The 54990-nt window shown below is 64.5% G+C and carries 58 protein-coding genes (2 of these 58 running past the window's edge); 37 read left to right on the top strand and 21 right to left on the bottom strand.

What is annotated here, in order from left to right; all coding sequences use genetic code 11:
* Together ACMX2H_RS01655 and ACMX2H_RS01650 are read left to right on the top strand one after the other, a co-directional pair.
* Window positions 1–1272: the 3' portion of a hemolysin family protein gene (locus ACMX2H_RS01655; protein ID WP_414958669.1), read on the top strand. 75 nt of this gene lie to the left of the window's left edge; 1272 of the gene's 1347 nt are visible here — the last part of the coding sequence; its start codon lies beyond the left edge, outside the window; the stop codon is at window positions 1270–1272.
* Window positions 1273–2316 (top strand): hemolysin family protein, encoded by a 1044-nt coding sequence (locus ACMX2H_RS01650; RefSeq protein WP_414958668.1) that lies wholly within the window; start codon window positions 1273–1275, stop codon window positions 2314–2316.
* Window positions 2317–2372: 56 nt separating this feature from the next.
* Here the strand turns inward: ACMX2H_RS01650 and ACMX2H_RS01645 are convergent, their stop codons facing one another.
* Window positions 2373–3269, bottom strand: a complete 897-nt coding sequence (locus ACMX2H_RS01645) for a helix-turn-helix transcriptional regulator (protein WP_414958667.1) — start codon at window positions 3267–3269, stop codon at window positions 2373–2375.
* A 124-nt stretch (window positions 3270–3393) separates the two neighbouring features.
* Here ACMX2H_RS01645 and ACMX2H_RS01640 point away from each other — a divergent pair, with 124 nt between their 5' ends.
* Entirely contained in the window at window positions 3394–4416 is a 1023-nt protein-coding gene (locus ACMX2H_RS01640) for a zinc-dependent alcohol dehydrogenase family protein (RefSeq protein ID WP_414958666.1), read from the top strand.
* A gap of 45 nt (window positions 4417–4461) precedes the next feature.
* Entirely contained in the window at window positions 4462–4872 is a 411-nt protein-coding gene (locus tag ACMX2H_RS01635) for a (R)-mandelonitrile lyase (RefSeq protein WP_414958665.1), read from the top strand.
* A 113-nt stretch (window positions 4873–4985) separates the two neighbouring features.
* Here ACMX2H_RS01635 and ACMX2H_RS01630 read toward each other — a convergent pair whose 3' ends face one another.
* Genes ACMX2H_RS01630 through ACMX2H_RS01595 form a run of 8 tightly spaced genes read right to left on the bottom strand, consistent with a single transcriptional unit; the run spans window position 4986 to window position 10782 of the window.
* Complete coding sequence (locus tag ACMX2H_RS01630) at window positions 4986–5279, bottom strand: hypothetical protein (RefSeq protein ID WP_414958664.1); 294 nt, start codon at window positions 5277–5279, stop codon at window positions 4986–4988.
* Window positions 5280–5290: 11 nt separating this feature from the next.
* On the bottom strand, window positions 5291–5518 hold the full coding sequence (locus tag ACMX2H_RS01625; RefSeq protein WP_414958663.1) for a tautomerase family protein: 228 nt from the start codon (window positions 5516–5518) through the stop codon (window positions 5291–5293).
* Between the two features lie 9 nt (window positions 5519–5527).
* Window positions 5528–7009, bottom strand: coding sequence for an aldehyde dehydrogenase (locus ACMX2H_RS01620; protein ID WP_414958662.1), 1482 nt, complete (start codon window positions 7007–7009; stop codon window positions 5528–5530).
* Window positions 7002–7754, bottom strand: coding sequence for an alpha/beta fold hydrolase (locus ACMX2H_RS01615; protein WP_414958661.1), 753 nt, complete (start codon window positions 7752–7754; stop codon window positions 7002–7004). Before ACMX2H_RS01615 ends, ACMX2H_RS01620 begins: the two co-directional genes overlap by 8 nt.
* A 2-nt stretch (window positions 7755–7756) precedes the next feature.
* On the bottom strand, window positions 7757–8308 hold the full coding sequence (locus ACMX2H_RS01610) for an amino acid synthesis family protein (protein WP_136786145.1): 552 nt from the start codon (window positions 8306–8308) through the stop codon (window positions 7757–7759).
* Window positions 8305–8937 (bottom strand): amino acid synthesis family protein, encoded by a 633-nt coding sequence (locus tag ACMX2H_RS01605; protein ID WP_414958660.1) that lies wholly within the window; start codon window positions 8935–8937, stop codon window positions 8305–8307. The genes ACMX2H_RS01610 and ACMX2H_RS01605 overlap by 4 nt, the downstream gene beginning before the upstream one ends.
* A complete protein-coding gene (locus tag ACMX2H_RS01600) occupies window positions 8930–10048 on the bottom strand; it encodes an LLM class flavin-dependent oxidoreductase (protein ID WP_414958659.1) in 1119 nt (372 codons plus the stop codon). Before ACMX2H_RS01600 ends, ACMX2H_RS01605 begins: the two co-directional genes overlap by 8 nt.
* Window positions 10049–10095: 47 nt before the next feature.
* Complete coding sequence (locus tag ACMX2H_RS01595; RefSeq protein WP_414958658.1) at window positions 10096–10782, bottom strand: GntR family transcriptional regulator; 687 nt, start codon at window positions 10780–10782, stop codon at window positions 10096–10098.
* A gap of 140 nt (window positions 10783–10922) precedes the next feature.
* Here ACMX2H_RS01595 and ACMX2H_RS01590 point away from each other — a divergent pair, with 140 nt between their 5' ends.
* The 7 genes from ACMX2H_RS01590 to ACMX2H_RS01560 all read left to right on the top strand — a co-directional run bounded on the left by ACMX2H_RS01590 (window position 10923) and on the right by ACMX2H_RS01560 (window position 16531).
* On the top strand, window positions 10923–11870 hold the full coding sequence (locus ACMX2H_RS01590; protein WP_414958657.1) for a flavin reductase: 948 nt from the start codon (window positions 10923–10925) through the stop codon (window positions 11868–11870).
* 134 nt (window positions 11871–12004) lie between these two features.
* Entirely contained in the window at window positions 12005–13432 is a 1428-nt protein-coding gene (locus ACMX2H_RS01585) for a purine-cytosine permease family protein (protein WP_414958656.1), read from the top strand.
* Between the two features lie 3 nt (window positions 13433–13435).
* The gene (locus ACMX2H_RS01580; RefSeq protein ID WP_414958655.1) at window positions 13436–14017 is read left to right on the top strand and encodes a cysteine hydrolase family protein; all 582 of its coding nucleotides are present in this window, start codon (window positions 13436–13438) and stop codon (window positions 14015–14017) included.
* A 108-nt stretch (window positions 14018–14125) separates the two neighbouring features.
* Window positions 14126–14455 (top strand): ArsR/SmtB family transcription factor, encoded by a 330-nt coding sequence (locus ACMX2H_RS01575; protein ID WP_136786152.1) that lies wholly within the window; start codon window positions 14126–14128, stop codon window positions 14453–14455.
* Window positions 14456–14469: 14 nt separating this feature from the next.
* On the top strand, window positions 14470–14967 hold the full coding sequence (locus ACMX2H_RS01570) for an SRPBCC family protein (protein WP_414958654.1): 498 nt from the start codon (window positions 14470–14472) through the stop codon (window positions 14965–14967).
* A gap of 39 nt (window positions 14968–15006) precedes the next feature.
* Entirely contained in the window at window positions 15007–15414 is a 408-nt protein-coding gene (locus ACMX2H_RS01565) for a VOC family protein (RefSeq protein WP_414958653.1), read from the top strand.
* A 133-nt stretch (window positions 15415–15547) separates the two neighbouring features.
* A complete protein-coding gene (locus tag ACMX2H_RS01560) occupies window positions 15548–16531 on the top strand; it encodes an acyl-CoA thioesterase (protein ID WP_414958652.1) in 984 nt (327 codons plus the stop codon).
* Between the two features lie 20 nt (window positions 16532–16551).
* On the opposite strand, the gene ACMX2H_RS01555 is transcribed toward ACMX2H_RS01560, so the two are convergent.
* Entirely contained in the window at window positions 16552–17040 is a 489-nt protein-coding gene (locus tag ACMX2H_RS01555) for a hypothetical protein (protein WP_414958651.1), read from the bottom strand.
* 272 nt (window positions 17041–17312) lie between these two features.
* A complete protein-coding gene (locus tag ACMX2H_RS01550; RefSeq protein WP_414958650.1) occupies window positions 17313–17681 on the bottom strand; it encodes a serine/threonine protein phosphatase in 369 nt (122 codons plus the stop codon).
* Between the two features lie 273 nt (window positions 17682–17954).
* Here ACMX2H_RS01550 and mgtE point away from each other — a divergent pair, with 273 nt between their 5' ends.
* The 5 genes from mgtE (at window position 17955) to ACMX2H_RS01525 (ending at window position 23626) form a co-directional block, all read left to right on the top strand.
* On the top strand, window positions 17955–19364 hold the full coding sequence (gene mgtE, locus ACMX2H_RS01545; protein WP_414958649.1) for a magnesium transporter: 1410 nt from the start codon (window positions 17955–17957) through the stop codon (window positions 19362–19364).
* A gap of 34 nt (window positions 19365–19398) precedes the next feature.
* The gene (locus tag ACMX2H_RS01540; protein WP_414958648.1) at window positions 19399–20022 is read left to right on the top strand and encodes a CG0192-related protein; all 624 of its coding nucleotides are present in this window, start codon (window positions 19399–19401) and stop codon (window positions 20020–20022) included.
* Between the two features lie 403 nt (window positions 20023–20425).
* Window positions 20426–21883 carry a D-serine/D-alanine/glycine transporter gene (gene cycA / locus ACMX2H_RS01535; protein ID WP_414958647.1) on the top strand — a complete coding sequence of 486 codons (1458 nt, stop codon included), beginning with the start codon at window positions 20426–20428 and terminating at the stop codon, window positions 21881–21883.
* 279 nt (window positions 21884–22162) lie between these two features.
* Window positions 22163–22597 (top strand): VOC family protein, encoded by a 435-nt coding sequence (locus ACMX2H_RS01530; RefSeq protein WP_414958646.1) that lies wholly within the window; start codon window positions 22163–22165, stop codon window positions 22595–22597.
* Window positions 22598–22603: 6 nt separating this feature from the next.
* Window positions 22604–23626, top strand: coding sequence for a 1-aminocyclopropane-1-carboxylate deaminase (locus ACMX2H_RS01525; protein WP_414958645.1), 1023 nt, complete (start codon window positions 22604–22606; stop codon window positions 23624–23626).
* Window positions 23627–23782: 156 nt separating this feature from the next.
* On the opposite strand, the gene ACMX2H_RS01520 is transcribed toward ACMX2H_RS01525, so the two are convergent.
* Entirely contained in the window at window positions 23783–24352 is a 570-nt protein-coding gene (locus ACMX2H_RS01520; RefSeq protein WP_414958644.1) for an MOSC domain-containing protein, read from the bottom strand.
* Window positions 24353–24424: 72 nt separating this feature from the next.
* Window positions 24425–24937, bottom strand: coding sequence for a hypothetical protein (locus ACMX2H_RS01515; protein ID WP_414958643.1), 513 nt, complete (start codon window positions 24935–24937; stop codon window positions 24425–24427).
* Window positions 24938–25072: 135 nt separating this feature from the next.
* Between ACMX2H_RS01515 and ACMX2H_RS01510 the strand changes: the two genes are divergently transcribed.
* From ACMX2H_RS01510 to ACMX2H_RS01470, 9 genes are all read left to right on the top strand, one after another.
* Window positions 25073–25390, top strand: coding sequence for a helix-turn-helix domain-containing protein (locus tag ACMX2H_RS01510; RefSeq protein WP_414958642.1), 318 nt, complete (start codon window positions 25073–25075; stop codon window positions 25388–25390).
* 151 nt (window positions 25391–25541) lie between these two features.
* Window positions 25542–26306, top strand: coding sequence for an IclR family transcriptional regulator (locus tag ACMX2H_RS01505; protein WP_414958641.1), 765 nt, complete (start codon window positions 25542–25544; stop codon window positions 26304–26306).
* 105 nt (window positions 26307–26411) lie between these two features.
* Entirely contained in the window at window positions 26412–27482 is a 1071-nt protein-coding gene (locus ACMX2H_RS01500; protein ID WP_414958640.1) for an ABC transporter substrate-binding protein, read from the top strand.
* A gap of 19 nt (window positions 27483–27501) precedes the next feature.
* Window positions 27502–28347 (top strand): ABC transporter ATP-binding protein, encoded by an 846-nt coding sequence (locus ACMX2H_RS01495; RefSeq protein WP_414958639.1) that lies wholly within the window; start codon window positions 27502–27504, stop codon window positions 28345–28347.
* The gene (locus ACMX2H_RS01490; RefSeq protein ID WP_136786192.1) at window positions 28344–29138 is read left to right on the top strand and encodes an ABC transporter permease; all 795 of its coding nucleotides are present in this window, start codon (window positions 28344–28346) and stop codon (window positions 29136–29138) included. Before ACMX2H_RS01495 ends, ACMX2H_RS01490 begins: the two co-directional genes overlap by 4 nt.
* Window positions 29139–30812, top strand: coding sequence for a dihydroxy-acid dehydratase domain-containing protein (locus ACMX2H_RS01485; protein WP_414958638.1), 1674 nt, complete (start codon window positions 29139–29141; stop codon window positions 30810–30812).
* 30 nt (window positions 30813–30842) lie between these two features.
* Window positions 30843–32180, top strand: a complete 1338-nt coding sequence (locus tag ACMX2H_RS01480) for an FAD-dependent oxidoreductase (protein WP_414958637.1) — start codon at window positions 30843–30845, stop codon at window positions 32178–32180.
* Window positions 32161–33441, top strand: coding sequence for an aconitase X (locus ACMX2H_RS01475; RefSeq protein WP_414958636.1), 1281 nt, complete (start codon window positions 32161–32163; stop codon window positions 33439–33441). The genes ACMX2H_RS01480 and ACMX2H_RS01475 overlap by 20 nt, the downstream gene beginning before the upstream one ends.
* The gene (locus ACMX2H_RS01470; RefSeq protein WP_414958635.1) at window positions 33438–33941 is read left to right on the top strand and encodes an aconitase X swivel domain-containing protein; all 504 of its coding nucleotides are present in this window, start codon (window positions 33438–33440) and stop codon (window positions 33939–33941) included. The genes ACMX2H_RS01475 and ACMX2H_RS01470 overlap by 4 nt, the downstream gene beginning before the upstream one ends.
* Window positions 33942–34151: 210 nt before the next feature.
* Here the strand turns inward: ACMX2H_RS01470 and ACMX2H_RS01465 are convergent, their stop codons facing one another.
* On the bottom strand, window positions 34152–34685 hold the full coding sequence (locus tag ACMX2H_RS01465) for a MarR family winged helix-turn-helix transcriptional regulator (protein WP_414958634.1): 534 nt from the start codon (window positions 34683–34685) through the stop codon (window positions 34152–34154).
* A 9-nt stretch (window positions 34686–34694) separates the two neighbouring features.
* A complete protein-coding gene (locus tag ACMX2H_RS01460) occupies window positions 34695–35126 on the bottom strand; it encodes a hotdog fold thioesterase (RefSeq protein WP_414958633.1) in 432 nt (143 codons plus the stop codon).
* A 272-nt stretch (window positions 35127–35398) separates the two neighbouring features.
* Between ACMX2H_RS01460 and ACMX2H_RS01455 the strand changes: the two genes are divergently transcribed.
* The 5 genes from ACMX2H_RS01455 to ACMX2H_RS01435 are packed head-to-tail and all read left to right on the top strand — an operon-like array spanning window position 35399 to window position 40353.
* Complete coding sequence (locus tag ACMX2H_RS01455) at window positions 35399–36199, top strand: ABC transporter ATP-binding protein (protein WP_414958632.1); 801 nt, start codon at window positions 35399–35401, stop codon at window positions 36197–36199.
* Window positions 36196–36984 (top strand): ABC transporter ATP-binding protein, encoded by a 789-nt coding sequence (locus tag ACMX2H_RS01450; protein WP_414958631.1) that lies wholly within the window; start codon window positions 36196–36198, stop codon window positions 36982–36984. The genes ACMX2H_RS01455 and ACMX2H_RS01450 overlap by 4 nt, the downstream gene beginning before the upstream one ends.
* A complete protein-coding gene (locus tag ACMX2H_RS01445; RefSeq protein ID WP_414958630.1) occupies window positions 36981–37865 on the top strand; it encodes a branched-chain amino acid ABC transporter permease in 885 nt (294 codons plus the stop codon). The genes ACMX2H_RS01450 and ACMX2H_RS01445 overlap by 4 nt, the downstream gene beginning before the upstream one ends.
* A complete protein-coding gene (locus tag ACMX2H_RS01440; RefSeq protein ID WP_414958629.1) occupies window positions 37858–39054 on the top strand; it encodes a branched-chain amino acid ABC transporter permease in 1197 nt (398 codons plus the stop codon). Before ACMX2H_RS01445 ends, ACMX2H_RS01440 begins: the two co-directional genes overlap by 8 nt.
* 48 nt (window positions 39055–39102) lie before the next feature.
* On the top strand, window positions 39103–40353 hold the full coding sequence (locus tag ACMX2H_RS01435; protein ID WP_414958628.1) for an ABC transporter substrate-binding protein: 1251 nt from the start codon (window positions 39103–39105) through the stop codon (window positions 40351–40353).
* Between the two features lie 154 nt (window positions 40354–40507).
* Here the strand turns inward: ACMX2H_RS01435 and ACMX2H_RS01430 are convergent, their stop codons facing one another.
* Together ACMX2H_RS01430 and ACMX2H_RS01425 are read right to left on the bottom strand one after the other, a co-directional pair.
* Complete coding sequence (locus ACMX2H_RS01430) at window positions 40508–41296, bottom strand: crotonase/enoyl-CoA hydratase family protein (RefSeq protein ID WP_414958627.1); 789 nt, start codon at window positions 41294–41296, stop codon at window positions 40508–40510.
* Window positions 41293–42201: a 3-hydroxyacyl-CoA dehydrogenase family protein gene (locus ACMX2H_RS01425; RefSeq protein WP_414958626.1), complete on the bottom strand. Its 909-nt coding sequence runs from the start codon at window positions 42199–42201 to the stop codon at window positions 41293–41295. Before ACMX2H_RS01425 ends, ACMX2H_RS01430 begins: the two co-directional genes overlap by 4 nt.
* Window positions 42202–42355: 154 nt before the next feature.
* Here ACMX2H_RS01425 and ACMX2H_RS01420 point away from each other — a divergent pair, with 154 nt between their 5' ends.
* Genes ACMX2H_RS01420 through ACMX2H_RS01410 form a run of 3 tightly spaced genes read left to right on the top strand, consistent with a single transcriptional unit; the run spans window position 42356 to window position 45607 of the window.
* Window positions 42356–43570 (top strand): acetyl-CoA C-acetyltransferase, encoded by a 1215-nt coding sequence (locus tag ACMX2H_RS01420; protein WP_414958625.1) that lies wholly within the window; start codon window positions 42356–42358, stop codon window positions 43568–43570.
* 32 nt (window positions 43571–43602) lie between these two features.
* The gene (locus tag ACMX2H_RS01415; RefSeq protein ID WP_414958624.1) at window positions 43603–44802 is read left to right on the top strand and encodes an acyl-CoA dehydrogenase family protein; all 1200 of its coding nucleotides are present in this window, start codon (window positions 43603–43605) and stop codon (window positions 44800–44802) included.
* Between the two features lie 55 nt (window positions 44803–44857).
* Window positions 44858–45607, top strand: a complete 750-nt coding sequence (locus ACMX2H_RS01410; RefSeq protein ID WP_414958623.1) for an SDR family oxidoreductase — start codon at window positions 44858–44860, stop codon at window positions 45605–45607.
* A gap of 66 nt (window positions 45608–45673) precedes the next feature.
* Here the strand turns inward: ACMX2H_RS01410 and ACMX2H_RS01405 are convergent, their stop codons facing one another.
* Window positions 45674–46879, bottom strand: coding sequence for an acyl-CoA dehydrogenase family protein (locus ACMX2H_RS01405; RefSeq protein WP_414958622.1), 1206 nt, complete (start codon window positions 46877–46879; stop codon window positions 45674–45676).
* 2 nt (window positions 46880–46881) lie between these two features.
* Window positions 46882–47961, bottom strand: a complete 1080-nt coding sequence (locus ACMX2H_RS01400) for a phosphotransferase family protein (RefSeq protein WP_414958742.1) — start codon at window positions 47959–47961, stop codon at window positions 46882–46884.
* A 186-nt stretch (window positions 47962–48147) separates the two neighbouring features.
* Between ACMX2H_RS01400 and ACMX2H_RS01395 the strand changes: the two genes are divergently transcribed.
* Genes ACMX2H_RS01395 through ACMX2H_RS01385 form a run of 3 tightly spaced genes read left to right on the top strand, consistent with a single transcriptional unit; the run spans window position 48148 to window position 52660 of the window.
* A complete protein-coding gene (locus tag ACMX2H_RS01395) occupies window positions 48148–49821 on the top strand; it encodes a class I adenylate-forming enzyme family protein (protein ID WP_414958741.1) in 1674 nt (557 codons plus the stop codon).
* A gap of 2 nt (window positions 49822–49823) precedes the next feature.
* The gene (locus ACMX2H_RS01390; RefSeq protein ID WP_414958621.1) at window positions 49824–50594 is read left to right on the top strand and encodes an enoyl-CoA hydratase/isomerase family protein; all 771 of its coding nucleotides are present in this window, start codon (window positions 49824–49826) and stop codon (window positions 50592–50594) included.
* Window positions 50595–50599: 5 nt separating this feature from the next.
* Window positions 50600–52660 carry an acetoacetate--CoA ligase gene (locus tag ACMX2H_RS01385; protein ID WP_414958620.1) on the top strand — a complete coding sequence of 687 codons (2061 nt, stop codon included), beginning with the start codon at window positions 50600–50602 and terminating at the stop codon, window positions 52658–52660.
* A gap of 8 nt (window positions 52661–52668) precedes the next feature.
* Here ACMX2H_RS01385 and ACMX2H_RS01380 read toward each other — a convergent pair whose 3' ends face one another.
* Window positions 52669–53223 (bottom strand): MarR family winged helix-turn-helix transcriptional regulator, encoded by a 555-nt coding sequence (locus ACMX2H_RS01380; RefSeq protein ID WP_414958619.1) that lies wholly within the window; start codon window positions 53221–53223, stop codon window positions 52669–52671.
* A 263-nt stretch (window positions 53224–53486) separates the two neighbouring features.
* On the opposite strand from ACMX2H_RS01380, the gene ACMX2H_RS01375 reads away from it, so the two are divergent.
* Entirely contained in the window at window positions 53487–53828 is a 342-nt protein-coding gene (locus ACMX2H_RS01375) for a YciI family protein (protein ID WP_414958618.1), read from the top strand.
* 96 nt (window positions 53829–53924) lie between these two features.
* Here the strand turns inward: ACMX2H_RS01375 and mtr are convergent, their stop codons facing one another.
* Window positions 53925–54990, bottom strand: partial view of a mycothione reductase gene (gene mtr / locus ACMX2H_RS01370; RefSeq protein WP_414958617.1) — the 3' portion only. The gene runs 344 nt beyond the window's last position; only the last 1066 of its 1410 coding nucleotides appear in the window; its start codon lies beyond the right edge, outside the window; its stop codon occupies window positions 53925–53927.

Genomic DNA, 54990 nt, shown 5'->3' with positions numbered 1-54990 from the left:
CTCATCACGGTCAACCGCAACGCGGTCAGGGATGCAGCCGACGCCGGCGACAAAAAGGCCGTCGGTGTCCTGAAAGCGATGAATTCGCTGTCCACCCAGCTGTCCGGGGCCCAACTAGGCATCACCCTGACCAACCTGGGCATCGGCTTCCTCGCCGAACCGGCGATCGCCGCCTTGGTGCTGGGCCCGCTGATGGATGCCGGGCTGGCCGAGCCGGCCGCCCGTTCCGTGTCCATTACCATCGCCTTGGTGCTGGCAACCGTGCTGACCATGGTCTTCGGCGAGTTGGTTCCGAAAAACTTGGCGATCGCCAAACCGCTGGGCACCGCACGTGCCGTGTCAGGCTTCCAGCGCGGATTCAGCGCCGTCACCAAACCACTGCTCGTCTTTTTCAACGGCACGGCGAACAAGCTGGTCCGGGCCATGGGCATTGAGCCGCAGGAAGAACTCGCGTCCGCCCGATCCGCCGAGGAGCTGACCGTTCTGGTCCGGCATTCGGCCCGGCAGGGCGTACTGCCGGAGGAGACCGCGGAACTCATGCGCCGGTCGTTCGCTTTTGGTGCCCGCCGCGGCCATGACGCGATGACCGCCCGTACCAGGATGGTTTCGGTTGCCCCGGACCAGAGCGTCCAGGACATGCTGGACACGGCTGCTGCCAGCGGCCACTCCCGCTTCCCAGTGATGGAACCCGGCGCCCACCAGGTGTTGGGCATCGTGCACATCCGCCGCGGCCTGGCCGTGCCTTTTCCCGAGCGAGGCGCACGCAGCGTCAGCGAGATCATGGATGCGCCGACGCTCATCCCGGACACCGTCGAACTCGACGACCTGATGGACACGCTGCGGGCCGGCGGCCTGCAGATGGCCGTGCTGATCGACGAGACCGGCGACGTCGCAGGTTTGATCACCCTGGAGGATCTTGTCGAGGAGCTCGTCGGCGAAGTCTTGGACGAACACGACCCCGATGACGACAGCAGCGAGCGTCTGCCGTTCGGTGTCTGGCGGCTCGACGGTGCACTGCGCCCCGACGAGGCCACCGAAATCCTGGGACACACGATCCCGGAAGGCACCGAGTATGACACCCTCGCCGGCCTGGTCACCCTCCATCTGGGTCGTATCGCGGAGGCCGGAGACGCCGTCGAACTGGCCACTGAGCGGTCCCACGGACACCCGGCTGCCAACGTGGAGCTGTCCGTCGAGGAGATGGACGGGGCAAGGATCGCGAAGATCCTGGCTACCGCCACGCCCCTCGCAACCGAAGAAGAGGGCCGCTAAATGGACGCCACCGGAATCATTCTGACCATCGTCCTGCTCGCGGCGAACTTCTTCTTCGTTGGAGCGGAGTTTTCCCTCATCGCCGCCCGGCGAAGCATCGTCGAGCCCAAGGCAGAGCAAGGCGGGCGGGCCGCCAAGATGACCCTGTGGGCTATCGAGAACGTCTCGCTGATGATGGCCGGCGCGCAGTTGGGCATCACCGTCTGCTCGCTGGCGCTGGGCTACGTCACCAAACCCATGGTGGTCTACGCGCTGGAAGGACCCTTCAGCGCGTGGGGGGTCCCGGCAGCACTGATCGACCCGATCGCCTACGCCATTGCCTTGAGCGTCGTGACGTTCCTGCACGTGGTCCTCGCTGAGATGGTGCCGAAGAACATCGCTTTGGCCGGGCCGGAGCGGATGGCCTTCGTCCTGGGACCGGTCCTGGTGGTCGTGGTCCGCATCCTGCAACCGCTGTTGTGGTGCATGAACGCTATCGGCAACGGCATCCTGCGCCTGTTCAAGGTCGAACCCAAGAACGAGGTCGCCAGCACCTTCACCCGTGACGAGGTGGCGGGCCTGGTCGAGGAATCACGCGAAGGCGGGCTGCTGGACAAACAGGATGAACGGCTCCTGCTCGGCGCGCTGACCTTTGAAGAACGGTCGGTCGAAAGCATCGTGATCCCGCTCAACAAGGTCACTACTCTGCCGTCCGGATGCACCCCGGAGCAGATCGAACAGGTCGCCGCCAACGGGTTTTCCCGCTTCCCGGTTCAATCGGCCAGCGGGGAGTTGGACGGATACGTCCACGTCAAGGATCTGCTCGGACTCGATGCCGCGGCTAGGGATCAGCCGTTGCCGGCCAGCCTGGTCCGCGACCTGCCCCAGGTGAAGCTGAACGCCGCGCTGCGGTCCTCGTTGCACCGCATGCAGCGCGAAGGGGCGCATCTGGCGCTGGCGATCGACGACGCCGGGCATGCCTACGGCATTGTGACGCTCGAGGACATGCTGGAAGAACTCGTCGGCCAGATCCGCGACGACAGTCGAAGCACAAATCGGGCCTAACAGTGCGGTACGACTGGGGCTCCCGCTGTGGAGCCCCCAGTTGGCCGGGCCCTGCCTTAGTGCGCGGGACGCTCGTCCTGGGTCAGGGCGGCATGCGGGGTATGGTCGGCGCCCCAGCTGGCGAGCAACCGAAGGCGTTCGGCCGAGGGGCTGCCGGGTTCTGCCGTGTAAACCATCAGGACCAGGCCCGGCTCCGCAGTGATGGCGAGTTCTTCATACGCGAGAGTCAGCTCGCCGACCACCGGGTGGTTGAACCGTTTGGTGCCGGTGCCGTGGGTGCGCACGTCGTGGGCAGCCCACAAGCGGCGGAAGGTCTCGCTCTGGGTGGAAAGTTCACCGACCAGATCCTGCAGCGCCCGGTCGTGCGGGTCGCGGCCGGCTTCTGCACGCATGATGCCCACGCACATTCCGGCGAACAGTTCCCAGTCCGGGTAGAAGGACTTGGCCGCCGGATCGAGGAACTGGAACCGCGCGAGGTTGGGGGTGCGTCCGCCGTCGCCGATCAGCGGGGAGTAGAACGCGCGGCCCAGCGCATTCGTCGCCAACAGGTTCTGGTACGGGTCGCGGACGAAGGCAACGCCGTCGGTGATCGCCTCGAGGGCCCATTGCAGGCTGGGCCGGGCGGCCTGTTGCGCCGTGGCGCGCCGACGGGGGCGGCCGGAAGCGGGGATGCCGTCGGCTGTCCGGGCGAGGTCGAACAGGTGGGCGCGTTCGGTGTCGTCGAGTTGGAGTGCCCTGGCCAGTGCTTCCAAGACGGACGCCGAAGCCCCGGCAATCGCGCCGCGCTCCAGCTTGGAGTAGTACTCCACACTGACGCCAGCGAGGATGGCCACCTCGGTGCGCCGGAGCCCGGGCACGCGCCGATTCATCCCGCCGGGCAGTCCGGCCTCTTCCGGCGTGATCTTTGCTCGGCGGGACATCAGGAATTCCCGCACCTCTGCCCGATTGTCCATGTTTTCAGGGTAGGTGACGCCACGGTCCCGAAGGGTTCCCTGTCAGTACACCTTTCGACAGGGACTCCCGCGGGTGTTTTGGGCGCGGTTGACTGGAGGCGTACCAACGAAAGGAGCACTCCTCATGCGTGGAGTTGTTATGTACGCCCCCGGTGATGTTCGCGTTGAAGACCGTGAGAAGCCCACCATCCTGGAGCCCACCGACGCCATCATCCGGGCAGCGGCAGTCTGCGTCTGTGGTTCGGATCTATGGCCGTACCGCGGCATCGAGAAGCTCCAGGGCCCAACGCCGATGGGCCACGAATACGTCGGCGTGGTTGAGGAGGTGGGTGCCGATGTTCGCAACGTGGAGGTCGGTGACTTCGTCGTCGGTTCGTTCGTCGCCTCCGACAACACCTGCGAGATCTGCCAGGCCGGCTACCAGTCCCGCTGCGTGCACAACGTGATGATGGGCTCCGTCGGCACTCAGGCCGAGCTCATCCGGGTGCCGCTGGCCGACGGCACCCTGGTCCGCACGCCCGGCATGCCGGATGCCGACCTTATCCCCTCGCTGCTGGCGGCTTCCGACGTGCTGGGCACCGGATGGTTCGCCGCGGTGGCCGCCGAGGCCGGCCCCGGCAAGACCGTGGCCGTCGTCGGGGATGGCGCCGTCGGATTGTCGGCGGTCCTGGCTGCCAAGCAGCTTGGCGCCGAGCGCATCATCGCCATGTCCCGCCATGCCGACCGGCAGGCCCTGGCCCGCGAGTTCGGCGCCACCGACATTGTCGAAGAGCGCGGCGAGGCGGGCATCGCCAAGATCAAGGAGCTCACCAACGGACTCGGTGCACACTCCGTGGTCGAGGCCGTCGGTACGCAGCAATCGATGGAGCAGGCGATCGGCGCCACGCGGCCCGGCGGACACATCGGCTATGTGGGTGTCACCCACGACGTGAAACTGGACGGCCTCGGCCTGTTCTTCTCCGGCGTGCACCTGCACGGTGGCCCCGCCCCGGTGCGCCGGTTCCTGCCCGAACTTATCCAGCTCATCTGGGACCGCAAGATCGACCCCGGAAAGGTGTTCGACCTGTCCCTCCCGCTGGAAGACGCCGCAGAGGCCTACCGCGCGATGGACGAACGGAACGCCACCAAGGTGCTGCTCACCGTCTGAGTGCGGCGCAGCTCCTTCGGCCCGGAGCAAGCGAAAGGAAACTCCATGAGCACGCAAATCCAACCCAAGAAGCCGACGGTCAAGGGCCCGGCCGAGTGGTTCACCGGAGACGTGTACTTCAATTCGTACTATGCCGGTGAAGCGCCCTCACGGACCCGGCTCAATCTGGTCCGGTTCACACCCGGTGCTCACACCGCGTGGCACAAGCACGCCGTTGGGCAGACCCTGCACGTGACCGAAGGCATCGGCTACGTGCAGTCCCGCGGCGAAGAGGTCATCGAACTCCGGCCTGGAGACACTGTTTACACCCCGGCAGGGGAGTGGCACTGGCACGGCGCAACCGCCGACAACTTCATGTGCCACCTCGCCCTCTGGGAAGCTCCGGAGCCCGGCAGCGACGAACCGGAAACCACCTGGGGCGACAAGCTCGCCGAGGACGAGTACCCCGCGGCGTAGGCCACGGGCCAGAGTCAGCACCAGAGCCAGCACCGGAGCCGGCTTCCGGACAGCACCCCAAACCAACGCACCCGACGGCGGCACCCTTGTGCCGCCGTCGGGAATCGGTTCGTCTACGCTCCGTAGTCGATGTGCGCGCGGACGCTGCCGCCGTCGTCGCTGAGCCAACCGCGGCTCTGCGCAAAGGAGATCATGCCATCGAACCCCTCGGCCCACTGCGCGGGCTGGGCTGCACCGCCGGCGCGTAACTGCGCCACGTCCAGCCAGGCATGGCCGGTGTCGACGGTACCCAGCCCGGCGGCCGCCAGTGCGTGGGCGACGTCCTGTTCGACCAGTCCGCCGGCACGCACAGCGAGTTCGCGCAGGTTCTCCTGGTCTTTGACGGCGGCACCGTCCGGCGGGCTCACTTCCACATACATCAGGCGGGATGCCCTTCAATGACAGCTGCCGTGGTGGCCTGTTGGCGCTCGGCGATGGTTTGGTCGGCCTTCGACCAGTGGGCAGCCGGGACCTCCCGGATGATCACCGTTGTATTCTCAGGCAACGCGCCGACGGACTCTTCCGCAGCGCGGTGCAGGGCGCTGACCAGCTTCCGCAACTGCTGCGGCGAACGGCCCTCGGCGATCGAGACGTCGATCAGTGGCATGTCTTCCTCCTAGCTGCGCATCACGAACGGGTCCGCGACCGGACCCTCGTCGGTGTTGATCCAGACGCTCTTCAGCCGGGTGTACTCGTGCATGGACTCCATGCCGTGCTCGATGCCAACGCCGCTGTTCTTGAAGCCTTGCCGCGGCGACATCGGCGACATAGCCCGGTAGGTGTTGACCCAGACCGTCCCGGCCTCCAGCCGCCGGCTCATCCGGTGGGCGCGGGCCAGGTTCTGCGTCCACACTCCGGCGGCCAGCCCGTACTGGGTATCGTTGGCCAACTGCAGCACTTCTTCCTCGGTATCGAATGGCATGATGGCGGCCACCGGGCCGAAGATCTCCTCGCGGACCACGCGCATCGAATTGTCCACGCCGGTGAGTACGGTGGGAGCGTAGAAGTATCCCGGGAGCGCGATGTCCGGCCGACCGCCACCGGTGAGCACGGTGGCCCCCTCAGAGACGCCCAGCTCCACATATGAGCCGACCTTTTCCTGCTGCGCGGCAAATGCCAGCGGACCCAGCTCGGTGTTGTCCTGCAGCGGGTCGCCGATCACGATGCTGCCGGCCCGCTCGGCGACCCGTTCCAGCAGTTCGTCGTAGACGGACCGGTGCGCAAAGACCCGGCTGCCGGCGATGCAGGTCTGGCCGGCGGCGGCGAAGATGCCCGCCACCACGCCCATCGCCGCATTGGCAACGTTGGCGTCCTCAAACACGATGTTCGGGCTCTTGCCGCCGAGCTCCAGGGTGGTGCCGATGAACCGGGATGCGGCGGACGCGGCGATCGCCGACCCGGTGGCGGTGGAACCGGTGAAGGAGATCTTCGCGATCCCGGGATGGTCCACCAGCGCGGCACCTGCCTCGGCGCCCATTCCGGTGACCACGTTGACCACGCCGTCGGGGAATCCGGCTTCGGCAGCCAGTTCGGCCAGCCGCAGGATGGTCCGCGAGGTGTACTCGGAGGGCTTGATGACGATCGTGTTGCCGGCGGCCAGCGCCGGGGCGAGCTTCGACGTCGTCAGGGTCAGCGGGGAGTTCCACGGCGTGATGGCCCCGACCACGCCCAGCGGTTCGCGCTGTGTGTAGTTGAGGATGGCCGGATTGCTGGTAGGAATCTGGCTGCCCTGGACTTTGTCTGCCAAACCGGCGTAGTAATACAAGTACTCCGGCAGCGTGGCCAGCTGCCCGCGCATCTCGCGCAGCAGCTTGCCGTTGTCCTCGGTTTCCATCCGGGCCAGTTCCTCGGCGTTCACGCCCACCAAGTCGCCGAGCCGGCGCAAGAGGTGACCGCGTTTGGTTTGGCTCAGGTCGCGCCAGAGCGGGTTTTCGAAGGCGGCGCGAGCGGCCGTGACAGCGCGGTCGACGTCGGCCTTGCTGCCACGGGCGGCCGAGTAGAGGACTTCCAGCGTGGCCGGGTTGGTGCTCTCGAAGTAGGCGCCCTCGGAGGGCGCACTCCAGCCGCCGTCGATGAAGTGGTCGTAATTCCTAGTCATGGCTGTCCTGATTCGATTCGTAGATGAAGTCGGTGATGAGGCGCGCCAGTTCGTCCGGGCGCTGCACCGGCAGCATGTGCCGTGTTCCGGCGACGACGGCGGTGCGTGCGCCCGGGATGGCCTCGCCCAGGCGGCGGGTCATCTCCGGGGTCGAACCCGGGTCCTGGTCCCCGGTGACCGCCAGCGACGGCACCGCGATGGCGCCCAGTTCGGCGCCGATCTCCGCGTCCGCGGTGGCGAAGACCCGGTAGGCATGCAGGTAGGACTGCTGGTCGTTGGCCAGCAGCGTGCTGCGGATGCCGTCCAGGGTCCCGGCGTCGGTCCCGGAACCGGCCGGGAACCAGCGCTCGATCGAAGCCTCCACGCTGCCGGGAAAATCGGCCGCGGCGTTGTCCAGCCGGGAGGCCACCGAGGCCGCCTCCTGCGGGGTCCGGCGGCATACCGAGCTGACGCTGGTCAGGCTGGCCGCCAGCTCGGGACGGAACCGGGCCAAGTGCTGGGCCACCAGCGCGCCGAGGGAGAATCCCACCAGGTGCGCCCGCCCCGGCAGCCGGGACGCGACGTCGTCGGCCAGTTCGGCGAGCGTGACCGGCTGCTCCAGCCGTGGCTGGCCGCCGTGGCCGGGCAGATCGAGCGCCAGCACGGTGCGTCCGCTGGACTCGGACAGCCGGGTGCTCAGTTGTTCCCACATGGAACGGTCCAACCCCACGCCATGGAGCAGGACGATCGGCAGGTTCGTCTCCACCGTTACTGTTCGGTGGCCAGGGGGGCCAGCCGCTGCTGCGGGCGGCCCTGCGAGGCGGCAGCCAGTGCGATCACGATCTCGCCAGGGTGCGGGGCGTCGGCGAGCCGGACCTCGATGCTCTGGTGATGCGAGCGGATGGTCGCGTCGGTGACGTGCTTGAGCGGGATGTCGAAGGTGACTCCGGCCGGGCCGCGCTTTTCCACGGCCGGCAGCAGCGTGGTGGCGTTCGCCGCATTGCGGAAGTGGTCGCCGAACTTGAGGGTGTGGATGAGCGCCGAGCCGTGCTCGATCTCGCCCTCCAGCCCTACAATCGCGGCCTTGCCGTAGGCTTCCACCGTGCCGCCGAGTGCCTTGACCACGCGCGGGGCCAACAGCTCGCCCACCTTGGAGGCTGCCTCGTCGATGCCGGCGGTCAGGTCTTCGACGAAGCCCTGGCCGTGCCAGGGATTGTCGATGACAGCTGCGACGACGGCGACCCGGGCGTTCGGTTCGACCGGGCGGCCGCCCTCGGTAAGGGTTTCTTCGGTCAGCGTGACGATCTTGCGGACGTTCATGCGGTGGCTCCTTCGAGGATGCGGGATGTGACGGCGGGGTCGGTGCTGCGGTCGCCGATTCGGGCGTGCGGGCGCGGGCCGGTGGACGCCGCGGCGATGACCACGATCTCGTCCGGTCGGGGCCCGTCGGAGATCCGCGCGGTGATGGTCTGGTAGTGGCTGCGGGTGGCCGCCTGGGTCTTGTGCCACATCGGCACTACCAGCGCCTCGCCGGCTCCAGCCCGGTCGTCGGCGAAGCAGATGATGGAGGTGCCTTCCAGGAACTCGCGGACGAGGTTGCCGAAGTACGGCGTATGGATCAACGCCCCGGCATGTTCGATTTCGCCCGACGTGCCGACGATCGCTGCCTTGCCGAACGCCTCGATCCGGTCTGCGCCGCCGAGTCCGGCAATCAGCCGGTCGGTGAGCAGCCGGGCCACCACCGGCGCGATCATTTTCGATTCCGGCGCCAGGTCGGTCGCCGGCGGCGTGCCGACCCATGGATTGGTGATCACTGCAGCGGCGGTCGCCCGGACCACCGGAGTAGGAGCCAATGCACCGTTTTCCTGCAGTACTTCTTCCTGGTAGTAGACGATCTTTCGGAGGCCGGGCTGTCCGCCGGAGGCATCCGGACCAGTGCTGCTAGTCAAAGTGGGGCTTCACTTTCTCGGAGAACAGCTCCAGGCTGCGCATGGCCTTCTGGTGCTTCAGGCCGGGGTGGGTGGTCCAGAGCATCATGTGTTCCAGACCGACCTCGCGCTGGAGTTCCTGGATCTTCTCGGTGACGTATTCCGGTGTGCCTACCAGCATGTTGCGGTCCATCAGCATGTCGAAGTCCAGCGTGTGCGCGTCGGTGAGTTCTTCGCCCTCTTCCATCAGGTTGGACAGGCCACGCCAGTGGGTGATCCAGCGGTAGGTGTTCATCACGGCTTCTTCGAATTCTTCGCGTGCCTGTTCCATGGTGTCGGCCACGTACACGTCGCGGACCAGCGCGATGCCCTCGCCCAGTGGAACCTCGCGGCCCTGGGCCTGCGCGGCGTGCTCGCGGTACAGCTCGAAGCGGCCCTTGAGGGCGGAGACCGGCGGCAGCCAGAAGATGCCCTGCACGCCGTTCTGGGCGGCACCGATGATGGACCGCGGAGTGTCGATGACCTGCCACAGCGGCAGCTTCGGCTGCAGCGGCCGGGGAGTCACCGCCATCTTGGTGATCACGCCGTCTTCGGTGTACTCGGGGGTGGCAGGGGACAGCGGGTGGTTCCACTTCACGCCCGGTGCCGGGAACTCGTAGAACTCGCCCTTGTGGCTGAAGAAATCGTTGTACCAAGCCTTGTCCAGGATCTCCATGGTCTCCGCAAACAACGCCCGGTTTTTCTCCTGGTCGCGCGGATCGGCCGCCGGGTTAAGGTTCAGTGCCTCGCGACCGTACAGGCCGCGGCCGACGCCGACCTCGAGCCGGCCGTCGGAGAGCTGGTCGAGCAGCGCAAGGTCCTCGGCCAGCCGCAGCGGATGCCAGAACGTGACGATCGAAGCGGCCTGGCCAATACGGATCGTCGAGGTGCGGGCTGCGATGTCCACGCCCATCAGGATGGGATTCGGAGTCAGTTCCTGGCCCTCGTGGCCGAAGTGGTGTTCCGTGTACCAGGTGGACCAGAAGCCATACTTCTCGGCGGCCACCGCGTACTCGCGAGCATCCTTCATGTGCTGGTTGTAGTTGTCCAAGTCGCCGGGGGCGCCGAGGCCGTGGAAGATTGAAAAGCGCATGGTGGGTCCTTTCGCAGGGCTCAGCCGCCCCGATGGAATCTAGAAGGTCAGTCGGTTCGGGTCCGCGAATCGGTCAGGACTTCGCGGGAGGATGCATAGACGTGGTTGCGCATGGCCGCTTCGGCGCCGAAGTGGTCCTTGTCCTTGATCATCTCCAGCACCGTCCGGTGTTCGGCGGTCGAGGCGATGATCCGGCCGGGGTGCCCGGCGGTGCGCAGGACCAGCCGGTGGTAGGCCAACTGGTTCATCAGGCGGCCGTAATGTTCGGTCAGCTTGTTGTTGTCGGCGCCTAGGATGATGGTCTGGTGGAACTCATGCACCAGCGCCGCATAGCGCTCGGCGTCGCCTGAAGCGGCCGCTTCGTCGGACTCCTCCAAGTTGCGTTCCAGGACCGCAAGCTCGCGTACAGGTCCACGGCGGGCCAGCAGGCCGGCGGCGAGCCCTTCGAAGCTCTCCTTGAGCTGGAACAGTTCGACGATCTCGCGTCGAGTGGGTTCGCGGACGAAGGTCCCGACTTTCGGCCGGATCTCCACCAGCCCTTCGTGCTGCAGCTGCTTCAGCGCTTCGCGTATCGGCGTGCGGCTCACGTCGAATTCTTGGGAGAGGAACACTTCTGACACGGGAGCGCCCGGGGGGAAGTCACCGCCTAGGATGAGCGCCCGGACTCGGTCGAGAAGCGGCAGGTCGTGGACGGGAACGGTCAGGCCCTGCTCGGTGGTGAAAGTCTCTTGCATACATCAGAGATTATGTTGCATGCATGAAGCCGTCAAGGGTTTGTGGCAAAGTCCCGGGAAATACGGCGTTTTTGTAGTCATTTCAACCGAGTTGAAATTGTTGTTGACCTTCTCTGGTGATCTACATTACGCTCACTGCCATGCAACAGACTTTCGATAGTGCAGTGGCAAGTGTCTGGGCGGCGGCATGGGACCGCGGCGAGGTCGAAGCGCTCGAGGCGCTCGCGGCACCGGACTACATCAGGATCAGCAAGGGCAGCGGCAAGAGCATGAGCCTCGAGCAACTGCAGCAGGACATTCGGGAGGTCCGGCAGGCCTTCCCGGACCTGGCCACCACCGTGGACGCCGTGGTTGTCGACGGCGACACCGCGGCCATCTTCTGGACCTCAACCGGAACCCACAGGGCCTCCTTCATGGGCGTGCCGCCGACCGGCCGCCGGGTGCAGACCCGCGGTTCCAACTTCGTGACCATGGAAAGCGGCCGGATCAAGCAGGAAACGGTCACTTGGGACAGCAGTGAACTGCTGGGATCGCTCGGCATCCGGCACCTGGGTGACGCACTCGCTGAGGCGGGCACCGGCGTCGTTGTTGATTCACTCTCCGGGGAGCCGGACCCCGAGATCATGAAGACGTTCAACCGGCAGTTTGTCACCGGCGTGACCGTGGTGACGACCACCGAGGGGGACACCCCGAAGGGTCTGGCCGTGAACGCCTATGCCTCCGTGTCTCTGGAGCCGCCGCTGGTGATGGTTTGTATCCAAAAGACCTCGTCCACCTACCCAGCGCTGTTCGCCTCCACCCATTTGGGTATCAACATCCTCAGCAACCAGCAGCAGGGTACCGTTTCCACCTTCGCGTCCAAGGCGGCGGACAAATTCGCCGAGATCGACTGGCACGCCGGCCCCAACGGTTCCCCGCTGCTGGACGGGTCCTCGGCGGCGCTGGAAGCAGAGATCCGAGAACGTTTCCAAGCCAAGACCCACACCATCTTCATCTGCCGCGTGCGGCACGCCGAAGTCACCGACGCCGCGCCCATGGTCTACCAAGCCGGCCGGTTTTACGACAGCGAAGGCCTGTCCCCGCTGTAACCGAAGACCCACGGACGAGGACTTCACCGCGAACAAGCGCACCGCCCCCGGGCAGGCAACGATGCCGACCCGGGCCGTTCCACCCGACTGCCCACAGGGGCCGCCGGTACCGACCGAGTATCTAAGGGACCACAGTGAACACTCAAGCCAACAGCGTGCCCGTCGGGGAGGACAGCATCGCTGAAGATCGGGGCTACCGAGACAGCCTCACCAAAATCGAGCCGTACGGCATCGAGCATATTCCGGACGTGGAGCGCCACGGCAAGCCGCGCTCGCAGTTCTTCCTCTGGTTCGCCGCCGGGATGAACTTCCCGTTGGTGGTGCTGGGTTTCAGCGCCGCCTACTTCGGCCTGCCGTTCTGGTCGGCAGTTCTGGCCATCCTGGGGGCCGGCCTGATCGCCGCCACGGTCATGGGCTACCTCTCGGGCATGGGCGTCCGGCTCGGCATCCCGCAGCAGATGCAGGCCCGCGGCCCGCTGGGCTTCATTGGCAACCTGCTGCCGGTGGCTTACGTCAATGTCTTCGCCGGCGTGGGCTGGGCCTCCGTTACGGTGATTCTTGGCGGGCAGGCCATCGGGCTGCTCACCGGCATGCCGTTCTGGCTCTCGGCCCTGGCTCTGATGCTGCTGCAGCTCGGCGTGGCCGTGATGGGCTACAACCTAATCCACTTCCTGCAGCGGGTGCTCTCCTTCGTGCTGCTGGCCGGCTTCATTTTCGTCACCGTCGTGACGGTGGCCTCCGGCAAGATCGTCAACACCCCCAACCCCGACGCCGAAGGCTTCCTGGGCGTGGGTGGCTGGATCATTTTCTTCGGCTACTTCTTCTCCTACATAGTCGCGTGGATGCCGTTCGCCTCCGACTACTCCCGCTACCTGCCCAACAGCGCCACCAACCGCCGCGGCGCCGGCTGGTTCACCATGCTGGGCAACTTCATCACGCTGTCCTGGATGGGCATCCTGGGCGCGCTGCTCGGCTCCACCGCCACCTCGTCCGACACCATTGCGGCGCTGGACGAACTGATGGGCCCGTGGGCCATCATCGGATTGGGCATCGTGGCGCTGTCCTCCTTCACGCAGAACTTCCTGAACGTCTACGGCGGAGCCATCTCCATCCAGACCATGGGCGTGCCGGTCAGCCGCCATGTCGCCGTCGTCTTCATCTGCATCGCCTCGTACTTGGTGGCGCTCTGGGGTCAGCACGGGTTCTACGACGGCTTCACCGCATTCCTGAACCTGACCGCCTACTGCATTGCGCCGTACGTGGCGGTGCTGATCTGCGATTACCTGTTGGGCGGACGCCGAAGCCAGCAGGGCATCCAGGAGCTCTACGACAAGTCGCGGAAGTTTGAATGGGGCTTCATCGCTTGGGCAGCCGGTGTGCTTGGCTCCTCGCCGTTCTGGATTTCCGCCATCTACACTGGCCCTGTTGCAGCAGCTTTCCCGCAGATCGGCGACCTGTCGTTCTACGTTGGCGCCGCGATCGCGACCGTGGTTTACCTGGTGACCTACCGGTTGCCGCGGCTGTCCGGGCGTCCGCTGCTCATCGCCGACAAGGAGGGCTAGGACATGCCGGACCGGAACCATACCGACCGCGCTGTGGGGCAGCAGCATCTGGTGGTGATCGACATGCAGCGGGCATTCCGCCAGCAGGGCGACTGGCACGTTCCGCGCTACGACGAGGCGGTCGGGGTCATCGCCAGGCTGGTGCGCGGCGGCTTCGATCCGATCATCACGCGGTTCGTGCCGGATCCGACCGAGTCCGGTTCCTGGTCCGCCTACTATGACCGCTGGCAGAGCATGCGGCTGGACCCGTCGGATCCCGTGTGGGATGTGGAGCTGCCCGGGGTTGAGACCGGAAGGACGCTGGACCTGCCGACGTTCACCAAGTGGGGCGCCGAACTGGCTGGCCGGATCCCGGCGGGCGACGAGATCATCCTCACCGGCGTCGCCACCGACTGCTGCATCCTGGCCACCGCACTGGGGGCAGTGGATGCCGGACGCTACGTCACGGTGGTCGCGGACGCCTGTGCCGGCCAGAGCGACCAGGCGCATGAATCAACCCTGGCCTTGCTGGAACTGCTCTCGCCGATGGTCACCGTGACCGACAGTGCTGAACTGGTATCCCGGACTCAAGCCGCGGCGGTCTGACGGCCAAGACGTTCCTCACGCCCGACGGCGGCACCCGCGTGCCGCCGTCGGGCGTTTTCTGCAAAAACCCTTGACCGTCCTCGCCGTGCGGGAATAACCTACAACCAAATGGTTGTAGATCAAGTTAGCGACACCGAGTTGGACCGCCTGTTCCAGGCGCTCGCCGATGCCACCCGCCGCGACATCGTGGCCAAGGTGCTCACCGGAGAGTTCTCGGTATCCGGGCTGGCAGCGGGCTACGCCATGAGTTTCGCCGCGGTGCAGAAACACGTCGCGGTGTTGGAACGGGCTTCCCTGGTGGTTAAGGAGAAGCGCGGTAGGGAGCAGATGGTGCGGCCTCATCTTGAGGGAGTGCGGAGAGCGCGTCGGCTGCTCGATCAATACGAGATGCTCTGGCAGCACCGGGTTGAACGGATCCAGGACATTCTCGACGAATAGAGAAGGGCACCATCATGCCGGTAATTGATGTTATCAAGGACGAGGACGCGTTGAAGTTCACCATCGTCGCCGAGTTCGACGCCCCCGTGGAGCGCGTGTGGCAGATCTGGGAAGATCCGCGCCAACTGGAGCGCTGGTGGGGCCCGCCCACCTGGCCCGCCACCTTCGACAAGCACGAGTTCACGCCGGGCGGCAAGGCCAGCTACTACATGACCGGGCCGGACGGCGAGAAGGCAGGCGGCTGGTGGAAGTTCACCGCCATCGAAGCGCCGAACAAGCTCTCCTTCGAGGACGGATTTGCCGACGACGACGGCGAACCCGTGACGGACATGGGCACCACGTACGCCACGGTGACGCTGGAATCCATCGACGGACGCACCCGAATGACCACCGAGTCCCGATTCGAATCCGCCGATCAGTTGCAGAAGATGCTGGAGATGGGCATGGTCGAAGGCATGCAGGGAGCCATGGGCCAGATCGACGCCATCCTCGCGGAACGCGCAACGGTCTGAGCCAAGTAACGGAACACCCCACCGGAAGGAACTTCGCCCGTGCCCACATTCTCCGACAGCCAGCCCGTGATCGTCGCCTTGCCCACCGAGGACCGCCGCAAGTCCCACGACTTCTACACGGCCCTGGGCCTCAAGGCCACCGGCGAAACCGGCGACGACGGCTTGCCCGAGCCGCTCCAGTTCGAGGTGAACGCGGGCCTGCGGCTCATGTTCGTCCCGCCCGGTGGCTTCGGCTGGGTCACCAACAACCGGCCCACCGCCACGGGCGAACAAACCGAATGCCTGCTGGGCCTGCCGGTCGGCTCGCCGCAGGACGTGGACGCCGTGGTCGGCACGGCCAGGCAAGCCGGCGGCACAATCGTCATGGAGCCCGCCCAGCAGCCGTGGGGCTACTCTGCGGTCTTCGCCGACCCGGACGACCACCTCTGGCAGGTCACCGCGGGGTAGGCCGCACCGCGGGCCGCTTTGGACACACAACCTGGGCCCGCAACACTGAGGGGGAATGACGACGGCGGTGCCCACCGCCGTCGTCGTCCCCGTTTGAGGTGGGCACCGGCGCGCGGGGGACTACCATTCAGACATGGACGACCGGATCACGTTGCGCTTCCTCGCCTCGCCGACCGATGTCTCGGAGGACGGGACCACGGTGCAGGCCGGCCGGGTGCTGGAGTGGATCGACAAGGCCGGCTACGCCTGCGCCACCGGGTACAGCGGGAGCTACTGCGTCACCGCGTACGTGGGCAACGTGCACTTCACCCGCCCGATCCGCAACGGCGACCTGATCGAAATCGACGCGCGGATTGTGCACACCGGACGCTCCAGCATGCAGGTGGTGGTCACGGTCGACGCGGCGAACGTCCGCGAACGTGAATTCCGGCCGGCCATGGACTGCATCCTGGTATTTGTGGCGCTGGGCGAGGACCGGCGGCCGAAGCCGATTCCGCAGTGGCAGCCGTCGGACGATGAGTCGGCGCGGCTGGCCGAGGGTGCCGCCGGACGGATCGCCGCGCGGGCGGAGATCAGGGACGCCATGCGCGCGCAGGCCTACACGGATGCGGGCACCACGCCGAAGGAGCACTTCCGGTTCCTGGCCGCGCCGTCGGACGTGAACTGGGGCGGGAACGCCCACGGCGGCATCGTGATGCGCTGGATCGACGAAGTGGCTCGGGCCTGCGCCATGTCCTGGTGCGGCCGCGACGCGGTGGCCGTCTACTCCGGCGGCATCCACTTCCTGAACCCGGTGCACATTGGCGACCTGGTGGAGGCGGAGGCGCGGCTGATCCACACCGGCCCGCGCAGCATGCACACCGCTGTGCACGTGCGCGCCCGCGATCCGCGCGGCGGTGAGTGGCGGCCCACCACGCAGTGCATGACCATCTTCGTCACCCGTAACGAGGCCGGCCATGCGGCCGAGGTTCCCCAGTTGATGCTGCGCACCGACGAGGACCGGCGGCTGGATGCGCACGCCCTCGACCTGATGCGCCGCCGGGCCGAGCTGCCGCCGCTGCAGTTCGCCGTCGAGCGGAAATACCATTTCCGGCAGCGCAGCCAGAGCAGCAGCTGAGGCCGCCTGCCCTCAGCCGGCTAGGGACTCCAGCGCACCGGGCCGTCCTCGCAGAACACCGTTTCCACGGCTTCGCCGCCCAGGCAGGCTGCGTCCACCAGGTCACGGTTACCCACGGGTTCGGAGAGCTCCACGTCCGCAGGCACGGCGTCATTGCCCTGGCAGTTGTAGGCATCGCCGGTCAACGGCTCGACGTCTGTCCGGATGACAATCCGGCCTCGCTCGAATTGAACGTCTGGCTCAAGCACGGTCCCAGTTTCCCCGCTGGCACATTCCAACCGGGTCACGCCCAGCCGCAGCGCCGTTGAGTCAGGTGTCACCTCCGCCGCGTCGAGCAGCTCCCAAACGGCGGTGGACCCTTCCGAAGCGGCCGGAGACCCTTCCGAACCAGGCGGCGCGCTGCAACCGCTGACTACGACGACGGCGGTGCAGCCGAGCGCCGCAGCCACCAATCGAGCTGCCGTGAACGCCGTCGTGAATGACGAGGCAACCCCGCGTGATGTCTGCACCTCGGCCCTCCACTCTGCTGACTGCAGTCAGGCGCCTGACTGCGCTCCGGCGCCCTGACTGCATTCCGACGCCGCTCGCAATCGCCATCCCGGTTTTCCGGAGGTGACGCCAGCATCCTTCTCCGCACAGTATCCCTGGGCGGGGATCATGAGAAGGCGCACATGCGGCGCATCTCTGGATTCCCGGCGCCGGGCCGACCTGTCGCCGCTGCAGTTCGCTGTCGAGTGGATCTAATGACCAGCCGAGCGGTCCCGCTGCTCCCGAAGAAGCCTCAGCCGGCCTGGTGCAGCCGGTCGGTGGGCAGCAGGAGCTCTATCGTCTTGGTCAGGTCGATGGATTTGGCGATCGGACCGGTCAGCGCGGGGGAGACCGACACGGTGGCGCGCCGTACCTCCCTGATGAGCACCTTCACGCGCTCGCCGTCCAGATCCAGCCACCAGTCCTCGGCCAACAGCCGCAGCCCCAGCTCGTCCAGCAACGCCTCCGCCTCGTCCAACTCGGACACTTCCCCGCGCTGGCGGTGCAGCAGATCGAACGGCACGAACCCGCCGTCGTCCGTCATGTGGATGTAGCCCACGTGTTCGCCGTCCAAGGCCCGGACATGGTCGAACGTGTTCTCGGACGGAAGCGGAGTGGCCATGGCGCCCATCCTAACCAGACCCGGCCCTGACCGACCTAGGACTGGCCGGAGCCAGTCATGCCGTTGACCCGACCGTGCCGTCGACGCGGACTGCATGCCCCGCGGTCGGCCCGTAGCGGGCCCCGAAAGCCCCCGCAGCCCACCGCGCGGCCGGTTCGCAGTCCGCCCCGAAACCACACCCTGCAGCCGGCCCATAGTCCGCCCCGGAGCCCTCCGGGCGGGCGTCGCGGTTCCAAGGTAGTGTGGCGGAGCGGAGTAGCAGGGAGAACGACCATGGCCGGCAAAGACAACGGGAGCCCGCGGGAGGCGCTGCCCGCGGAAGCGCAACCAAGCACACTCCCGGAGCCGGCTCCAACGGAAACGTCCCTTGGCGAGCTGTCAGGGTCCCGGATCCTCGACGTGCTCGACTTTCCGGTCGGCGCAGCGGCCGGGGACGAAGAGCAGGTCAGTCGGCTGCGGCGGCTCAACCGCCGACGTCGCGCGGTGGCTTTCCGGCTGCTGCCCAAGGACCAAGCAGCGCGGGTATTCGAGCAGCTCGGTCCCGCGCTGCAAGCCGAACTGTTGGACGGCCTGCAGGATGAGCAGGTGGCCGCGTTTTTCGACGGTCTGGCACCGGATGACCGGGTCACCCTGATCGACGAAGTGCCGGCCACCGTGGCGCGGCAGCTGATGCGCGGTCTCACGGAGGAGCAGCGGGCTCTGACTTCCGTGGTGCTGGGGTATCCGCGCGGTTCGATCGGGCGAAGAATGAGCCCGGAATTCATCACCACCACGCCGGAGCTGACCGTCCGGCAGACACTGGAACGGCTGCACAGCCGGCTGGAGGACGCGGAAACCGTGTACATTCTGCCGGTCACCGACGCTGGCAAGCGGCTGGTGGGATTGGTCAGCCTGCGCCGGCTCCTCTCCGCGGAACCTGACACCCGGGTGGACGCCATCATGGGCGATGCCTACTGCCAATCGGCCACCACACCGGAGGAAGACGCGGCGCGCCTGTGCACGGGTCGCAAACTGCTGGCCCTCCCGATCGTAGACAGCGAGCGGCGGGTGGTCGGGATCCTCACGGTAGACGACGCGCTTCGCATCCTGGAAGAAGCCGAAACCGAAGATCAGTCGCGTATCAGCGGCAGCGAGCCGCTGCGCCGGCCCTATCTGGCCACGCCGATTTTCCGGATCGTCAAATCCCGCCTGGTGTGGCTGCTTGTCCTGGCGGTGGGCGCAACGCTGACGGTGAGCGTGCTGGAAGTCTTCGAGGCCACGATCGCGCAGATGGTGGTGCTGTCGCTCTTCGTGCCGCTGCTCATCGGCACCGGCGGGAACACGGGTAACCAGGCGGCCACCACCGTGACCCGGGCGCTGGCGCTCAAAGAGGTCACGCCCCGCGACCTGCTGAAGGTGCTTGGCAAGGAGGTGCGCGTCGGCGCGACGCTGGGCCTGCTGATCGGAGGGCTGGGCTTCGTCGTGGCCGCCGCCTTCTACGGGCCTGCTATCGGGCTGGTCATGGGAGCGTCGCTGCTGGCCATCTGCACCATGGCGGCAGCGGTCGGCGGCCTTATGCCCATGCTGGCCCGCTTTCTCAAGGTGGACCCCGCGGTCTTCTCCAATCCGTTCATCTCCACCTTCATCGACGCCGCGGGCCTGCTGGTGTATTTCATGATTGCCCGCACGGTCCTGGGAATCTGAGGCAGCGTCGGCGGGAAGCCCGTAGGCTACGGGCATGGCCATCATTTACGACGCAGTGCTGGAGCCCTCCAAGCAGGATCTCCTCAAAACCTGGCTCCCGGAGCAGCCGTGGTTCCAAGAACTCGGGACCGACGCCGCCGAGCTGGAGCACCTCGGCGCCTTCCGCTTCGATGATCCCGCCGGCGAGGTCGGGATGGAAACGCACCTGCTCTCCGCCGCCGGACGGGTGGTGCACGTCCCGCTGACGTACCGCGGCGCACCGCTGCCCGGGGCCGAGGAATTCCTGGCCGGAACCATGGAACACTCGGTGCTGGGCGACCGCTGGATCTACGACGCCTGCGCCGACCCTGTCTACGCCACCGCGCTCGCCACGGTGATGGTGCAGGGCGGTGCCGGCGCCGAACAGTTCCTGGACGTGGACGGGAAGCTCGAACCACTGACCGGAGCCATCCCGGTGCGCGGCAGCGGCGGCACCGGCGGCAGCGTCCCCGAAATCACGACGGCGGTGCCCACCACCTCCGGCATCGTCACCACCATCGACGCCAGCCCGCTGACCCTCACCGTCTACCGCGCACCGGACCCCAGCGAGCAGCCCGGCACCAAGCTCACCTGCACCTTGCCCGGCCAGCACCCGCTGATCCTCGCGTCCGCACGCTAAAGCGAAGGCTGCCGCGCCGGATATTCGCCGGCAGTTTGTCCAACTACGGCTTCCTGGGCACCGCCGTCGTCCTGAGCAGGAAGTCGGCGGTGCCCACGCCTGTGGTGAGCACCACTGACCAGCCCCTTAGGCCCTCGGCGAGGAGCGATACAGGGCCAATCCTCCGCCGTCGTCCGCCGACGCCGCGTTGACGGCGCACCCGCCAGCCACCCCAAGCAGGCTTCTCGATTTGACCCGCGGGAGGAGCGGAAGATAAGTTTTCGTGGCGTAGGTCACCGCCCGCCCCTTTTTGAGGCTCGCGGAATAGGCCTGACATCGCTATGGCCGGACGCCGAAGTTGCCTGTTCCGGCTGGTTCGAAACGGAAACTCCCGCGGATGCGCAGTCCCACCCCTAAGGAACACATGAGCACCACCAGTACCGAACCTCATCTGCGGCGGGCTCTGTCCAGTCGCCATATCCAGCTGATTGCCATCGGCGGGGCCATTGGCACCGGCCTCTTCATGGGCTCGGGCAAGACCATCTCGGTGGCCGGCCCGTCGGTCATCTTCGTCTACATGATCATCGGCTTCATGCTGTTCTTCGTCATGCGGGCCATGGGCGAGCTGCTGCTGAGCAACACCGACTACAAAAACTTCAGCGACTTCGCCGGCGACATCCTCGGCCCCTGGGCGGCATTCTTCACCGGCTGGACCTACTGGTTCTGCTGGGTGGTCACCGGCATCGCGGACGTGGTGGCCATCGCGCACTATGTGGCCTTCTGGTGGCCTGACCTGCCGCTGTGGGTCCCCGCACTGGCTTGCATCCTGCTGCTGCTGGCGCTGAACCTGCCCACCGTGCGGGCCTTCGGCGAGACCGAATTCTGGTTCGCGCTGATCAAGATCGTGGCCATCGTGGCGCTGATCGTGGTGGGCCTGGTCATGATCATCACCGGCTTCGAGCACGAGGGCTCACGCGCCTCCTTCGCCAACCTGTGGGAGCACGGTGGCATGTTCCCCACCGGCTTCATGGGCTTCGTGGCCGGCTTCCAGATTGCCGTCTTCGCTTTCGTGGGCATCGAACTGGTGGGCACCACCGCCGCCGAGACCAAGGACCCGGAGAAGAACCTGCCCCGCGCGGTGAACTCCATCCCCATCCGCATCCTGATCTTCTACGTGGGCGCGCTGATCGTGCTGATGGCCGTGGAGCCATGGACGGCGTTCAGCGCCGACGCCTCGCCGTTCGTGGGCATGTTCGCGCTGGCCGGGCTAGTGGGTGCGGCCGGTGTGGTGAACTTCGTGGTGCTGACTTCGGCGACCTCGTCGGCGAACTCCGGGATATATTCCACTTCGCGCATGATTTATGGCCTCTCTCAGGAGGGCGACGCCCCGAAGCGGTTCGGCAAGCTGTCCGGCCGCGGCGTGCCGCGCAACGCCCTGCTGTTCTCCTGCATGTTCCTGCTGGCCGGCGTGGTGCTGCTTTACGCCGAGGGCAGCGTGTCCGAGGCGTTCACCCTGGTCACCACCATCTCGGCGCTGTGCTTCATGTTCGTTTGGACCATCATTCTGCTCAGCTACGTGGTCTACCGCCGTCGTCGGCCTCAGCTGCACGCGGACAGCAAGTTCAAGATGCCCGGCGGAGCCTTCATGCCCTACGTGGTCATGGCCTTCTTCGCCTTCATCCTCTGGGCGCTGACCACGCAGACGGACACGCTGACCGCGCTGCTGTTCACCCCGCTCTGGTTCATCGGGCTCGGCATCGGCTACCTGGTGCTGCGCCGCAACCCGGAGCACGCCCGGATCCGCGCCGCCCACGACGCCAAGGTTGCCGAGGAGAAGGCCAACCGCGACGGCCGGGAACGGGAAACCATCTCCGCACCGTAGCGCCCGGCCTCCTTCGGCACCGCCGGCGTCGTCCCCAATAAAACAACGACGCCGGTGCGCGCCGACCGTCCCGCAGCCGCCTTGCCCGCCACTGGGCAAGGCGGCTGTGGCGTTCACCAGTCGGTCCAGCGCCTCCGGCCATGCAGCCCACGGACACCCCGGGAGCGGCCACAGCGGCACGTCCCGGACCGCCCGCGGCCGCAACCCTTCCCAGCAGCGTAAAGACCGGCAAGAATGTTGGCGGCAAGCACCGCAGACCTTCTGTCCGAAAGGCACACCATGGCACTGGGAATGAACCCCTACCTGCAGTTCAGCGGCAACGCCGCCGAAGCCGTCGATTTTTACCATTCCGTGTTCGGCGGCGAACTGAGCAAGATGACCTATGCGGAGGGCATGGGGGACCAGAACCCACAGACCAGCTCCAACATCATGCACTCGTCGCTCTACGTAGACCGCGGATTCCAGCTGATGGCATCGGACGCGCCGGCCGAAATGACCACCTCCGGCAACGGCAGCATCTCGCTGAGCTCCAACGGCGACGACCCGGCCGACGATGACAAACTGCGCAGCTACTGGGACGGGCTGAGCAACGGCGCCACGGTCAACCTGCCGCTGGAACAGGCCCCGTGGGGCGACTACTTCGGCCAGCTCACCGACCGCTTCGGTGTCAGCTGGATGGTCAACATCACCGCACCGCAGGACGGCGAGCAGTAGGACCACATGGCCATCGCTGACTTCGAACGCTATCCACTCACGTTCGGGCCCAGCCCCATCCATCACCTGCCGCGGCTCAGCCAGCACCTCGGCGGCGCACAGCTCTGGGCCAAGCGGGAGGACGTCAACTCGGGTCTGGCCTTCGGCGGCAACAAGACCCGCAAGCTGGAGTACATCGTCCCGGACATCCTCGCGCAGGGCGCGGACACCATCGTCTCCATCGGCGGCTTCCAGTCCAACCACACCCGGCAGGTCGCGGCGGTGGCGGCGAAGCTCGGCTTGAAGGCCGTGCTGGTGCAGGAGAGCTGGGTGGATTGGCCGGATCCGCTCAATGACCGGGTGGGCAACATCCTGCTGTCCCGGCTGATGGGCGCGGATGTGCGGCTGGACCCGGCCGGTTTCGACATCGGCATCCGCGACTCCTGGCAGAAGGCCCTCGCCGAGGTGGAGGCCGCGGGCGGCAAGCCCTATCCAATCCCGGCCGGCGCCTCGGAGCACAAGTTCGGCGGACTGGGCTTCGCCAACTGGGCTTACGAAGTACAGCAGCAGGAAAAAGAACTCGGCGTCTTCTTCGACACCATCGTGGTCTGCACCGTCACCGGCTCCACCCACGCGGGCATGATCGCCGGTTTCGCCGCGCTGGAGGACGCCGGCGGCCACCCGCGCCGCGTGATCGGCATCGATGCCTCCGCCACCCTGGCCAAGACCCGAGAACAGGTGGGCCGGATCGCGCGCAACACGGCCAAGCTGATCGGCCTGGAGCGGGACCTGCGTGACGACGAGATTACCGTGCTGGAAGGCTGGGCCGGCGACCTCTACGGCATCCCTGTCGACTCCACCCTCGCAGCCATGCGGCTCAGCGCCTCGCTCGAAGCGATGATCACCGACCCGGTCTACGAGGGCAAGTCCATGGCCGGCATGATCGACCTGGTCAGCAGCAAGCAGATCCCCGCGGACAGCAACGTGCTCTACGCCCACCTCGGCGGACAGCCGGCGCTCAACGCCTACAGCGCTCTGTTTCGAAGCTAGAAAACAACGACGGCGGCGCTCACCTGGGCGCCGCCGGTCCGGGACCGCCGTAGAGCCTGCCGTCCCGGGATCCCGGTGAGTGCTGGCGGCCCGGGTGCTAGCGGCTCCGCATTCGTAGGTGGCTAGCAGCGCCGGCGGGCAGCTCTTGTCCGCCGGTTACGGCAGCCGCCCCGGTCTGGGCCGGACCGCTGCCCCCGCCTCGTCAGGCCGGAGTTCCACCGGGCTGATCAGTACCGCCGGTCCGCGGTGCAGCACTCCGCTGGACAACGGCTGGCAACGCAGGCCGCCGCGTCCGCGCATCGCGGCATGGGCGCCCGGCGCCAACATCCAGTCCATCCAGGCGCACGGGTGGGCGTGCCGACCGCCGCGGAACCGCACCTCTTCACCCCGGGATTCCACCGCGAATTCCTCGCCAATCAGCGGCGCCAACTGGGCTCCCCGCAGCACCACGTTGCGCCGAGTCAGCAGCGGATCAAACGGCTCCGCGCCTAATTCGGCGGCGATGGCCTCGAGCGATTCCACCGCCATGAACGTGACCGCCGCATCCATGTGGGCCGCCTTGCCAAAGAACCGGTCGCCCACAATGCCCTTGCCCGCCACCACCTCGGCCCGGTCACGGTCTTCCGTAGGTACCTCGGCAGCGCCGTCCTTCGCCCGGCCAAAGTAGGCATGAGCCGGCGACACCAACAGGTGCAGGATCTCAACCGGGTACCGGTACGTCGTCATGCTTCCAGCTTGCCGTACATCGACCGTTCGGAAGGCCCCACAATGACCCGGTCGATAACCGGCGGGGCCGGCTCAGCCCCGGGTCCGGGTCAACTCCACAACCCACTCGGGCGTCTGCTGCCCGATCTTCCGGTCCGTCACTACCCGAAGCCTGGCGGCCTCAACCATGACGCGTTCGTCCTCCGGGAGGCCGGAGACCCTGGCCGAGGGCGGTTTGGCCTCCACGTCCTCAGGCGTGGTGACCTTTTGGGCCAGACTGTCGTTCGAGGCGACCTGCAGGATGCGCGCCTCTTCTTCGCCGGCCAGGGTGCTTTCGGCCAAGAGTGTCAGCACCCCCAAGCCGATCACCCGTCGGTCCAGGCTGGAGGACATCGAAGCATCCAGTGCCCATTCGGCCCGCTCCCACCACTGGGCCCGGCGGCTGGCTTCGGCCTGGGTCTGTATGCTGCGCCAGCCAATGAAAGCAGCGATAACGGCAGCCAACAGGATCGCCAGCGGGCCCAACGAGGCGAGCACTTCCCACCCGTCCGGGGCGTCGTTCCGGACCACAACCTCTACCGGATCAGGAGCCTGCAATGCGACCATGGCTCCAATCTAGGACACCACCCGGTCAATCGTGCCGACCGCCGTCCTGCAAGCGGCCCCACACCGACGATTTGCTACTCGATGGCGCCAAAGCTGCGGATTAGACTCCTGCCCGAAAGCTGAGATGATCGGGCCATGAGCAAGAACCCACTGATGATCACCTCGGACTTGGCGCGTGCGGCACGTGCCCTCACGCAGGTGTCCGCCAAGGTCATTGCCAGGAACGCCGGCCTGGACAAGCAGCAGGTGCGGGACTTTGAGAAGGGCAACGCACCGTTGACGCCGGACCAGAATGCACAGTTGCGCAGGGCCCTGGGACAGTTCGGCGTCGTCTTCATTGAGGACGACGACCACGGCGGCTACGGCGTCCGCCGCAAATTCAACGCCACCAAGATCCAGCGCCTCGAAACCTGGGAAGGCGAAGGCGGAACCGCCTACGAGGACGACATCTAAGCCGGTCCTCCTCGACTTTCCTCATCGAAAAGACTTGCGCTCTTAGCGACGGCGCCGCCTTCCATCGTTAGCGAGGAATTGGCCGGATATGTCTGCGCGCCCGCTCGCTTAGAGTTGATCGTCGTGACAGTGGTGTGGAGCTGGAGGTCAATTGCGGAGCGATGATGGGCGCAGCGTTCTCTCCCGGGTGGTGGGGATCCTCAGGTCATTCGGGGAGGGCAATGAGGATCTCAGCGCCAGCGAGATCAGCCGCATGGCCGGCTTGCCGATGTCCACGTGTCACCGGATCCTTGCCGCGCTGGTAGAGCAGGGGCTTCTGGAAAAGGGGGCCGAGGGCCGCTACCACGTAGGACTTGTCCTCTGGGAAGTGGCTTCGCACGCGCCGAGGTCGGTCGGTGTGCAGCGGCTGGCGCTGCCGTTTATGCACGACCTGTCCGAAATCACGCACTACCCGGTCCACCTGGCTGTCCGCGAAGGTCTGGAAAGCGTGTTCATCGAGCGGCTCGCTCCGACCGATTCACCGTTCGAGCGGCCGCGGGTGGGAAGCCGCTACCCGCTGCACGTCACGTCGGTGGGCCTGATTCTGCTGGCCCATGCACCCGCTGCCGTGCAGAACGACTTCCTCGCCGGCTCGCTGCGGACCTACACGCCGCTGACCGAAACGGATCCCGTCCGGCTGCGTAAAAAACTTGCCGAGATCCGCACCCAGGGCTTCGCCGTCAGCGACAGGCAGGTGGTTTTGGACGCGATCTCGGTGGCGGCACCGATCCGTGACTGGACCGGCGCCGTCGTCGCCGCGATCTCGGTCAACACCCCGTTGGGGCGGCTGCGCGAAAAGTCGGCGGCGCACGCCGTGCAGACCGCGGCGCTGGGCATCACCCGGTCCTGGCAGCGGTCCAGGAGCACCGACTTCTAGCCGGTCAATGTGACCCAACTCTCATTCAGTGGGAACGCCCTAGGGGCACTCACTATGCGCTGAGATAGTGTCTCCAACGGTTCCCCACCGAACGAGGAGACAAAGATGTTCCGCTCTACAACACAGCCCCGTGTATCTGTCAGCCGCCGCGGCTTCATCACCGGCACCATGGGCGTGGCCGCCCTGGGAATGATGGGCGGTGCGCTGGCCGGCTGCAGCTCCGCCTCCGCTCCTGCCGCTTCCGCCGACCTCAAGGACTTCACCTACCTGAGCTACCTGCCGATGGAGACGCTCTCCGTGGCCCCGGAACTGCTCGCCGACGCCGGCGGCTACTTTGCCAAGCACGGCTTGAACGTCACCTTCCAAACCACCAAGGGTTCGCCGCAGGCACTGCAGACGCTGATCTCCGGCGTCGCACCGCTGACCCGCGTCGGCGCCATCGACCTGATGACTGCCGCCGCCGACGGCCAGCCGCTGGTCAACGTCGGCAGCATCGTCCGCGGCTCCTCCATTCGGACGCTCTACAGCAAGCAGCACCCGCTGGAGAAGCCGGAGGACTTCCTCGGCACCACCATGGGCGTTCCGTCGGAAGGCGGCACCAGCGACAAGTCGCTGTCGCTGATGCTGCACAAGGCCGGCTTCGATCCCAGCCAGGTCAAGCGGCAGGTCGTCGGCCTCGGCCCCGGAACGTTCGAACTGGTCAAGCGCGGAGATATCGTCGGCTACATGGTCAGCATCGACCAATCGATTGTGGCCAGCCAGCAGTTCGACGGCGAAGCAGCCGTTTTCGACGCCGGCGACTCCGTCCGGGCCGACGCCCAGGTCTACACCGCAACCCAGCAGGGCCTCGAAGAGCATGGCGACGACATCAAGAAGTACCTGGCGGCCATCCAGGAGGCCACACAGGCCATCGTGGACGATGAAGAGCTCGACGGCGTGCTGGAGACCATGCGCTCCAAGTACTCCTTCGCCTCGCTCGACGACGACACGGTGGCCAAGGAATCGCTGCGCCAGAGCCGCAACCTCTGGACCGCCAAGGGCACACAGCCGCTGCTGCAAACCGTGGAGGACTACTGGGTCGAAGGCTACGAAGAGCTCGTCGACGCCGGCATGATCCCGGCCGGCAGCGACCCCAAGAAGTGGATGGACAACAGCTATCTGCCCGCCGGCAAGTAACGGGCGGGATTGAGGAAGAATGACCATGCACGTTGACAGCACCCTGTCTTCGCTCCCCGTAGCGGAGGACACCGACCGGCCGGTGGAAATCCGGATCGACGGGCTCCAGAAGACCTACAAGACCGAACGCGGCTCGGTGGAAGCCCTGTCCAATATCAATCTGGAAATCCGCCGTCGTGAATTTGTGTCGCTGATCGGGCGGTCCGGCTGCGGCAAAACCACCCTGCTGCGGATCATGGCAGGCCTCGTGGCACCCACGGCCGGGCAGGTCGAGGTGGGCGGCAAGAGCCTCTGGCACAACGGAACCGTCGATTCCAGCGTGATCAAGCGGCTCGGCGTCGTCTTCCAGGACGCCAACCTGTTCCCTTGGTACAGCATCGAGGAAAACATCGCGCTGCCGTTGAAGCTGCGCGGCGTGAAGAAACGCCAACGGCTGGAGCGCGCCAGGGAACTGGCCGGGCTGGTGGGGCTGGACAAGTTCCTGCGCAGCTACCCGCGGGAACTCTCCGGCGGCATGCGGCAGCGCGCGGCCATCGCCCGCGCGCTCAGCGACAACCCCGAGCTGCTGCTGATGGACGAGCCGTTCGGCGCCCTGGACGCGCTCACCCGGGAAAAGATGAACCTGGAGATCCAGCGCATCGCTCTGGCCACCGAAGCCACGGTGGTGTTCGTGACTCACGACATCGAAGAAGCTGTGTTCCTTGGCGACCGCGTCGTGCACCTCACCCCGCGGCCCGGCCGGATCAAGGACATCGCCGACGTGCCGCTGTCCCGGCCGCGGGCCATGGAAGTCCAGACCGGCCAGGAATTCAACACCGTAGTGGCGCAGCTCCGCGCTTCCCTGAACCAGGAGGACGACCAGTGAACCGCCGGAAACTCATCAAGGTGCTGCCCTGGATCACCACTCCCGGCCTGCTGGTAGTCCTGTTCGTGGTCTGGGAGCTGTCGGTCAAGGCCCTGAATGTCTCGCCCTTGGTGCTGCCGCCGCCCAGCAAGGTGTTCGAAAACCTCGGCGACCTGCTGGGGAAGGCAAGTACCTGGCAGAACGTGCAGGTCACCGTCATCGAGATCGCGATCGGCTTCTCGGTCGGCGTGGCGGCCGGCGTCGTCGTCGGTGTTCTGCTCGGCAAGCTGCCGTTGCTGGAGGCCAGCGTCCGGCCCCTGATCATCGCCCTGGAAGTCATCCCCAAGGTCGCGCTGATTCCGCTCTTCGTCATCTGGTTCGGCTTCGGCATGACCACCAAGGTCATCATCGCCGCGCTGCTCGCCTTCTTCCCGGTGATGCTCAACGTCCTGCTCGGCGTGCGCTCGGTGGAACGTGGCCACCGGGACGTCATGCAGTCCATCAACGCCAGCCGCTGGCAGACCTTCACCCACCTGGAAGTCAAAAGCATGATGCCGCACGTCTTCGCTGGCATGGAAACCGCGATCGTGCTCGCGGTGATCGGCACAATCGTCGGCGAGTACCTCGGCGGCAACGAAGGACTGGGCTACATGGTGGTGCGAACCCTGAACGAGCTCAATGCGCCCGCGCTGTTCGCCGTGATCCTGATGCTGGCGTCCGTCGGCCTGGCCATGTACTTCATCGTCACCTCGTTCAAACGGGTCGCGATCCCGTGGCACGAATCGGTCTACGGGCGGAAGGCGGAAGGCTAAATGGAACTGCGCAGCAACTTTCCCGTCGGCAGTCCGCGTTGGGCCACCAGGCGCACCCAGTGGAAGGTCCTCGGCCTCACCGACGAGGACCTGACCAAACCGAAGATCGCCGTGGTCAACTCGTCGTCGAAACTGGCGCCTTGCTTCAGCCACCTGGACGACATTGCCGACCGGGTCTGCGAAGCGGTCCGCGAAGCCGGCGGCGTGGCGTTCGAGATCCGGACCGTTGCCCCCACGGACTTCATCATGGCGGCCGGGGCCAAGGGCGGCTACGTGCTCTCCAGCCGGGACCTGCTGGCCAACGACATTGAAGCGGCGGTCGAGGGCGCCATGCTGGACGGCATGATCTGCCTGGCCTCCTGTGACAAGACCACGCCCGGACAGCTGATGGCCGCCGGCCGGATCAACGTGCCCACCATCGTGGTCCCGTGCGGCTACCAGCCCTGCGGCGTGCTGGACAATGGCGAACCGGCCGACATCGAGGAAGTCTTCATCCAGGCCGGACATGTTGCCACCGGCGGAATCACCGTCGAGGACCTCTGCACCATCAGCGACCGCGCCATCGCCGGCCCGGGTGTGTGCACCGGCATGGGCACCGCCAACACCATGCACATCATGGCGGAGGCGCTGGGCATGTCGCTGCCCGACGCCGCACCGGTGGCGGCCAACAGCCCCAAGATGTGGGACACCGCGGCGCGCTCCGCCGTCGCCATCCTGGACGCCGTGCGGCAGGGACGCACCCCGCGCAGCATCATGACGGCAGGGGCGTTCCGCAACGCTGCAGCCGCGGTGCTGGCCGTCAGCGGCTCCATCAATAGCGTCAAGCACCTGCAGGCGATTGCGGTGGAAACCGGCGTGGACGTGGACGTCAACGGGCTCTTCACCGAACTCGCCGAACACGTCCGCCCGCTGGCGGCGGTCCGCCCGAGCGGCCCGGACAGCATCGAGGACTTTGAACGGGCCGGCGGCGCCCGGGCCGTGCTCGCCCAGTTGCGGCCTGTGCTGGACCTGGACGTCGCCACCATCACCGGCGAGCCGCTGGGCCAGACGCTCGAGGGCTTCGAGGTGCCGGACCCGGAGCTGATCCGGCCGCTGGACAACCCGCGCGGAGTGCAGGCGACCATCCAGATCCTGCGCGGCAGCCTGGCCCCGGAAGGGTCCATCGTCAAGCTGTCCGCCACGGAGAAACGCGACGACCGTTTCGCCGGCCCGGCGCGGGTCTTCGAGGAAGCCACGGAAGCCATCGCCGCGCTCGAGACCGGCGTGGTGCAGCCCGGCGAAGTCCTGGTGCTCCGCGGCGTCGGGCCGGTCGGCACCCCCGGGATGGGCATGGCCTCCAACGTGGTCTTCGCGCTGAACGGCGCCGGGCTGACCGGCAAGGTCGCGGTGGTGACTGACGGCCAACTGTCCGGGCTGGTGAATCAAGGCATCGTCGTCGGCGAGGTCAAGCCCGAAGGAGGCGTGGACGGGCCGCTGCGGCTGGTGCGCGACGGCGACGTCATCGCCGTCGACATTCCCGCCAAGACCGTGGACCTGAACGTTCCCGCCACCGAACTCGACCGCCGCCGGGCGGAGTCCGCGCCTGCGCAACACGGCGGGCAGACCGGCGGCTGGCTTGGCCTCTACGCCCGCAACGTCTCGCCGCTCGAACACGGCGCCACCCTCAGCCGCTGACCCGGCGACCCAAAGACTTTAAGGATTTCCATGCCTCACGAACTGACAGAAGTGAAGATTCGCACGCTGACCAAGCCGCCGCACGCGCCGGCCGAGGAACTCTCCGCGGACCTGTGCATCGTCGGCGCCGGCATCGCCGGCATCTCGGCGGCGCTGACCGCAGCCAAGCTGGGCCGCCGGGTGGTGATCGTCGACGCCCTGCCCGTCCTCGGCGGCCAGTGCGCCAATTCGCTGATCGGGCTGTTCTGCGGCGTCTACGGCAACGGACCCGAGTACCGGCAGCTCACGCACGGCATCTTCGATCCGATGTTCGCCGACCTGGTGCAGACCGGCGACGTCTCCTACAATTACCGGCACACCATCACGGTGAACTACGACGAGAACGCCGTCGGCCGCTGGATGGAGACGCAGATTGACCGGGCCGGCGTGATCCCGGTGACCGGGGCGTCCATCCTGGATGTGGAGAACGACGGCGGCCACCTGCGCGCCGTCGTCTTCGCCACCAGGTACGGGCTGCTTCGGGTCAGCGCCGATGCGTTCATCGACGCCAGCGGCGACGCCGCGCTCACCTGGGAGGCCGGGCTGGAATGCCGGGTCCCGGAGCGCACCATCTGGGGTTCCCAGCAGGTCCGGCTGGAAAACCTGGACCCCGAGCACGCGCCACCGGCCGACGAGCTGGCCAACCGGGTGGCCGAGAAGGCGGACGAGTACGGTCTGCTCCGGCGCGACGGGCTGGCCTTCTTCTTCCCGGGCCGGGACACCGCCGTCATGAACATGACCCACGTGGAGGCACCGCTGCAGGCGATCGAAGCCTCCGCGGCCCAGCTGCGGGGCAAGGAGCAGGCGGACCGGGTGGTCGACTTCTTGCGGACTGAGTTCCCGGACGCGTTCGGGCGGGCCACCGTCCGGCTGTACGGCTTCCCCGGGCGGCGGCAGACCCGCTGGATCGCCGGCGAGCACCAGCTCACCGTCGATGAAGTGCGGACCGGGTTCCGTTTCGACGACGCCGTGGCGCGCACCGCCTGGCCGATCGAACTGCACGACCGCCCGGAGGGATATGTCTGGGACGTCTTCGACTCCGACCATGTCCACTACGTGCCGCTGGGCAGCATCACCCCAAGAGGTGCGGTGAACCTGCTCGCCGCGGGCCGCTGCGTGGACGGCGATGCTGCCGCCCTCTCCAGCGTCCGCGTGATGGGACCGTGCGCGGCCATGGGCGAGGCCGCCGCGCACGCCCTGGACCTGGCCGACGGCAGTCCCGTCTCCGAGATCAACCTGGCCGAACTGCGTGACCGGATCCGGGCGAACATCGGCGAAGACGGAACCGACGCCGGAAAGGAGCAGGTCCTTGCAGCTGACCGACGATGACAAGGCCATGCGGGACGGCCGCGACGGATCCGCCGTCGCCGCCGCGATGGACCTGCTGATCCGCTACGGCGAGGGTCTCGGCGCCGAACGGCTGTGCAGCGTGCGGAACGTGGCCGGCACCTCCACCCAGCCGACGCCGGCGAAAAACAAGATCGCGGCCGAGGGCGGCTGGAACAAGGCGTACGCCGTGATCAACCTGGACTGCGACGAGGACATCGAGATCCCCAAGATGCGCGTCCCCACCTGCCAGCTGCAGCACGGGTTCAGCGCCGATGCCCTCAACATCACGCCGTACAGCCCGCATCTGGTGGAGCTGCAGGCCGACGCCGAAGCCTTCGCCAGCGACCGTGGCATCAACATCCTGGCCACCTGCACCCCGTACCAGGTGGGCAACCTGCCGGTCCGCGGCGAACACATCGCCTGGATGGAATCCTCGGCGGTGGTCTACGCCAACTCCGTGATCGGCGCAAAATCCAACTGCGAAGGAACGGCATCCACCGGCGCCGCCGGCCTGACCGGGCGGATCCCGTACTGGGGCAACCACCTGGACGAGAACCGCAAGGGCACCCACCTGATCCGGTCCGACGTGCGGATCGACTCGTTCATGGATTGGGGCCTTTTCGGCTACTTCGCCGGCGACGTGGTGCAGGAGGAACGTCCGGTGTTGACCGGGAACCTGGGCCTCCCATCGTTGACCGACCTGAAGCACCTGGGCGCGGCGCTGGCCACCAGCGGGGGAGTGGAGATCTTCCACCTGCCCGGGGTCACGCCGGAGGCGCCCACTGTCACGGAAGCCTTCGGACCCGCGCCCTTGCCGGACGTCGTGGTTTATACGGAGGCCGACCGGCAGGCAGCCTACGAGTCGCTCAACAACCAGGGCACGTCCGACGACGTGGACTTCATCCTGCTGGGCTGCCCGCATGCATCCCTGGAGCAGATCGCCCAGATCGCGGCGTTGCTGGACGGCAAGCGGCTGAGTCCGAACACCGAGTTGTGGGTGATGACGCCGCGGGCCCTGCGTTCGGTGGCAGACCGAAACGGCTACTCCGCCGTGATTGAGCGTGCGGGCGGGCGGTTGCTCACCGACTCCTGCCCGGCGATGTCACGCGTAGCTCCGGAGGGAACCAAGGTCTTCGCTACCGACAGCGCCAAGCAGGCACACTACCTGCCGGCCATCCTGGGAATCGAGGCCTGGTTCGGTACCACTGAAGACTGTATTAACGCAGCGTTGACCGGCAAGTGGAACGGGGCATTGAGATGATTTCGTCCGAGCAGGAGGCTGCGGAACGCTTGGAAGGTACCGCGGCAGCAGACGGCCTGGCTTCGGCTGAGGAGATAGTGCTGCGCGGCCGCGGCATCGTTCCTGGAAAGATCCGCGGCGAAGCGCTGGTCTCCCCGGAGACCATTTCAGGCTGGGGAGGCATCGACCCCGCGACCGGAACCATCATCGAGCGGCGGCACAGCCTCTGCGGCGTGTCCTTTGCGGACAAAGTGCTGGTCTTCCCCGGGGCCAAGGGCTCCTCCGGCTGGTCCGGCTTCTTCCAAAGCACCCGGCTGTTGGGGACCGCCCCGGCCGCGATGGTCTTCACCAAGATGACCACCAAGGCTGTGCTCGGCGCCGTCGTAACCCGCGTCCCCACCGTCAGCGAACTCGACCAGGACCCCGTCCAGATCATCTGCACCGGCGATCTCGTCGAAGTCGACGCCGACTCCGGAACCGTCACAGTCCTGCAGCGGGGAGACAGGCAGTTCGCGGTCTGAACCGCATTCTTGGCCGTATCATCGGCACATTCGGCCAACGCTAAATTGTGCCCCGGACCAATGGCCGATCTTCCCCGGCTAGACGAATCACTGATCCAGGTGAGTTGCCAAGCGGCTGACCCCAGTTAGAGCAAGCGATGGTACTTGCCTGACATCCCAGTAAGCGCCCGGCCAGTCTGCTGAGAATCGAGTCACCCGTATTCTGTAGAGCTAACTGACAGCCCGGACAGTGTGTGGCTGGGGCCGGTGCAGCAGGAGCTTTTTGAGCAGTTCGGTCAGGATGCTGGCCTCTGTTTCGGTCAAGCCTGCAACCCATTCCTGTTCACGCTGGTTGTTGTTCATGCACAGTTCAGCCACAACGGATTCGCCTTCGTCGGTGAGGCTCACGATGGCCTTTCGCCCGTCGGAAGGGTCTGGCTCGCGCGTTACGAGGCCATACCTCTCCAAGGTATTGAGTAGGCTCGACATGGACGCAGTCGACACGCCCGCCAGACGTGCAAGGAGGTTGGGGTGGACCTGTCCGACTGTCTTCAGGCTGAACAGCAGCTGATAACCGGCGAAACTTATGCCGCTTGGGCGATGCACCGAAACTTCAAGGTCTTTGAGGATCCGGTTGGTGACTCGAATAAGGTTGAAGCACATCGACATGGCTGTAAAGTCCACGTCGGGGTAGAGCTCAGTGGCAGCCTTGTGCGCCAGTTCTTCATATTCGGCAGGCCCAACCCGCTGCGTTCGCTTCTGCATGCCCCTACTCTATTTCTGTTGGGTGACGACACCGAAGACCCGCATTTCGGCGAGGTGCGTTCCACCGTCATCGGTGATCGTGACGTCGACGATGTTGTTTCGTCCGAATCTCGTGCGTTCCACGCCGGTGGCCACTAACGTACTGCCTGCAGATCCGGGAGCTATGTAGGTAATTTCTGCCTGTCGGGAAACGGACGGATATCCGGAAGACTCGCACACAAACGCAAAGCAAGTGTCACCCAGGGTGAAGAGGTACCCGCCGTGGAGGATGCCATGGCCATTCAGCATGGTGTCTTGGACGGCCATGGTCATAACGACCCGGCCCTCGGAGGCTTCGATGAAGGCGATGCCCAGGTTTTTGGATGCTTCGTCGGACTCGTAGCGCTGTCGCAGCCGTTCTTCCACGGGGTTTGCGTGCACCTCTGAAGCTAGCGGTGGCATGGGAAGTCTCCTTTAAATCCTTGCTGATGGGCTGATACGCGGCTGACTACTAGAAGTCTAGTTTCTTTTAGCGAGAAAGACACCACTTGGGAGTCATTCCGCGGCTCGGTCTTGCTGTGACTCCGGCGCCGATCGCGAATATCACATGAGATACGGCGGAACACAGCTGCTTGTGGCGCTCATCACTCGGTGTTATCGTAACTAGGGATCTAGCTAGATCTCTAGAGATAGCGGTAGACACAGCAGACTTGCAACTCGAAAGGTGAGCGTCAATGCTCCAAATCTCAGATCTGTCGGTGACTTACGGAGGCACCCTCACAGCTCTGCGCAACGTGACCATGGAGGTGCCGCAAGGTGGCGTCGTCGCGCTGCTCGGGAGCAATGGCGCGGGAAAGACAACTTTGCTCCGCTCGGTCTCGAACAACATCAAGCGGCATAAGGGCAAAGTTGTTTCCGGGCGCGTCACTTTCGACGGCGCAGACCTACAGAGCCAAGATGCCGCAGAGATAGTCTCGAGCGGCGTGGTGCAGGTGCCCGAGGGTCGGCGGATCTTCGGCAGGCTCACGGTCGAGGAGAACCTGCGGGTTGGCGGACTGCGGCAGACCAAGGCCGGCGCAGCGGCAGCCCGTGACTACGTTTACGAACTTTTCCCCAGGCTCAGGGAGCGAAGCACTCAGCGTGGTCTGCTGTTGTCCGGTGGAGAGCAGCAGATGCTGGCCATCGGTCGTGCCCTGATGGCGTCGCCGAAGCTCCTCATGCTGGATGAGCCTTCACTGGGCCTCGCCCCGCTCGTGGTGGCGCAAGTTGGAGATGTCATTCGGACCATCAACGAGCAGGGAACGTCAATCCTGATCATCGAACAAAACGCGAATATGGCTCTGTCCGTAGCGGACTACGCCTATGTGCTTGAGACAGGGCGGGTTTCGTTGCACGGCAAGGCCGAGGAGCTTGCTGCAACCGAAGAAATTAAACACCTCTACCTCGGTCATGGAGGGGGAGCGCATGACGACGGCGGCGCACCTGCCCTCAGCCTGGCTGGCAAGACCCTGCGACCTTGGAGCGAGAAGGCATGAACGAGCACGTTTCCGCACTCGAAGTCGCGGACGTCATCGTCCGGTTCGGCGCCGTGACCGCACTCGACGGAGTAAGTTTTTCTGTCGAGCCGGGGACAATCCATTCCATCATCGGTCCCAACGGCGCCGGAAAATCGACCATGTTGAACGTCCTTTCCGGCGTCTACCGGCCGAAGTCTGGGTCGGTACGGCTCGGAGACCAGGAGCTGGTCGGCCTGCGAGCGGACAAGATCACCAAGCTGGGGATGGCGCGTGCCTTCCAGAACCTCGCACTGAGTGGACACCAATCGGTCGAAGAGAACATGTTGCTTGGTCGCCATGCCCTGACACGCACGGGGTTCCTGGCGGCTGGCCTTGGACTGCCCTCTGCCCGCGCCGAGGAGCGCCGGCACTTGGACCGCGTTCGTGAGATCGCCGAATTCCTCGACCTGACCGACCAGCTTCACGGCCCGGTGGGTGAGCTTTCCTACGGAGGCCAGAAACGCGTCGAGATCGCGCGGGCACTGGCCATGGAACCGAAAGTTCTCTTGCTCGATGAGCCGGTCGCCGGCATGAATGCGGGAGAAAAGCGCTACATCTCCGCGCTGATAGCCGAAATCGCCCGTTCCTTGGCGATCACTGTCATTCTCGTCGAGCACGACATGGAAATGGTCATGTCCATCTCGGACCGTGTGACGGTGCTCGATTTTGGTAGACGAATAGCTGATGGAACACCGTCCGAGGTACAAAACGACCCTGCCGTTATCGGCGCCTATCTTGGGACCCCATCGGAGAAAGCATCATGAATCTCGAACTTCTCATCACCGGGCTTTCACTCGGCGCAGTATATGCGCTAGTAGCCCTTGGCTTTGTGGTTGTCTTTAAGGCATCCGAGGTCCTGAACTTCGCCCACGGCTCGCTGGTCGTTGCCGGGGCGTATGTCACGGCCCGCACGCATGAAGTGCTCGGCTTCTTCGGCGCAGTCATTGCCGGGATCATCGCCGCCGCCGCGGTCGCGCTGATCATTGAGCGCGTTTTGGTGCGGCCGATCCGCAACGCCCCCGTCATCTCGCTCGCTATCATGACCATCGGCGTTGAGGTCCTGATGAACACGGAACTGGTTCGCCAGATGGGCGTGGACATCCTCCCTCTTGGGCATCCCTGGGGCGCGGCTACATGGGTTTTGGGCGACATGACCATCCCGGTCAACCGACTGGTCGCCATCCTTACCGCTGTTGTAGTGATCGGCCTTTTCCTTCTCGCCTTCAGGTTCTCTTCCTGGGGCGTGTCCATGCGGGCTGCCGCTGAGGACCGAGAGACAGCCGAGCTCGTGGGGCTGAAACTCGGCCGGATCTCCATGGTTTCATGGGTTATCGCCGGCGCGCTCGCCGCCGTGGCTGGCATCTTCCTGACCGGGGCGCCGACGCCGGGCCTGGCGCCGAGCCTGGCTGTGATTGCCATGCGGGCATTTCCGGCCGCTATCATCGGCGGCCTGGACTCCGTTGCCGGCGCATTGGCCGGCGGCATGCTCATCGGGCTGGTCGAAGCCTTCGCAGTCGGTTACCAGTCGGAATTGTCTTTCCTAGGACGCGGAATTGGTGAAGTCATGCCCTTCATCGTCATGATCATCGTCCTGGTCATCCGGCCGCAGGGCCTCTTCGGACGAAAGGAGTTTGTCCGTGCCTAACTCGACACTCAACCTGGAAACATCCCCCCAGGTGACCCGGCGTCCGAGCATACCGGACACGCGGTCCAGCAAAGCCGGCAAGCCGCTAATCCTGCTTGCCGTTGCCTTGGTCCTGATCGTGGCACCTCTCTACGTCAGCGCCTTTTGGCTGCAGTTGGGGTTCACGGTCTGTGCACTGGCAGTGGGAGCCATCGGTTTGAACCTTCTGACCGGAACGACGGGACAATTGTCCTTGGCTCACCCGTTCTTCATGGGTGTCGGAGCTTTGTCCTACGTTGTGCTCTCCGGTGAATCTAAGGAGACCAGCCTCGGCCCAATCATCGGTCTGGGACTCCCGCCGATCGTTGGCCTGATCGGGGGAGTGCTGCTGGCCGGACTGGCAGGCCTCTTGTTCTCTCCCATGTCGGCACGTCTCCGGGACATTTACCTCGGCGTCGCCAGCCTGGCGTTGGTGTTCATTGGCCTTCACGTGCTGAACACCGTCAGCGCCTTGTCGGGCGGCTTCAACGGACGCTCCACACCAGCCTTCGAATTGTTCGGCCTACGGTTCGACTATTTGGACAATCCCCCCGTCATTCTGGGCGTCCCCTTTGGAAGGGCTGAACTGCTGTGGTATTTCGGAATCATTCTCCTCATCGCCGCCGCCTGGTTCGCTAGAAACCTGCTGCGGTCACGCCCTGGCCGTGCAATGAAACTCGTTGCTGACAGCGAGTTGGCTGCCTCCGTCATGGGTGTCCCCGTCATGCAGTACAAGGGCAAGGTCTTCTTCCTCTCTTCCATTTACGCAGGCTTGGCAGGAGTCATGTACGCGCTAGCCATCGGAAGCATCGCACCGCAATCGTTCGGCATGGACTTGTCTCTCCAGTTCCTGGCCATGATCGTGATCGGCGGGCTCGGCTCAGTTGGGGGAGCCATTGCGGGAGCGGCATTCGTCACGTCATTGCCCCTGGTCATTCAGGACTTCTCCGAATACATCCCCTTCGTTTCAAACTCCCCTGGCGGAGTGTCCGCGTCCCATCTGGCGAGCTACATCTACGGGGCAGCCGTCATCCTGGTCCTCATCCTCAAACCGTCCGGCTTGGCCGGCATGTGGGACTCAGGCATCAAGGCCGTTGGGCGTTGGCGCACCGGCAGGAAGCAGTCGAAGGTTTCCGAGGTACAAGCACCACCAGCAGATCAACTCGTCTAGTCCAAGCGCAGCAACCGAACAACCAAGAATCCAATGGAGGATCTAATAATGAGCGCAGTCCGTTCCAAGCGCCTTCTGGCAGCCGCAGTCACAGCCTCGCTCGCCCTGACACTGGGGGCGTGCAGCACCAAGGCAAGCGGCGGTGAAAGCGCCAGCGAGGCCGGAGGCATCAAAACCGGTGCGGGTATTTCCGGTGACACCATCACGCTGGGTGTCCTGGGGGATCTGACGGGACCCTTCGCGGCCCTCACGACCGACCACACCCGGGGCGTCGAAACCTACTGGGACGAAGTCAATGCGGCCGGCGGTGTTTGCGAGCAGTACCAGGTGGAGTTGGACGTCAAGGACCATGGCTACAACGTTCAGAATGCGGTATCTATGTACAGCCAGATGACGCCGAACATTCTGGCCTACCAGGACTTCGTCGGCGGGTCCCACACAGCCGCGATCCTCGAGCAGGCCGAACGCGACCACCGCCTGATCGTCCCGAGTTCCTCGACGCAGCACCTGGCGGAGAGCGACGTGGTGATGGTCCCCGCTCTGTTCTACAACCTGGACATGGAACTCGTGACCTCCTACCTCATCGAGGAAGGCCTGATCAAGGACGGTGACACCGTCGGTGTCATCTACCTTGAGGGCGACTTCGGCGAGAGCGGACACAAGGGCGCGCTGGCCGCGGCTGAAACCCACAACCTTGACCTGAAGGAATACATGGTTAAGGCATCGGACTCAGACATGACGGCCCCGGTCAACGACGCGGTACGCGCCGGCGCGTCCGCCATCCTGGTGGCTTCCATTCCAGCGCACACGAGCTCTGTTGCCGCGGTGCTGCAGTCGGGCGACCGTGACATCACAATGGGCGGATCATGGCCGTCGTATACGCCCTCGATGCTGGACAACACGGGCGGCGAATACCTGGAGAAGCACTTCTACGCCGGATCTCCTGCCACGACCTACGACACCAAGGAAGGACAGGATCTGCTTGCCAAGCTGCAGGATAAGTTCCCCGGCGAAAATCTGACCAACCAGGCGTCGATGGGCTATGGCTCGGCCTGGATGGTCCATCAGGTCCTGGAGAAGGCGTGCGCCGCCGGAGACCTGACCCCCGAGGGCGTGATCGCTGCCAAGAAGTCCATGGAACCGCTGGCTTCCAACGGCATCATGCCTGACATGGACTTCAGCGTGCCGGGGCAGTCCCCGACAAAGTCCCTCTTCATGTTCCGTATGGACGCCGGGGTTGAAGGCGGGCTGCGCAACGTGACTGACGGCCTGTACATCAGCGAAGAACTGACTGACTAAGAGCGATACCCGCTAACTGTCCACCAAAGGAGCCGGCTGCGCCGGCTCCTTTGGCGTCTGCCGTCAACCCGCATGCTTTTACGCGGAAGCTGCGGGCACAGCGAAGGGGTGGCCGATAACGGCCACCCCTTTCAGGTTTCTCTACCCCGGCGGTCTAGGTTCCGGTCCATTCGGGCGCGCGCTTCTCGGCAAACGCAGTCGCACCCTCTTTGGCATCGTTGCTGGCCAAGATCCGGTAAAACTCCATCGAGTTCGTTGTCCAGCCAGGTTCTTCCGTCCCTGCCCGTCCTTCCTCCAGCTGAACGGCTACCTTTTTGCTCGCCTGCAGCGACAGCGGGGCGTTCTTGCTGATTTGTGTGGCGAGGCGCAGGGCTTCGACATAGGCTTCCCCGGGTGCGGTGAGCCTGCTTACTAGTCCGAAGGAATAGGCCCGCTCGGCCCCCAAAGGTTCCCCGGTCAGCAACAAGTCCATTGCCACCTTCAGCGGAAGCTGGCGCGGCAGCCGTACAGCCCCACCGGCGCCGGCGATGAGACCCACCTTGACTTCAGGGAGCGCGAATTTCGCGGCCGAGGAAGCCACGATGATGTCTGCTGCGAGAGCTACTTCAAATCCGCCACCGTAGGCGATTCCGTCTACGGCCGCTATGACTGGCTTGGCGATGGTGCGCTCCGTGCAGCCTGCCAAACCCCAATCGCCAAAGCGGCCCTTCGCGTCGAACAGTTCCTCACCCCGGGAGACGGCTTTCAGATCGGCGCCCGAGCAGAATGCCTTGGTACCGGCGCCGCGAATGATGACCACCCGAACCTCGTCGTCGTGTTCAGCACGTTCCAGGGCTTCAGCAACCAGATTGGACATTTCCATATTGACGGCATTGAACGCCTCGGGACGGTTCAACGTAATCGTCATGACCCGGTCCGAGGTCTCTACCAGCGCCGCGCTCATTTGGCGCCTTCGTAATCGTAGAAACCTTGGCCGGACTTGCGGCCCAGGTACCCGGCGGCCACCATCCTCCGCAACAGTTGGGGGGACCGGTATCCGGGATCGCCGGTGCCCTCATAGATGGCTCGTCCGGCACGGTAGGCCACGTCCACGCCGGTAAGGTCAGCAGTGGCTAGGGGTCCTATCTTGTGGCCGAAACCCAACACACACGCCTTGTCGATGTCTTCGGCCGAGGCGATACCCTGCTCAACCAAGCGGACGGCTTCGTGCATAAGGACCGTCATCAGCCGCGAGGTCACGAAACCGGAATCGTCCCGGTTCACCACGATGCTCTGCTTGCCCAAGTCAGCAGCAAGTGAAAGCGCAGCTTCCAAGGTCTTGTCGCTGGTCCGGTAGCCACGGATGACTTCGCACAGCGGCATGGCAGGAACTGGCGAAAAGAAGTGCATGCCGATGATCTGCTCGGGGCGACTGGAGGAACCGGCGATCTCCGAAATGGAGATGGCACTGGTGTTGCTGGCGAGGACGGTCGAATCATCCGCTTCGGCGGACAGGGTGGAGAAAACCTTCTGCTTGATGTCCAGGCTTTCGATGACAGCCTCAATGACGGCCCCGGCGCTGGCCACTTCCGACAGGTCCGCTGCCGCGACGATGCGTCCCATCGCTGATTCCAGTCCGTCCTGGTCCAGCCGTCCCTTGTCGACCAGTCGTTGCAGCCCCTTGGCAGCCTGGTCTTTGCCGCGGGCAACGGCGGCTGGGTCAGTGTCAAAAAGACGAACCTGCAGACCCGCTGCGGCAGCCACTTGGGCGATGCCGGCGCCCATAAGCCCGGCTCCGACTATGCCGATTTCGGAAAAGCGCAATAGTGCCTTCGCCCCGCCAGCGGGGGGCAGTGTTTCGGTTGACAAGGGGTACTCCTCAGCTTGGCCCACAGTCGATGCAGGCCGGATCGGCGCCTTCGTGAATTGTCAATGTCTTGACCAATTTATCCTTGCTCAGTATTCTGCTAGAAGTCAAGCGATTTTCTTGGGCGGTTGGCTTCGGACTTTGGAAAGGAACGTCATGAAACGCATGGCCGACAACGATGCCGTGATCGTCGCGAGCGCGAGGACGCCCATTGGGCGGGCACGCAAGGGTTCCCTGAGGGACATGCGTCCGGACGATCTGGCCGCACAGGCTTTTGCCGGGGCGTTGAGTAAGGTGCCTGGCCTGGAAATCGCAGACATTGAGGACCTCTACCTTGGTTGCGCCGAGCCGCATGGCGAGCACGGTCAGAACATGGCCCGCCGCGTCGCCGTGCTGCTTGGCCACGATGGGCTGCCCGGCTCAACCGTCAACCGGTTCTGCGCATCGTCGCTTCAGGCAGCACGGATGGCTTTCCATGCGATCAAAGCCGGCGAGGGGGACGCCTATTTGGTGGGCGGGGTGGAGTGCGTCTCGCGTTATGGCGAGATTGCCATGGACGAGCATCCAATCTTTGCCGAAGCCTCGCAGCGGGCCCAGAAAGCAGCCCAGGCCGGGCGGCCGTGGCAGGACCCGCGGAGCCTCGGAGACATGCCTGACGTCTATATCCAAATGGGCTTCACCGCTGAGTTTGTCGCGCGGCATACCGGCACATCCCGGCAGGACCAGGACGAGTACGCAGCTCTGTCACAGAGCAGGACGCAGGAGGCCACCGCGTCGGGTTTCTTCCGACGGGAGATCGTGCCCGTCGTCCTTCCGGACGGCACCGTCGTCGATGGTGACGACTCACCGCGCGCGGGCACTACGGTTGAGGCCCTGTCCCAGCTCAACCCTGCCTTTGTCCCGGAGGGCAGCGTTACCGCGGGGAACGCCTGTCCCTTGAACGACGGCGCGTCAGCGGCTGTGATGATGTCGGCCGCCAAGGCCAAGCAACTGGGACTTGCCCCGCTGGCACGGATCATCTCCAGTGGCGTCACGGCACTTTCGCCCGAAATCATGGGCTTGGGGCCTGTAGCAGCAACCGAAATGGCATTGCAGCGGGCAGGGCTGTCCATCGGCGACATCGACATTGTGGAACTCAACGAAGCGTTCGCCGCCCAGGTCGTACCCGCGGCACGGAAACTTGGCATCGATTTCGACAAACTCAATCCGCACGGCGGCGCCATCGCCCTGGGCCACCCCTTCGGGGCAACCGGTGTCCGCATGCTGACCACTCTGGTGAATGGGCTTCAGTCGAACGACGGTCAGTTCGGCTTGGCTACGCTCTGTGTCGGCGGAGGCCAGGGCATGGCCATGGTGATCGAACGCCTCTAACCACAAGCTCCACGATTCTAGAAAGGCTTCTGATGACGACAATGACCCACGCATCCGACTTCACCACATTGTCCGGCGACTTTTACGGCTATGAGCAGGACCTCGGAGCGCAGGAACTGGCCGCCCTCGCAAAAATCCGCGAGTACATGGACACCGTTGTCCGGCCCGAGATCAACGGCTACTGGGAGCGCACAGAGTTTCCCGAGAAGATGGTCGCCGGCCTGGGCGAACTCGGCGTTCTGGCCTTCCCCTTCGAGGAAACCGCACCCTTCAAGAATTCAGCGGTTTTCCGCGGGTTTGTCACGATGGAGCTGGCCAGGGTGGATGCGGGCTTTTCCACCTTGACCGGGGTATCCAGCGGCCTGGTCATGGGGTCGATCGCGCTGCTCGGCTCAGAACAGCAGAAGACGGAATGGATGCCTCGGCTAGGCACCGCCGAAGCGGTCGGATCCTTCGGCCTGACCGAGCCGTTCTCGGGCTCCGACGCAGCCAAGGGGCTCCGCACCACTGCCCGCCGGGTAGGCGACCAGTGGATCCTCAACGGACAGAAGCGCTGGATCGGGAATGCCACTTGGGCGGATGTCATCATCATCTGGGCACGGGATGAAGCAGACGGACAGATCAAAGGCTTTGTCGTCCCGACAGACACCCCGGGCTACCTGGCCACCAAGATCGAAGGTAAGTACAGCCAGCGCACTGTCCAGAACGCCGATATTGAGCTGAAGGACCTGGTCCTGCCTGCTACTGCAAAACTTCCCGGAGCCAACTCCTTCCGCGATACGGCAAGCATTTTGATGCGCACCCGAATTGACGTGGCGTGGGCCGCGGTGGGGACGGCTGTCGGCGCCTACGAGACCGCTTTGGCCTATGCCAAGCAACGCGAGCAGTTTGGCCGCCCGATTGCCAGCTACCAACTGGTGCAGGACCTATTGGTGAAGTCGTTGAGCAATATCACCGCCTGCATCGGAATGTGCGTCCGCGCCTCCGAGATGCTGGACCGCGGCACGCAGCAAGATCACCACTCCGCAATGGCCAAGGCCTTTGTCACAAGTAAAACCAGAGAAGTGGTGGCCTGGTGTCGTGAGCTTTTTGGCGGCAACGGCATTGACCTGGACTACGACATCATCCGGTACTTCAATGACGCCGAAGCGCTGTATTCCTTCGAAGGCACGAGGGAAATGAATACATTGATCGTTGGCCGTCACATCACGGGAATATCGGCCTTCGTCTAGCGAGCAGGCCGGCCGCTGCTGAACCAGCGGCCGGCCTTACTGAAAGGGGGTCCGGTTGGGCCGCAGATTTGAAGGTAAAACAGCGCTTGTAACCGGGGCGAGCCGTGGAATAGGACTGGCGGTCGCAAGACAGCTTGTCGACGGCGGAGCAAGGGTGCTGATTACAGCGCGCGGCGAGGACAAGCTGCAAGACGCCGTGCGGACCCTCGGCGGCGAGGCCCTGGGTGTCGCGGGCAAGGCCGACAATCCGGACCACCGTGCGAGGGTCTTTGAGGTCATTAGCGCTGAATTCGGCGGCTTGGATTTCCTGGTCAACAATGTGGGCATCAATCCCGTGTATGGGCCGATGATGGACCTCGACGACGGGGCGGCACGGAAGATTCTTGACGTCAACGTTGTTGGCGCGCTGAAGATGGCTCAGGACGCAGTCTCGGCCGGGCTGCGCACTCGAAAGGGCGCGATCGTCAATATCGCCTCAATTGCAGGCGTCACCTCAAGCCCCGGAATCGGCATGTACGGAGTATCCAAGGCGGCAGTGCTCGGGCTGACACGCCAGCTCGCAGCAGAGCTTGCGCCGGACGTGCGCGTCAACGCGGTGGCGCCCGCTGCCGTCAAGACCAATTTTGCGCGGGCCCTCTATGAAGGCCGCGAAGCAGAGCTCGCAGCAAAATACCCACTGAACCGGCTTGGCGAGCCGGAGGATATTGCTGGGCCGGTCACTTTCCTGCTGTCCGATGATGCAGCCTGGGTCACAGGCCAAACAATTGTCATTGACGGCGGAGCAACCCTGGTCACGGCGGAATAGCACTGCCCACACGGAAAAATGCCCGGCACCCCGAAGGGGCCGGGCATTACCCATCCCTGGCTAAAGTCAGGCCGGCCGGAGCTGTGCCCTGCCCAACGAAGCCAAGTGCACTTCGTCGGGGCCATCCGCCAGGCGCAGGGCGCGAACCTGGGCGTAGAGTTCCGCTAGCGGAGTGTCCTGTGAAACACCCTCCCCTCCGAACAGCTGGATGCCGCGGTCCACAATCGTTTGGACCTCGCGCGGGACTGCGATCTTGATGGCCTGGATTTCCGTATGCGCTCTTTTGTTGCCATACCGGTCCATCAACCATGCCGTCTTCAGGACAAGCAGGCGCAGGCTCTCGATGGTGATTCGGGACTCGGCCACCCACTGACGCACCACGCCCTGCTTCGCCAGCGCTTGACCGAACGCGACGCGCTCACGGGCGCGTTCGCCCATTAGCTCCAGCGTTCGCTCCGCCATGCCGAGCACACGCATGCAGTGGTGGATCCGGCCGGGGCCCAACCGCGCCTGGGCAATGGCGAAGCCTTCGCCTTCCCCCTTGATGATGTTTGCCACGGGAACCCGGACATCCGTGAACGAAATCTCGGCGTGGCCTCCATGGTCCCGGTCGTCGTAGCCAAATACAGTCAGGGCACGCTCGATTTTTACGCCTGGCGTCTCCCTCGGCACGAGGATCATGCTCTGCTGGCGGTGGCGCTCACCTCCGGCGTCGGTCTTGCCCATCAGGATGAAGATTTTCGCTTCGTCGCTCATCGCTCCGCTGCTCCACCATTTGCGGCCGTTGATGACGTATTCGTCTCCTTGGCGCACGATCGAGGTAGTGATGTTGGTGGCGTCCGAGGAGGCTGTTTCGGGTTCCGTCATGCAAAACGCGGAACGAATTTTTCCTTCCAACAACGGTTGCAGCCAGCGGTCCTTCTGGTCATCGGTGCCGAAATCACGCAGCAGTTCCATGTTTCCCGAATCCGGTGCGTTGCAGTTCATGGCGGCCGGGGCAAGTTTCGGGCTGCGGCCGGACAGCTCGGCCAGTGGGGCGTATTGCAGGTTTGTCAGGCCTGCACCGCCGTCCCCGGACAGGAACAAATTCCAAAGTCCCCGCCGTCGGGCGGATTCCTGCAATTGCCGTAGAACAGGTTGCCGTTCCCAACGGTGGGGTTCCTCGGCCAGTTGCTGTTCCAGTACCGGCTCCGCGGGGTAGATCTCTGACTCCAGGAAATCCTGCACACGTCCCATGTAGTCACGTGTGATGTCGTCAAACTCAAAGTGCATTGTTAGATCCTCACCGTAGGTTTGCTGGCAATGCGTTCGCCGTCTAAGAACCTGTGCCCGGCTCGGGCGAGCGGTAGGCTCATCTCGCCGATCCGCTCGAAGCCTTCGCCGACAGTCCCGCCGCCCAGATGACGGAAATGGATACTCTCGGTGATGACGCCGGTCTTGAACGCCGCGAACGCCAGATGCCAAGTCAGGTCCGGGATCTCAATGCCGCGCGCAGCCGAGTACTCAGCCAAGAGTGCGTCAAAGTCCGGGTAGCCGAGCCGGTAATCCACCGGCGACTCAAAGACGGCGGCGGTTACTGGGTCAAGATAAGGCATCTGCCAGTACAGTCCGAAGAGCGCCAGATCGGCCAGCGGGTCTCCCAGCGTTGACATCTCCCAATCTAGAATCGCAGCGATCCGCAGATGCTTTCCCGAAACATTGACCAGAGCGTTATTGAGTTTGTAGTCACCGTGGACGATGGCCACGCCGGAGGACTCGGGGGGTGAGGCAAGGCGTGTCGCCAGTTCCTCCAACTCCGGCAGCGCCCGGCTGCTGGAGGCTGCAAGCTGTTTCGTCCATCGACGCACCTGACGATCGAGGTAGCCCTCCGGCCGGCCGAAGTCTTCCAGCCCGATTTCTCGAGGATTCGTCCCGTGCAAAGTTGCTAGAGTTCTCGCCATTTCTCGGCTCAACTCATCCAGTTGGTGGGGGGAGAAGCCTGTGTTGTCGGCTATCCGCTCGAAAGGCAGGCCGGCGACTTGGTCCATGATGTAAAACCACGAACCGATCCCGGCTTCGCCATTGCGGTCGTCGTGGATCAGGTGCATCCGAGGAACGGGAAACTCGGTCGCCTGGAGCGCCTGCTGGACGGTGTACTCCCGCGACATGTCGTGCGCCGTCTCCATTACATGACCCAAGGGTGGGCGCCTCAGTACAAGCTGGGACGAGTCGCAGTCGATGCTGTAGGTGAGGTTGCTGCGGCCCCCAGTAAGGAGCCGGGCCGAGCGCGGAATTCCCAGTCCGGGGTGGTTTCTTTGCAGCCAGTTGGAGAAGCGGTCCAACTCCAGTCCGGGTAGTCCCCGGGGAGAACTCATTGCCATGTTTACTCGCCTCCATGCTGTTCGTGCACTGTTGCTGCGCGGCATCCGGCGCTCGGATTACACGATGAGAGCGGATCCACGCCTAGCTTTTTTCGCTAAACGTCTAGTAATCTTATCTCGATGTTAGCGCAATCACACGACCTCCTTGCTGGTGGTCAGGAAGGAAAGCCTGTGAACCCGATGTCTGCGGCCCCGGTGCTCGACGACGAGCGCCGGGCCATCCTCTTGGCTCCGAACAATCCGATGTATTCCACGATGCCGGAAGCGTTGGACGGCGCGTCCGACGAGCACCCAGCCAAGGCGGCACTGCACTACTTCGGCCGCGACTTCACGTTCGCCGACGTGCGGAGGACTTCGGACGCCCTCGCCGCAGCCCTGTCCAGGCACGGTGTGGGCAAGGGGGACAGGGTCATCGTCCAACTGCAGAACATCCCGCAGTTCGTCTTCACCGCGTTTGCTGCGTGGCGCATAGGGGCGATTATCGTACCGATAAGCCCCATGTACCGGGCCCCCGAAGTCAACAAAATTGCCACAGACTCTGAACCTTTGGTGATGGTAACGGCAAATGAAACATGGGCGGCCCAAGGCAAGGAGAGCATTGCCGGGACGACGGTTAAGGTCGTCATTACTACTGGGATGGCGGATTACGCTACGGACGTCCCAGCTGCACTGGTACGTTCGGCAGACAGTGTCAGGGATACCGCGGTTCTGGATCTCATGGAACTGGTGGAAACTCACGACGGCGCAGTGGCGCCGGCGGCGACGATCGACCCGGACGATACAGCGATCTTCACCTACACCTCGGGGACCACCGGCCCACCCAAAGGGGCACTTACCAGTCATGCGAATCTCGTCTGGGCCGGTGCCGCGTACCCGGCATTCAATGGCATTGCGGGCTCCGACCAGGTACTCATCTGCACCGCACCGCTCGTTCACATTACGGGGCTTGCATTGCATCTGAGCGCGTGGGTGAACCACGGGTCAAAGTTTGTCCTGGCCTACCGCTTTGAACCGAATGTTTTCCTCGACCAGATTGAAGAGCACCAAGTTACCTGGACAACCGGTGCGGCCACCGCCTACATTGCACTGTTGCAAGCGGCCAGGAAACAACCGCGGGACGTTAGCAGCCTCCGCGCCCTTGGCTCGGGCGGGGCACCAATCCCGACGGAAATGGCCAACGCTATTCAGGAAGTTTTCGGCGTGAAACTGCAGCCAGGCTACGGGCTCACGGAGTCGACCGCTGCAGTCTCCAGCACACCCACAGGGGTCGACCCCGTGGTTGACCCGGAATCCGGCATCATTTCCGTAGGTCTGCCCATGTTCGATACTCAGCTGCGCATAGAGGGGCCGGACGGGACGGAGGTTCCTTCAGGCGAACGCGGCGAAGTCTGCCTCAAAGGCTGCGGCATTATCAGCGGCTACTGGCGCAATGAAGAAGCCAGCCGGGCAACCTTCCGGGATGGATGGTTGCGAACTGGAGACGTCGGCTTCGTCAATGACGAAGGCTGGCTGTTCATCGTGGACCGGACCAAAAACATGATCATCGCCTCCGGTTACAAGGTATGGCCCCGCGAGGTCGAAGATGTCCTTTACCGCCATCCGGCCGTCAATGAAGCGGCCGTAGTGGGTGTTCCCGACGACTACCGGGGAGAAACGGTTAGCGCCTTCGTCTCCCTTGCGGATGATGGGGCGCAACGTCCAACTGCGGAGGAACTCATTGCCTACTGCAAGGAGAGCTTGGCAGCCTACAAAGTTCCCCGCCGGATCACCTTCATGGACGAGCTGCCCAAGAATTTCAACGGCAAGATTCAGCATCGTGACTTGAAGCAACTGGCCGTCGACGGGAAGGCATGACCATGCCGGTGAACCTTCAAATCGCAAACGGCGTCGCCGTGCTGACACTGAACGCCCCGGACGCTTTGAACGTTCTGGACGACGACATGACAGCCGATGTGATAGATGCACTCGAGCAAGTTGCAGCTGCAACGGATGTCGCCGCCATGGTCATGACCGGGGCGGGACGGGCCTTCAGCGTCGGGGGCCGGCTACAGATGCTGACAAGTTTGTCGGAGGAAGCCGACCGTCCGGGCGGACGTGAAGCCCTGACAGTGCGCATGCGCCGCAATGCCCGGCTGGTGGAACTGGTGCGGGCTATGCCGCAGCTGAGCATCGCGGCGGTCAACGGTGCCTGTGTTGGCGCAGCCCTCGGCTGGATCGGCGCATGTGATTTGCGGGTGGCAGCAAACAGTGCCAAATTCAACACAGCTTTTCTATCGCTCGGCCTGTCCTCGGACTTCGGCACCACCCGGATGTTGGCAGAGTGCGTGGGTCGTGCCAGGGCCGCCGACTGGCTTTTGCGGCCACGCGTGATTGGCGCACAGGAGGCATACGCCGCTGGACTCGTAGGTGAAGTGGTGGAAGCGGGCATCTTGATCGAAACTGCCCTGGAGTGGGCGCGAGCAGCTGTTGCCTTTCCTGGCGGGGTAACGGCCATGAAAGAGAACCTGCGCGACGGCCTGGACCTGCCGCTTGCCGATGCTTTGGATCGGGAATCGGAGCGGTTCGTGCAGAGCTTGGCCTCCCCAGAGGCGGCTGCTCAGATCCACAAGACAATTTCAAGGAGCTAGGCCGGATGGACGTAAAGCAAACCAGAGTCGATGTGGCGGCATCCGAGCCCTTGCCAGCCTTGCTGCGCGAGCCCGTTAAGGGGGAGGAGCTCAAGAAAACGTTTTTGGGCGATTACTTGGACTGGTTGAGACAAAACCGCGGCGAGAAATTCGAAAGCTATGACGAGCTGCAGCAGTGGACAGTGCGTGACCTCAATGGTTTCTGGAGTTCAGTGTGGGACTACTTCGAGATCCGCGACCACGGCAGTTACGTGGAGGCGTTGGGCGAGCAGATTATGCCCGGCGCCCGATGGTTCACCGGGTCGTTGGTCAACTACGCAGAAAACGCGCTACTAGGAGTGGGCCGCACCGCGCCGCAGGGCGCAGATCGAGTCGAGGACCAGGACACCGCAATCATCGGCGTTTCCCAGACCCGTGGGCGTTTGGAGGTGACGTTCGCGGAACTGCAGGAGAACGTGGCCCACGTTCGGCAGGCGCTAAAGCAAATGGGTGTTGGCAAGGGGGACCGCGTGGTCGGTTACCTGCCCAACATTCCGGAAGCCGCCATAGCCTTTCTAGCCGCTGCTAGCCTGGGTGCCGTCTGGGCGGCCTGCCCGCCGGAATTCGGTCCGCAGGGAGTCATAGACAGGTTCGCTCAGATCCGCCCTAAGGTCCTTTTCGCCGTGACCGGTTACGTGCACGGGAAAAAGCGCATAGACCGGACCGAGGAACTTGCAGAGATTCGTGCTGGCTTACCTGGTTTAGAGACTACGGTCGGCGTCCCCTACGGCGAGTTCGGAATAGAAGCGGTCCCAGGGGCAGTGTCGTGGTCGGAACTGGCCATCACGGCGGAGAACTCACACCCGCTGGAATTCGAGCGCGTGGGATTCTCGCATCCGTTGTGCATCCTGTTTTCGTCGGGGACCTCGGGCAAACCGAAGGCCATCGTGCACAGCCACGGAGGATTCCTAGCCGAACACGTCAAGAACAGCGCCCTTAGTTGGGATCTGCGAGCCGGCGATCGCATGGTTTGGACCACTACGACTGCGTGGATGGTCTGGAACTCCCTAGTATCGGCACTGCTCTTACGAGCCACCATCATCATGGTCGACGGTGATCCGGGATATCCCGACATGGAAAACCAATGGCGGCTGGCCGAAGAACTCCGACCTACGCTTATGGGGATCAGTCCCGGCTTCATTATTTCCTGCAGGGATGCCGAATTAGAGCCCGGCAGACATTATCAGCTGGACTCAATCCGGACCCTCGGCTCCTCGGGCAGCCCCTTGCCGGACACGGGCTATCACTGGGTGCGCGAAAACTTCGGCCAGGAGGTGGTTTTCAATATCGGCAGCGGGGGCACGGATGTCTGTACTGCTTTCGTCCAAAGCGGGCCGTGGCAAGCCGATTGGGCAGGCGAAATGTCCGGAAAGTGCCTCGGGGTCAACGTTGTTGCGTTGGATGATGAGGGGAACGAAGTAGTCGATGAGTTCGGCGAGCTCGTCGTGTTGTCTCCGATGCCCTCAATGCCGGTGGGCTTCTGGGGCGACAACGGTGACCAACGGTACTTGGAGAGCTATTTCAAGAAGTACCCCGGTCTCTGGTGGCACGGCGACCGCATCCGCTTTCGCTCCGATACCGGCAGTTGCATCATTACCGGGCGGTCTGACGCAACCCTGAACCGCGGGGGCGTCCGCATGGGAACAGCTGAGTTCTACAACGTGCTGGAAAACCTTGATGACGTGGTGGACAGTCTGATCGTCCACGTCGAAGACCCGGCCGGTGGGAACGGGCAACTAGTGTTGTTCGTGGCCACATCTGACGGCACGCTGGTAACCGAGCGGCGGAACCGGATCACTCAGGAGCTCAGAACCAAGCTCTCGCCCCGACACGTTCCGGACCACATCGTTCTCGTCGAGGCGGTGCCGCGGAACAGGACAGGAAAGAAGCTGGAGATCCCAGTCAAGAAAATCCTGACTGGCATTCCGGCCGCGGAGGCACTCAGCTTGGATTCACTTGCCAATCCCGGCGCCTTGGCCGAAGTTGAGAAGTTTTCGCGGCTATTCCAAGCTGGCGCCAGGCGATGAACAGGCGATTATTCGACGCGGCGGGCTTGCTGTGGCCCCTTCTCCAGAAGCTTTTCCAAGATGCGGTTTAACTCAAAACGTTCGTGGTCATTCAGAACTGAAAACCAAGTCTCCGAGAATCCCAGTTGTCCTCTGACCGCGTTGTCGGCCGTATCCTCGCCGGCAGGAGTGAATCGGACGTTGACCAGCCTGCCATCATCCTGATTTGCTGACGACCGGCTAACAATCCCGGCCTTCTCCAGGCTGGTCAACACCAAGGACACTCCTTGACGGGTCAGTCCTGTAAAGCGTGCAATTGTGCGTGCTTCCAAGGATCTGAACACAGAGATGACGTAAATAGCGCTGAAACTGCTCCAGTTCAATTTCAACGGCCGCTGCACCTCGCTTTCCGCAGCCTTGACGAAGGCTCCTGAGGCCCGCACGAGTCGTAGCCCCAGCCCGAGCGAAAGCTGATCAGCATTAGGTGCAACCGAACGTGCGTAGGCATCGGCCATACGCCCATATTCTGCGGCTGAGAGCTTCGAAACGTCGATCTGCTGAAGCGCCTTTTCTGTGGAAGCCATGCACGAATTATGCCACGCATTGTCAATACGTGGACAATATGCTGCCGTTGCGGAGCGAAGGGCGGGGAGGCGGAAGTTTACTCGGCGGTCGCTCCCACAAGATTCTCGGGAACAAGCCTGTCTTGCGGTTTCAAGACACCGCGACGGCAGCACCAGGCGGATCCGTGAGTGGCGGCCTCGGCGGGACCGCAGAGGCCTTGCGCGGAGGAAGGGCGTTCGCGAGGATGCCTGTTATCTCGTGCTGCGAAGAAGGAGCCGACGCCATGACGAAGTACTTGATCTCGTTTCCGAGTGCAGCCATGGACGTCCCTGAGGAAGAACTGCCGGCCGTTTCGGATGCGTCGCACGCGGTGGTTCAGGAGGCGAAGGTGGCCGGCGTGTGGGTGTTCGGCGGCGGCATCGACACGAGCGTCCCGCCTGTCATGGTCGACGGCGATGGGATCGTGAGCGAGGGAACCTACCCGCAGACTGCGCAGCTTGAAGGCGGCTACTCGGTGCTGGAGCTGCCCTCATATGATGCGGCCTTGGAGTGGGCCGCGAAGTTTGCGGTCGCTTGCCGTTGCGCCCAGGAAGTGCGGGCTTTCGGGTACGACCCCGCCAGCTAGGCCCGGCGAGGCGGTTGGCCCCAAAACGTGCAACGAACAATGCCGGGTGCGGCTCTTTAAGTAGAGCCACACCCACGAGGAAAACGTTCCCTCGTTCTAATTGAACTCAAGTCCGAGTAGTGCGTTCTCGGTGACCTCGGGCAGGGCCGGGTGAATCCAGTACTGCTTGGCCGCGAATTCGCGGACGTCCAGGTCAAAGGCGAGGACGGTGATCATCTGCTGGATCAGGGTGGAGGCTTGCGGGCCCATGTAGTGCGCACCGAGCAGCTTCCCGGTATCGCGATTCGCAATCAGTTTGCAGATGCCCGTGGTGTCTTCCATGGCCCAGCCGTAGGCGACGTCCCCGTACTTCTGCACCTTAACCGTCACGTTGTGGCCCTGTTCTCGCGCCTGCTCCTCGGTCAGCCCGACCGTGGCGACCTGCGGGTGTGTGAAGGTGGCAGCCGGAACGTGGTCGTGCGGCATCTTTCGCAGATTGTCCGGGTGGAGCAGGTTATGCCGCACAGCGCGCATTTCGGCGTTGGCCACGTGCTTGAGCATGTACGGCGAGGAAACATCGCCAAGGGCCCAGACACCCTGGGCGGTGGTTGAACGACCGTACTCGTCGACGCGGACACGTCCGTCGTCGGTCATTTCGATCCCTGCAGAGGCCAGGTCCAATTGGTCTCCATTGGGTACGCGCCCGGTGGCCACCAGCAGAACTTCCGCAGCGACGGAGGTGCCGTCGTCGAGCCTGACAGCCACTCCCTCAGTGGTCTCCTCGGCACCGATGGCGGTTCGGCCGGACAGGATGCGGTATCTCTGAGCAGCGATATCGTTGAACTGCTCGCCCAGCTCGGTGTCCAGGCTACGCAGCAGCGAAGAGCGAGAAATGATCGTTACCTCGGTGCCGAGGGCCTCGAAGACGTGGGCGAACTCCATGGCGATGTAGCCTCCACCAATGATCACCATGGACTTCGGCTGCTCGGGCAGGCGCATGATGTCCTCGTTGGTGTAGTACCGCACCCCGGAGGCAGCGATGGAGCTGGGGATGAAGGGGCGGGAGCCGGCGGCGATGACGATCTGGTCGCCGGAGATGATCTTCTGCTGCTGGCCCTGGCCGGTGCGCAGCGTGCGTTCGCCGACGAAGACAGCATGCTGATCGTAGACGTCGATGTTGGGA

The organism is Arthrobacter sulfonylureivorans, from assembly GCF_047607445.1.
Lineage (GTDB): Bacteria > Actinomycetota > Actinomycetes > Actinomycetales > Micrococcaceae > Crystallibacter > Crystallibacter sulfonylureivorans_A.
The sequence above is the reverse complement of the archived record's forward strand: the minus strand, read 5'-3'. Positions and strand labels throughout refer to the sequence as shown.

What these genes read in the sequence shown, in the direction of transcription:
- ACMX2H_RS01650 (WP_414958668.1), top strand. Translation starts at nt 1,273, where the DNA reads ATGGACGCCACCGGAATCATTCTGACCATCGTCCTGCTCGCGGCGAAC.
- ACMX2H_RS01645 (WP_414958667.1), bottom strand. Translation starts at nt 3,269, where the DNA reads ATGGACAATCGGGCAGAGGTGCGGGAATTCCTGATGTCCCGCCGAGCA.
- ACMX2H_RS01640 (WP_414958666.1), top strand. Translation starts at nt 3,394, where the DNA reads ATGCGTGGAGTTGTTATGTACGCCCCCGGTGATGTTCGCGTTGAAGAC.
- ACMX2H_RS01635 (WP_414958665.1), top strand. Translation starts at nt 4,462, where the DNA reads ATGAGCACGCAAATCCAACCCAAGAAGCCGACGGTCAAGGGCCCGGCC.
- ACMX2H_RS01625 (WP_414958663.1), bottom strand. Translation starts at nt 5,518, where the DNA reads ATGCCACTGATCGACGTCTCGATCGCCGAGGGCCGTTCGCCGCAGCAG.
- ACMX2H_RS01620 (WP_414958662.1), bottom strand. Translation starts at nt 7,009, where the DNA reads ATGACTAGGAATTACGACCACTTCATCGACGGCGGCTGGAGTGCGCCC.
- ACMX2H_RS01610 (WP_136786145.1), bottom strand. Translation starts at nt 8,308, where the DNA reads ATGAACGTCCGCAAGATCGTCACGCTGACCGAAGAAACCCTTACCGAG.
- ACMX2H_RS01600 (WP_414958659.1), bottom strand. Translation starts at nt 10,048, where the DNA reads ATGCGCTTTTCAATCTTCCACGGCCTCGGCGCCCCCGGCGACTTGGAC.
- ACMX2H_RS01595 (WP_414958658.1), bottom strand. Translation starts at nt 10,782, where the DNA reads ATGCAAGAGACTTTCACCACCGAGCAGGGCCTGACCGTTCCCGTCCAC.
- ACMX2H_RS01590 (WP_414958657.1), top strand. Translation starts at nt 10,923, where the DNA reads ATGCAACAGACTTTCGATAGTGCAGTGGCAAGTGTCTGGGCGGCGGCA.
- ACMX2H_RS01580 (WP_414958655.1), top strand. Translation starts at nt 13,436, where the DNA reads ATGCCGGACCGGAACCATACCGACCGCGCTGTGGGGCAGCAGCATCTG.
- ACMX2H_RS01575 (WP_136786152.1), top strand. Translation starts at nt 14,126, where the DNA reads ATGGTTGTAGATCAAGTTAGCGACACCGAGTTGGACCGCCTGTTCCAG.
- ACMX2H_RS01570 (WP_414958654.1), top strand. Translation starts at nt 14,470, where the DNA reads ATGCCGGTAATTGATGTTATCAAGGACGAGGACGCGTTGAAGTTCACC.
- ACMX2H_RS01560 (WP_414958652.1), top strand. Translation starts at nt 15,548, where the DNA reads ATGGACGACCGGATCACGTTGCGCTTCCTCGCCTCGCCGACCGATGTC.
- ACMX2H_RS01550 (WP_414958650.1), bottom strand. Translation starts at nt 17,681, where the DNA reads ATGGCCACTCCGCTTCCGTCCGAGAACACGTTCGACCATGTCCGGGCC.
- mgtE (WP_414958649.1), top strand. Translation starts at nt 17,955, where the DNA reads ATGGCCGGCAAAGACAACGGGAGCCCGCGGGAGGCGCTGCCCGCGGAA.
- ACMX2H_RS01540 (WP_414958648.1), top strand. Translation starts at nt 19,399, where the DNA reads ATGGCCATCATTTACGACGCAGTGCTGGAGCCCTCCAAGCAGGATCTC.
- cycA (WP_414958647.1), top strand. Translation starts at nt 20,426, where the DNA reads ATGAGCACCACCAGTACCGAACCTCATCTGCGGCGGGCTCTGTCCAGT.
- ACMX2H_RS01530 (WP_414958646.1), top strand. Translation starts at nt 22,163, where the DNA reads ATGGCACTGGGAATGAACCCCTACCTGCAGTTCAGCGGCAACGCCGCC.
- ACMX2H_RS01525 (WP_414958645.1), top strand. Translation starts at nt 22,604, where the DNA reads ATGGCCATCGCTGACTTCGAACGCTATCCACTCACGTTCGGGCCCAGC.
- ACMX2H_RS01520 (WP_414958644.1), bottom strand. Translation starts at nt 24,352, where the DNA reads ATGACGACGTACCGGTACCCGGTTGAGATCCTGCACCTGTTGGTGTCG.
- ACMX2H_RS01515 (WP_414958643.1), bottom strand. Translation starts at nt 24,937, where the DNA reads ATGGTCGCATTGCAGGCTCCTGATCCGGTAGAGGTTGTGGTCCGGAAC.
- ACMX2H_RS01510 (WP_414958642.1), top strand. Translation starts at nt 25,073, where the DNA reads ATGAGCAAGAACCCACTGATGATCACCTCGGACTTGGCGCGTGCGGCA.
- ACMX2H_RS01500 (WP_414958640.1), top strand. Translation starts at nt 26,412, where the DNA reads ATGTTCCGCTCTACAACACAGCCCCGTGTATCTGTCAGCCGCCGCGGC.
- ACMX2H_RS01495 (WP_414958639.1), top strand. Translation starts at nt 27,502, where the DNA reads ATGACCATGCACGTTGACAGCACCCTGTCTTCGCTCCCCGTAGCGGAG.
- ACMX2H_RS01485 (WP_414958638.1), top strand. Translation starts at nt 29,139, where the DNA reads ATGGAACTGCGCAGCAACTTTCCCGTCGGCAGTCCGCGTTGGGCCACC.
- ACMX2H_RS01480 (WP_414958637.1), top strand. Translation starts at nt 30,843, where the DNA reads ATGCCTCACGAACTGACAGAAGTGAAGATTCGCACGCTGACCAAGCCG.
- ACMX2H_RS01470 (WP_414958635.1), top strand. Translation starts at nt 33,438, where the DNA reads ATGATTTCGTCCGAGCAGGAGGCTGCGGAACGCTTGGAAGGTACCGCG.
- ACMX2H_RS01465 (WP_414958634.1), bottom strand. Translation starts at nt 34,685, where the DNA reads ATGCAGAAGCGAACGCAGCGGGTTGGGCCTGCCGAATATGAAGAACTG.
- ACMX2H_RS01460 (WP_414958633.1), bottom strand. Translation starts at nt 35,126, where the DNA reads ATGCCACCGCTAGCTTCAGAGGTGCACGCAAACCCCGTGGAAGAACGG.
- ACMX2H_RS01455 (WP_414958632.1), top strand. Translation starts at nt 35,399, where the DNA reads ATGCTCCAAATCTCAGATCTGTCGGTGACTTACGGAGGCACCCTCACA.
- ACMX2H_RS01450 (WP_414958631.1), top strand. Translation starts at nt 36,196, where the DNA reads ATGAACGAGCACGTTTCCGCACTCGAAGTCGCGGACGTCATCGTCCGG.
- ACMX2H_RS01445 (WP_414958630.1), top strand. Translation starts at nt 36,981, where the DNA reads ATGAATCTCGAACTTCTCATCACCGGGCTTTCACTCGGCGCAGTATAT.
- ACMX2H_RS01435 (WP_414958628.1), top strand. Translation starts at nt 39,103, where the DNA reads ATGAGCGCAGTCCGTTCCAAGCGCCTTCTGGCAGCCGCAGTCACAGCC.
- ACMX2H_RS01430 (WP_414958627.1), bottom strand. Translation starts at nt 41,296, where the DNA reads ATGAGCGCGGCGCTGGTAGAGACCTCGGACCGGGTCATGACGATTACG.
- ACMX2H_RS01420 (WP_414958625.1), top strand. Translation starts at nt 42,356, where the DNA reads ATGAAACGCATGGCCGACAACGATGCCGTGATCGTCGCGAGCGCGAGG.
- ACMX2H_RS01415 (WP_414958624.1), top strand. Translation starts at nt 43,603, where the DNA reads ATGACGACAATGACCCACGCATCCGACTTCACCACATTGTCCGGCGAC.
- ACMX2H_RS01405 (WP_414958622.1), bottom strand. Translation starts at nt 46,879, where the DNA reads ATGCACTTTGAGTTTGACGACATCACACGTGACTACATGGGACGTGTG.
- ACMX2H_RS01400 (WP_414958742.1), bottom strand. Translation starts at nt 47,961, where the DNA reads ATGAGTTCTCCCCGGGGACTACCCGGACTGGAGTTGGACCGCTTCTCC.
- ACMX2H_RS01395 (WP_414958741.1), top strand. Translation starts at nt 48,148, where the DNA reads ATGTCTGCGGCCCCGGTGCTCGACGACGAGCGCCGGGCCATCCTCTTG.
- ACMX2H_RS01390 (WP_414958621.1), top strand. Translation starts at nt 49,824, where the DNA reads ATGCCGGTGAACCTTCAAATCGCAAACGGCGTCGCCGTGCTGACACTG.
- ACMX2H_RS01385 (WP_414958620.1), top strand. Translation starts at nt 50,600, where the DNA reads ATGGACGTAAAGCAAACCAGAGTCGATGTGGCGGCATCCGAGCCCTTG.
- ACMX2H_RS01380 (WP_414958619.1), bottom strand. Translation starts at nt 53,223, where the DNA reads ATGGCTTCCACAGAAAAGGCGCTTCAGCAGATCGACGTTTCGAAGCTC.
- ACMX2H_RS01375 (WP_414958618.1), top strand. Translation starts at nt 53,487, where the DNA reads ATGACGAAGTACTTGATCTCGTTTCCGAGTGCAGCCATGGACGTCCCT.